Source organism: Arthrobacter sp. 'calajunan' (genome assembly GCF_046940185.1).
Classification (GTDB): Bacteria; Actinomycetota; Actinomycetes; order Actinomycetales; family Micrococcaceae; genus Glutamicibacter; species Glutamicibacter soli.
This window is the reverse complement of sequence record NZ_JBKZDY010000001.1, coordinates 113,885-170,592: the sequence shown is the minus strand read 5'-3', so window position 1 is coordinate 170,592 and position 56,708 is coordinate 113,885. Positions and strand designations below refer to the sequence as shown.

Genomic DNA, 56,708 nt, shown 5'->3' with positions numbered 1-56,708 from the left:
GGGGTGTCCTTTCGTGACAACTTTGTCCAGAGGACCGGATCGACTGCGAGTCACCGCGGTATGGGCCGGTCGGTTCTTTCGAGTGCGAGTGACAACTCGAATGTAAGCGTTTCCAGAGTGGCATAGATCATGCTTTTTGACAAGAAATTCATGTAAATCAGTCATTTTCGCGCCAGATTCCCCAAAACAGGCAACACCTAGCGGCGTCTACTAGGCCAATAATGTAAGCGTTTACATATGCCGAAAATTCGTTTATGGTTACCGTCATGACTGAAATCCGCTCCCTCGCAGAGACCCGAGAGCCCGAGGCGGCTACCGATTGGTGGCGCTCTTCGGTGATCTACCAGATCTATCCGCGCTCCTTCGCTGATGCGAACGGCGACGGCATGGGTGATCTACCAGGAATCACTGCACGGCTGCAATCCTTGGCAGACCTCGGGGTCGATGCCATTTGGCTGTCCCCTTTCTTCAAATCCCCCCAGAAAGACGCCGGCTACGATGTCTCCGACTACTGCGATGTGGATCCCCTATTCGGGACGCTGGAAGACTTCGATGCCATGATTGCCCACGCCCACGAGCTGGGGCTGCGCGTCATCGTGGATCTGGTGCCGAATCACTGTTCGGATCAGCATCCGTGGTTCCAGAAAGCGTTAGCCTCCGCACCGGGGTCCCCGGAGCGTGAACGTTTCATTTTCCACGATGCGCCGGATGCGGGGCTTCCGAACAACTGGGAATCGGTATTTGGCGGTCCCATGTGGACGCAGACAGTCAACCCAGATGGCACCCCGGGACAATATTATCTGCACATCTTTGATTCTTCGCAGCCGGACTTCAACTGGCACAACGATGAGGTCCGGGAGATGTTCCGCGACGTGCTGCGGTTCTGGCTGGACCGCGGAACGGACGGCTTCCGGGTGGATGTAGCCCATGGGCTGATCAAATCCGATGGGCTGCCGGATTACGTGGTAGACCCGGCCGCTGCGTCGATGGGCGGCACCGAGGAGCTGGCCCCGTGGTGGGGCCAAGATGGCGTGCATGAAATCTACCGCGACTGGCGCAAGGTGCTGGATGAATACGAAGGTGATCGCGTGCTCTGCGCGGAAGCCTGGGTCAGCCCGTTATCCCTGATGGCCAAATGGGTTCGTTCCGACGAAATGCACCAGGCCTTCAATTTCCCGTACTTGTCCTGTAGCTTCAACGCCGCTCAAATCCGCGCGACGATCGACGAATCGCTGCAGGAGTTCGCAGCAGTCGGCGCACCGAGCACCTGGGTGCTCTCGAACCACGACGTGGTCCGCCATGCAACTAGGCTCGCGCTAACTGAGGACAATCCCCAAGGCGAGGGCATAGGCCCACTGACACCGAACCTCCCGGATCCCGCCATCGGCCTGCGCCGCGCCCGTTCCGCCAGCACGCTGATGCTCGCGTTGCCCGGCGGAGCCTACTTGTACCAGGGCGAGGAACTCGGGCTCCCGGAAGTCGTCGAGCTGCCCGACGAGGCGCGCCAGGACCCCACGTGGTTCCGCACCAACGGCAAACGCTACGGCAGGGACGGGTGCAGGGTGCCGATTCCGTGGGAAACAGGAGCACCCGCTGCGGGCTTCTCCCCTACTGGAAACAGCTGGCTGCCGCAGCCCGCGGGGTGGGAAGACTACGCCCGGGACGTTCAAAGCGCGACCCCCGACTCCACCCTGAACCTCTACATATCTCTGCTCCGACTGCGCCGCAATCACGATCTGGGGCTGGGGACACTGGAATGGCTGGACACCGGCGACCCCGACGTTCTGGCCTTCAAGAACAATGACGTGGTGGTGGTCTCCAGCTTCGCAGGCTCCGAGCGCGAGCTGCCTGCCTGCACCATAGACTTGACCGTCATCGCCTCCAGCGCACCTCAGCCGTCGGAACGGCAGATCGCAGCGGAATCCACTGTATGGTTACGCGGCTGATCGCCCCAGCAGGTAGTCTGGTGAACAGGGCGCGACTGGCCTTCCCGGTTCCGTCGCGCCCAGTCAAACCTATATTGTATTTTCATCCACCACTGTGTCGGAAGGAATTTCTTGGCCGGCATCAAGGACGTAGCCCGAGCCGCGGGCGTCTCCGTGGCGACCGTTTCGCGCGCGCTTTCCGGACGCGGCAACGTTTCCCCTAGCGCGCTGGCCGCGGTCCAGCAGGCCGCCCACGATCTGGGGTACGTGGTATCTTCCACCGCCTCGGGGTTGGCCTCCGGGCGCACCCGGAACATCGGCGTGCTGGTACCGGTAATCAACCACTGGTTCTACGCCAGCGTGCTGGAGGGCATCTGCACGGCCCTGATGCGCGAGGGCTACGACACCACGCTCTACCAGCTGACCAAGGATCCCGCACAGCGGCACCAGATCTTCTCCGATTTCCTGCAGCGCCAACGGGTCGACGCAGTTATCGCCGTGAACGTCGAACTCAGCGAGACCGAAGTGGTGGCCCTGCACGCACTGGACAAGCCGCTGGTCGGAGTAGGTGGTCCGCTGCCGGGTGTCCCGACGTTGCAGGTGGACGACGAAGCGGTATCCGCGCTGGGCACTGCGCACCTGCTGTCCCTGGGGCACACCCGGGTGGGCTACATCGGTGGTTCATCGGAAACCGATGTGGATTTCCGTGTCCCTTCCCACCGGCGCATCGGCTACGAACGTGCGCTGGCCGAAGCTGGCATCGACCTCGATGAGGCTCTGTGCGTCGGCGCAGACTTCACGATGGCCCAGGGATACACGGTGGCCAAGCAGCTGCTGGGAAACCCGGATGCCCGTCCCACCGCCATCTTCGCAGCCAGCGACGAAATGGCTATCGGCGCCATCCTAGCTGCCAGGGATCTGGGGATGCAGTTGCCCCGCGAGCTTTCGGTGGTCGGCGTGGACGACCACGAACTGGCCGAGTTCTTCGGACTGACCACCATCCGGCAGCTTCCGCACGAGCAGGGTGAACTCGCCGTTGCGATGCTGCTGCGCGCCATCCGCAAGGAGGAACCAGCACGGGCCCACACGCTGGGCCACGAACTGATCGTACGCAACTCCACCAGCCGGCCGCCGGCCGACCATTAGCCACTCCTGGAAGCAGCCCTATCTGCTCCCAGGTTTACGTCCCGAAAAGGGCCAGGCGGCCCGCGTCGAACGCGGGCCGCCTGGGCCTTGGATAGCTGCGCCGGCATCGGCGGCTGAGACTAGTTCGAGTGGTGCTTGCGCTCGACCTCTGCCTCGTGGGCGGCCGCGGCCGCCAGCTCCTCGTCGATGTCCTCCACGTGCAGGTTGCGCCCGCGGGTCTCGCCGACCCACAGCACAGCCGCCACCGAGATGATGGTCAGCACCATGATGTAGATGGCGATGGAGATCGAGTTGCCGGTGGCTTCGAGCAGGATCTGCGCCACGGTGGCAGCGAACGCGCCGCCGAGGATCGCACCCAGCGCGTAGCCAATGGAGATGCCCGAGTAGCGGATGTGCGCCGGGAACATCTCGGCGTACATGGCCGACTGCGGCCCGTAGGACAGGCCCAGACCGATGGTCAATACGAAGACCGCCACGCCGTAGAGCATGATGTTGCCGGTATTCACGAGCAGGAACATCGGGATCATCCAGACGAACACCAGCGCGTAGCCGATCACAAATGTCGCGCGGCGGCCGATGACGTCGGACAGCCAACCGCCAACCAAGGTGAAGATCAGCCAGCCGAACGAGCCGATGGTGGTCGCAAGCAGGACCGGCGCGACCGGCATCTTCAGCACGGACGTGGTGTAGGAGATGAAGAACGCGATCACCAGGTAGCCGGCGGCGTTGTTCGAGATGAAGATCAGTGCGGCCTGGATCACCTGCTTGAAGTTGCTCCGCATGAGCTCTTTCAGCGGGGTGTGCTCCGAAGCCTTGCGCAGTGCCATCTGCTTGAAGATCGGGGATTCCTCCACCGCGCGGCGGATCATGTAGCCGACGATGATCAGCACGACGGACATCAGGAACGGGATGCGCCAGCCCCATGCCTGGAACTGCTCGGGAGTCATCGAAATGCGCAGGACGTACAGCAGACCGGTCGCCAGGATCATGCCCAGGGGCACACCGATCTGCGGGAAGGCACCGAAGTAGCCACGACGGTTATTCGGGGCGTGCTCAACGGCCATCAGGGCCGCGCCGCCCCACTCGCCGCCGGCCGAGAAGCCCTGGATGATGCGCAGCGCCACGAGCATGATCGGTGCCGCGATGCCCACGGCAGCGTAGGTCGGCAGCACACCGATCAACGCGGTGGCTACACCCATCAGGATCAGTGTCAGGACCAGAATGCGCTTGCGTCCGTAGCGGTCACCGAGGTGTCCGGCGACGATGGCGCCCAGCGGGCGGAAGAAGAAGGAAATGCCGATCATGGCGAAGGAGAGAATCTGTGCCAGACCCGGGTTCGATTCGCCCAGCGGGGCGAGGAACAGCGGAGTCAGCAGCGTTGCCGTCAGCTGGGCGAAGATGAAGAAGTCGTACCACTCGATCGTGGTGCCCACCAGGGTGCCGGCAAGGACCCGGCGCTCCTCCTGAGTGCGCGAAACGTTCTGAGACATAGTGAATGATCCCTTGATGCGAATTAAGTTACCGACCGTTCGGACAGTTACGTAGACAACACTATAAACGACAAGTGAATCACCTCACAACATGGAGTGATGCATATTTCATGGCAGCGAGGTCCGGGTCACGATAAATCCCCGGGTTACCCGCGAAATTACCGCACCGTCCGGACAATCTGTTCTAATAGAGAACACGAGGACCAGAATCCCCATTCGCTCGAACCAACGGTGCCCGGCCCTGTCCCTGGTCCGCCCCGCGCCAGAATGACTATCGACATGCCAACTTCACAGACACTTTCCCGAGGCATTCGCGTGCTGGAAATCGTCGCCGCCTCATCGACCTACCTGTCCATCGCCGAGGTCGCCGCCGAGCTCGAAGTGCACCGCTCGATCGCCTACCGCATTATCCGGACGCTGGAAAACCACCGGTTGCTGAGCCGGGACGAGGCCGGGCTTATCCGACCCGCCTCCGGACTTGCCGTGCTGGCTCGTTCGGTGCAGCGCGATCTGCAGGCCGCGGCGACGCCCGAACTGACCACGCTGGCCAACAAGCTCTCCATGACCGCGTTCCTCGCGGTGTGGGAACACGATTTGTGCACCACGCTGCAATCCGTGGAACCGCTGCATTCGCACAGCGCCATCGTGCACCGGCCCGGATCCGTGCACGGCATGGACGTCGGCGCCGCAGGCATCGCCATCCAGTCTATGTACACCAAGGAACAGTGGCAGGCGCTGGATACAGAGATCGAATACCGGGCGCAGGCGCGCGAAGCCCGGATCGACGGATACGCCACGAGCGAGAACGAGGTCATCCAAGGCGTTGCGTCCATCGCCGTGCCGATCCCCAGCCCGCTCACCACCCCGGCGTCGCTCGCAGTGGTATTCGCGGCCAGCACCGTCACCGACCGGAACAGCGTGATCCGCGCACTGAAGGAAGCAGCGCTGAACATCGCCGAGGAGCTGGGCAGCTAAGCGCCAGCCGGCTGGACACGCTGGCTGAAATACGAGCGCGAAAAACAAACCCGCCGATGGAATCCGGAAATTCCATCGGCGGGTTCGTGCGTGAAGCTGCAGGTCCTAGCGGACGCGCTTCAGGGAGGCGGCCCGGGAGGCGAGGACCTTCATGATCACGCCGGCCAGCAGGATCACGAAGGCTCCCCCGGTGGCGACCCAGAATGCTCCGAGGTAGCCCAGCGAGTCGGCCAGCAGGCCTGCCAGTCCGTTGCCGATGGCGGTGCCCACGACGATGCCCGCCGAGAGCATGGTCATCACGGTGGACAGTCGCTGCGGCGGCGCGACCTCGCCGCCAAGGGTCATCACGGTCACGATCACCGGGCCCACCGCGAAGCCTGCCACGAACAACGCGGCCAGCATCCAGGGGGTCGAATCGGCCACGTGCAGCCCGAAGCTGAGCACGCTCAGCGCGGCGCCGCAGGCGATCCAACGGCTGATCTGGCTGAAGCCCTGCGGCCAGGCGGCGACGGAAATCGCGGCGATGGCGCTGGAGACGCCCATGGCGCCGTAGAGCAGGCCGCCCTGGTTCGAGTCGCCCTGCGCCCCGGCGAAGGCCAGGGTGCCGGCGGCGGTTGAACCGAAGACGGTGCCCAGCGCGATCATGCTCAGCACCAGCGAACCGATCGCGGCCACCTGTCCCGCGGTGATCTTCACCTTGGCGGCGGAATGGGCGGCGGCTCCCGGCTGCAGACCCCCGGCGGTGCGGTGCATGGCGAACAGCGGCACGAGCACGATGGTCAGCGCGGCGGCCAGATACAGCGGAAGCACCGGGGAGACCAGCGAGGCCAGCAGGCCGACCGCCACCGGTCCGAACACGAAGCCGAGCTCGTCGAGCATGGATTCCAGGCTCAAGGCGGCGGTCAGCGTCTTGGGTTTCTGGTTCTGCCTGCGGGACATGGCGATCCAGCGGACCCTGGACATCGGGCCGACCTGCGGACCGGTGGCGCCGGCCAGCAGGCTCAGGGCGACCAGTGTTCCGACGGCGAGCTCGGAGCCGGAATTGGCGAACAGCGTGAAGGTGACCAGCAAGATGGTGTGCAGCACCGCGGTGGCCAGCAGCACCGGACGCTGTCCGCGCCGGTCGGCCAGGTAGCCGATGCTCGGCCCGCCCACGGCCGAGCCGAGCCCGACCATCGCAGCGGCCAGGCCGCCGAGGCCGTAGGAACCGGTGTTGGCGGTGACCAAGGTCATCGAACCGATGGTGAGCATGGCCAGCGGAAGGCGGGCCAGGAAGGTCAGCGGAATGTATGGCAGTCCCACCATGGGGACCAGCGCCGAATATCCGGATTTCATCGCGGATTCCTCAGCATTTTCGCGCGACAAGATATGTTGAGACAACACAACTCCATGACGAAGCGTGCGTCGTCCCACACCCCCCGACGCACAATCTGCCCAAATATGCCGATTGGCACTATCCTCAACATAGCCAGCCCCACCGGACATGTCCAGTTCTAGATGGACACCAGCGGCTGCACCTCGCGTTCGATGCGCGAACCATGCTGGGTCTTCACCACCGTCACCCGGTTGGTGATCCGCTGCTTCATCTCCGCCACGTGCGAGACCAGGCCGATGGTCCGCCCGCCGGCGCGCAGGTTCTCCAGCGCGCTCATGACCTGCTCCAGGGTCTCGGCGTCCAGCGAGCCGAAGCCCTCGTCCACGAACAAGGTCTGCATGTCCACCGCGCCGGAGTGGTGCGAGATGACGTCGGCCAGCCCCAGGGCGAGGGCCAGCGAGGCCATGAAGGTCTCGCCGCCCGAGAGCGTCTGGGTTTCGCGGTGCTTGCCGGTCCAGGCATCCAGCACGCGCAGGCCGAGCCCCGACTTGTTGTTGCCCTGCTTGGAGTCGTCGTGGTGCAGCGAGTAGCGCCCGCTGGACATGACATCCAGGCGCTGGGAGGCGGCCACTGCTACCTCCTCCAGGCGCGCGGCGAGCACGTAGGTGCTCAGCGTCATCTTGTAGAGGTTTTCTCCCCCGCCGCGGATGACGTCGGCCAGCCCGCGAAGCCGCCGGTAGGCCTCGATCACCGGCCCTGAATCCGCCCGCAGCGCCTCCAGCGCCGCCACCGACTGCTCGTGCCGGGTGGCGGTGGTCTGCGCCAGCACTTCGCGCTCGCGGGCCTGCTCGAAATCGGCATCCGCCTGGGCCACCGACTCGGCGGCCAGTTCGAGATCCAGTTCGGTGGGAGGCTCGATGCCCTCGGCGGCCAGCTTCGCGGCGCGACGGCAGTCCTCCGAGGCTTCCAGGGTGGTGATGGAGCTGGCCCGGTCGGCATCCGCTGCGGCCAGCGCGCGCAGCTGTGCGCGCTCGGCCTGAGGAAGCAGCGCGGCCTCGTGGGCGGCCGGATCCGGGAAGCCTGCGGCCTTGCGCTCGGTGTGCCAGGTGTTCTCCGCCTTCAGCGCCGCCGCATCGGCCTCGCGATAGTGGTAGACGGCGTTGTGCCCCCGGGTGTAGTCGGCCACGGCCCGCTGCAGCTTGTCGACCAGCTGCTCCAGGCTGCCTTGGCCCTGGCGGACCTTCTCCAGCTTGGCATCCAGGTCCGCAAGCTTCTCGGCCAGCGCCTCGGCGGCCTTCACCGCGGCTGCATGCTCCACCGCTGCCTGCGTGGCGCGCTCCGCTTCCGATTCGATCCGGGTGCGCAGCAGATCGATTTTTTTGATCACCGCGGCGATCCGGGCCTGTTCCTGCTCGGCGGTCTCCAGCTGCTTGGCGCCGGCGGCCAGCTGCTCGCCGAGCACGTCGACGGGCTGCCCGGCGGCCACTTCGCTGGCGGCCTCGAACTTGGTGACGGCGATGTCTCGTTTGCTGGTGGCCGCATCCAGCGTGGCGCGTTCGGCGCGGACTGCGTCGTCGAGCCGCTGGATCTGCTCGTCGTCGACCAGCTCCGCTCCGGCATCGGCCTGGGCGGGGTTCGGGTGCTCGGTGGCGCCGCAGACCAGGCAGGCCTGGCCGTCTTCCAACGCCGCGGCCAAGCGCAGGGCACTCTGTTCCAGCTGCTGGCGCTGCAGCGCAACCAGCGACTTTTCAGCCTCGACAACTTTCAGGCTTTGTGCGGCGAAGTCCGATTCGGCCGTTGCCACGGTCTTTTCCAGCTTGTCGCGGGTCTTCGCATGCTCCAGACGGCTGGCCAGCAGCTGGGTGGATTCGCGCAGCTGCTGCACCAGCGCGGCCGCGGATTCCTGGTCCAAATCCTGTTCTTCCAGAGCTGCGCGTTCGGCGCGCAAGACGGCAAGCTGCTGATCGGCTGCGGTTTTGGCGCTCTGCTGGGCGGCGACCTGGGCGGTGAGCGCGTCGAGCTTGGACACGAGCCCGGCACGGCCGGCCTCCTCAGCGGCCGCGTCCTTAGCCCGGGTCAGCTCCGCTTCGTTGTCCTTGAGCAGCTTGGCCAGCCGCTGCTGGGTGTCGGCGTCGGCCTGGCCGGTGACATCCCATTCCTTGGCAAGCTTGGCCTGGATCTCGCGCCAGGCAGCGGCCGTGGCCCGGTGCTTCTGCGCGGCCTGGTCGGCCTGCTCCTTGTAGGCCTTGACGGCAACGGCCCGGGCATCGCGGTCGAGTTTCTCCCCGGCGGCTTCCGCGGCCGGATGCTGTTCGGCGTAGGCTGCCTTCAGCTGCGCCAGCTCCTGGCGGCGGGCGAACACCCGGACCTGCTCGGCCAGGTTGGCCGAACGCTCCCGCGCGGCGGACAGCTTGGTGCGCAGCTGGCCTGCGGCGTCGGCGAGCCGGTGGTGGGTGCGCACGATCCGCTGCTGGTAGGCCTCGAATTCCTGCTCCACGCCGATTGCCTCGGCGGCCGGGTCGTCCCCGATTTCCTCCGCGATGTCCACGGCGGGCTCGGCGCCGCCACCCGTTTGTGCAACCGGTTCGAGAACCTCATGGACGGCCAGGAAGCCAGTGGCGTCGGCGCGGATCGCATTCTCACTGGCGGCCAGCGTCGATTCCAGCGCCTCGGTCTTCTGGCGCTCGGCGGCCAGGCGTGCGGCGAATTCGACCTCGATGGCGGCATAGTCGCTGGTGTCGAAGAGGTTGGCCAGCAGGTCCTCGCGGTCCTTTGCCTTCGCGCGCAGGAAATCTGCGAAGCCGCCCTGCGGCAGCATCACGACCTTGGTGAACTGGTCGCGGTCAAGCCCCAGCAGCCCGCCGAGCACCTGCCCGACCTCGTCGTTGCGGGTGGAGAGCTGTTCCCAGGCGCCGCCGGTGAATTCGCGCAGCAGGCTCACTGCCTTCTGCTCGGTGACCTTGTTCTTGCCGCGCTTGGCCGGGCGCATCCACGCCGGGGAGCGGGTCACCTCGAAGCGGCGGCTGCCAATGGTCAGTTCGCAGACCACCTGCGGTTCAAGCCCGGCGGCGGCATGGTCCGAGCGGATCTGGCGGCTGCCGGTGCGGTTGCCGGGCAGCGAGCCGTAGAGCGCATAGCAGATGGCATCCAGGATGCTGGACTTGCCGGCGCCGGTGGGTCCGTCGAGCAGGAACAGCCCGCCCTCGGCGAGCTCGTCGAAGTCGACCACCTCGGTTTCGGCGAACGGGCCGAACGCCTGGATCTGCAGCTTGTGGATTCTCATCGGCTGACCTGTGCCTCTCGGGTGCGCTGGATGACTGACTGGAGGATGTCACGTTCGGCTTCATCGGCGGCGCGTTCGCGTACGTGCTCGATGAAGTCCTGGACAACCTCCTCGGTGCTGGCTGCCTTGGCCAGCCGTTCGGCGTAGCTGGTCGGCTTGTCCTTGTCCTCGATTCCCTGCGGGTCGAAGTTCAGCACCACGGTGTCCGGGAAGCGGCCGCGGACCGCCTGCATGGCGTCGGCAGGGCGTTCCGGGTCGGTGAGCGTGACCTGGCACCAGGCGTCCGCCGCGTATTCCAGCTCGGGGTCCGCCAGCAGCTGCTGCAGCTCGCCGCGCAGGATCACCAGCTGCTTCGGGACACCCAGCAGCACCTCCTCGATGCCGGCGATCCCCTGCGGGCCGGTTTCGATAATCCACACGCCCTTCTTGTGGTTCGCCTCGGAAAAGGAATAGGCCAGCGGCGAGCCCGAGTAGCGCACATGCTCGCGCACCTGCTGGCGGCCGTGCAGGTGGCCCAGGGCCGAATAGTCGAAGTGCTCGAACAGCTCCACCTGGACCACGTCCAGGTTGCCGGTGCTCAGTTCGCGTTCCGAATCGCTGCCGACTCCCCCGGCGGCGAACAGGTGGGCCAGCGACACGCAGACCACCGCGGTGCCCTCGGCGCGCAGCTGTTCGAGGTGCTCGTCGATGCGGGTGATGGCAGCGGCCACCACCGCCTGGTGGGTGGCCTTCTGCACGCCCAGCTGGTCCATGACCATCCGCGGCTCCAGGTACGGAATGCCGTAGATCGCCACCCGGTGGTCCGGCGCGTCGAGCACCGCCGGCTGCAGCATGCGCTCGAGATCCGCGATGATGTGCACCCCGGCGGCGTCCAGCAGGTCCGCGCCGAAGTTCAGCCGCGAGGCGGAGTCGTGGTTGCCGCTGGTCATGATGATCCGCGCCCCGGTGCCGGCCAGCTCGCGCAGCGCCCAGTTGCACAGCTTCACCGCATCCACGTGGGGCAGCGCCCGGTCGTAGATGTCCCCGGCAATCAGCACCGCGTCGATGTTCCGCTCGCGGGTGATGTCGATGATCTCCTGGAGGACCGCCCGTTGGGATTCAAGCAGCGAAGCGCCGTGGAAGGTGCGGCCCAAATGCCAGTCTGAGGTGTGAAGCAATCGCATAAAACCCACCTTATGCAAAACCACCGACACAAAGGACATTAGACTGGGAGATGTGAATGAAACCGGTGAAATTGCACTCCTGCCAGAGAACTACTCAGACAAGGTGTTCGCCATCCTGCTCGGCTTGGCCGACGGCGCAACCCACGCCCGCGACGACATCGATCCCGGTGCCACCGAAATCCTCCCGCTCTACCTGGCCGACGGCCTGCTCGAAGCCCTCGAATGGGCCAACGACGGGGTGGCCAGCGACGAAGCCGCCTGCATGTGGCTCGCCGCGCTGCGCGGCTACAACAAGCTGGCCGGGTCCTTCCCGGACAACGCCCCGCAGCCGCTGAACCGCTGGATCGACGAGGAATTCTCCCGCGTGGAGATCTTCGAGACGATCCACCCCGGCGACCCGCTGAACCTTGCCGGCCTGGACTCCAAGGACATGGGCCAGCCCGGGCGCCCGACAGGTCCCGGCGCCGACTCCACCGGCGTGCTGCCGCGCGCCGCGATCGCCGCGCTGCTCGGGCGCGTGCCGGTGAGCACCACCGCGACCCTGGCCCGCGCTGCCGCGTACCTCACCCACGACGCCCAGGCCGCCGAGACCTGCATCGCCGCCGCGAAGATCATCCGCTCCGCCATGGAACGCGGCGAGGACGCCGCCGCCGAGTGGCAGCAGCTGCTGGAGCCGCTTCAAGGCACCGCCGCGCAGGCGCTGCGCGAGATCGTGTCCCGCGTCGGCGAGGGGCTCGGCCAGTCGCCGGTCGACGCCTACAACGCCTACTTCGCCGAGTACGAGCAGGAGCAGGCCGAGGAGGACTCGGACATCGCCGCCATGCCGGCAGCTTCCTCCCAAGCCGAGGTGGTCCGCGATCCGGAGGTCGACGCCTACGCGGTGGCCCTGCTGTCGGCCATCCACGGCTCGGATGCGGTGGGCGAACGCCCAGCCAGCGCGCTGGATGACATCATCTCCGAGCTGCACGACCGCTGGATGGCGCTGCTCGTCTAGCCCGCACCAAGCCCGGATAAAAAACGCCGCGCACCCTTCGGGGTGTGCGGCGTTCTGTTTTAGGTGGCCTGCTATGCGTGCGTGCCGTGCGGGTCGGCGCTTCCCGGCTGCGTGGTGCGCAGTCCCGGGGCGAAGCTGAGGAACGCTGCGGCGGCTCCGGCCAGGCCCAGCCACAGCGCGGTGTCGAACACGGTTTTGGCGACGATCCCGCATTCGCCGGCCGCGGCGCCCAGATCCAGTGCCCCGGCGGGCATGCCGCAGGCGGCTCCCTGGAAGGAGAGCGGACACAGCATGGCCAGCGCTGCAGCGCCGGTCAGCAGGACCGCGGCCCCGGCGATGCAGGCGCCGCAACGGGCCATGCGGGTGCGCCGGGCCAGGAAGATGGCCAGGCAGGCGGCGAAAAGCAGTCCCGCCAGCGACAGGACAAAACCTGCCGGCGGTTCGGAAAGAAAATCGATCATGCACAGTGCTTCGTTCGGCGGCTAGTTCAGTGCAAACCTATCAGCTGCGCGGCGTGCCGGAGGTGAACACCAGCGGTATTCCCAGTGAACTAGCACCTAGGCGGTCAGCCCGAAACCGCCGACCATCTGCAGGAATTCGCCCTCGGAGATGATGGACACGCGCTGGCCCTTTTCGCGCAGGCGCAGCACGTGCTTGGCCTTGTTGGTCAGCCGGCCGGTGGCCAGATCCTGCGGGACGAAGCCGTCGCCGACCACCAGCGCGGTGGTGGCGCGGGTGACGCGGGATGCCGACTGGGCGCCGTGCTCGGCCGCCATTTCCTTGGCCTTGGGCCGCGGCAGGCTCAGGTTGCCGGTGAACACGATGACCTGGCCGTAGAGCGGGTGGCTGGGATCCGAATCCAGGTTCGGCTGCGGGTTGGGGCCTTCCTGCGGCCAGTTGCCGAACTCACCCTGCGGGGGCAGCGGGTTGCCGGAGGCAAGCCAGCCCTGCGCGTCGCGGGTGGCACGGGAAAGCGCGTCGCCCGGGTTCCAGGCCTGGGTCAGGCCAAGCCCCACGCGGTAGTGGTCGGCGGTCTGCAGCACCGAGCTGGTGCCGCTGCGCTCGGCCATGTCGATCATCGCCCAGGCGCAGGCCACGGAGTCGGCGAGCGCCTCGTGGTGGTTCTCGATGGGATGGCCGGCTTCCTCGGCCACGAACGGCAGCGAGTAGCTGGGCAGGTCGTAGGCCTTGCGGGAGAGCTTGACGGTGCACAGGTGCGCGATCTGCGGCACCGGGCGCTCGCTGGCCTCGGAAGCCGCGCGGATCACCCCGGAGTCGAAGGCGGAATTGTGCGCCACGAGCACGTCGGAGCCCGCGAAGTCCAGCAGGTCGGGCAGCTTCGTATCCACGCGCGGAGCGTCGGCGACCATGTCTGCGGTGATGTGGTGGATGGAGACGTTGCGCGGGTCGAAATGGTCGAACCCTGCCGGCGGCTTCATGAGCCATTGCTCGGTTTCAACGATGCGCCCGGAGCGTACCTTGACCAGGCCGACCGAGCAGGCCGAGCCGATAAATCCGTTTGCTGTCTCAAAATCTACTGCAGTGAAGTCCAAAGCCACGCCACACAGTTTACTCTGCTTTGCAGCTCCTGGCTGTGACGCAGGCCCGGTGGGGCGCGCTCCCGGCGGCACCTTCTCGTGGGCGGGCGGGTTGCGGGCCGAGTTGCCAAGGTGCCGCTCCAGATCCCCGCATCTTCGTGGTGACCAGTGTTTTCATCGGTATTCGGACGGCCTGCCGGGCCGCGACTACTTTCTGGTTTTCACATCCACCCCGCAAGGCGTCTCACATGGCCGCACGACGAGCGGGCATGGCAACGGCGGACCGGGATCCTGCCGCATTCCGCGCAGGCTTCCCGGTCCGCCGTATCTCCAGGACTTCGTCTCCCGTGCCCTAGATGGTGGCCTTGCGCAGGGTCAGGTAGGACGATCCCGCCAGCAGGACGGCCAGTCCTGCGCCGAGTGCCGTGACCCCCGCCGCGGTCCAGCCTGCCAGCCAGCGGCCGACCTCGGGCCAGCTTTCGGTCAGCGTGATCAGCGCAACCGTTCCCAGCAGGGCAAGCCCCAGTCCGATGGTGAAGACCAGCACTCCGGTGGTCCGCCAGCGCATGTACAGCGTCGCGGCGTAGAAGCCGACCATGAACAGCAGCACCGTGAGCATGAAGTAGAACAGGATCTGCGTCAGCCAGTTGTTCTCGGCGATCCACTGCAGGGCAAAGAACCGGCCGTCCACTCCCCAGCCACCGGTGGCCTCCTCCAGCAGGCCCATCAGGTAGTAGAAGACTGCCAGCACCATGGCGCAGCCGCCGAACAGCGCGAGAGTTCCCAGGTAGAAGCTGCGCCGCGAGACGCTCATGGCCATCGCGAACGGGAAGGTGAGCGTCAGGGCCTGGATGCCGAGGGCCAGGAAGTACCACATGGGCGCCTGGGCACCTCCGCCGTAGAGGGTTCCTTCGCCTCCGCCGCGGCGTACCAAGTACCAGACGGCCAGGGTGAACAGGAACGATCCGGCCAGCACGATCAGGGGGATGCCGATGAACGTCCACTTGTTGATCAGTTGCATGCGTGCGACTTTCATGATGCGGCTCATTTGATGGCCTGCCTCTCGGTAGTCTGTTCCCGGTCCGATTGGGAGCTCAGCGTGCTGCGGACCACCAGCTGCTGCAGCGATACGGGGCTGAGTTCCAGCCCCAGGATCTGCGCCCGTTCGCGCTGTTCGGCGGTGAGCCGGGCGCGGATGGAAATACTGGCCAGCGAGCCCAGTGCATCGCGGTGGATGACCGGGTAGCCGGCGATGAATTCCTCGACCTTCTGGGCGCTGCCGGTGACGGTGACGGCCGCGCCCTGCAGATCCTCGGCCTCGGAATCGATGATGATCCTGCCCTGGTCGATCACGATCACGTGCTCCAGCAGGTTGGCGACCTCGTCGATCAGGTGGCTGGAGAGCACGATGGTGCGCGGGTGCTGCGCGAAGTCCTCGACCAGGCGGTCGTAGAAGATCTGCCGGGCCACGGCGTCCAGTCCCAGGTAGGGCTCGTCGAAAAAGGTGATCTCGGCACGCGAAGCCATCCCGATGATCACGCCCACCGCGGAAAGCTGGCCGCGCGAGAGTTTCTTGATCCGCCGATTGAGCGGAAGGTTGAAGGCCTTCACCAGGTCCTGGGCGAGCTGCTCGTTCCAGTTCTCGAAGAAGATAGCCGCGGCGCTGAATGCCTGTCGGACCTTGAAATCGTCAGGGTACTTCTGCGATTCGCGGATGAAGCACAGCCGCGCCAAGGTGGGGTCATGCTCAAAGGGCGTGTGCCCGAAAATTTCAGCCGTGCCCCGGTCCGCGAAGTTCTGCCCGGTGAGGATGGACATCAACGTGGTTTTGCCCGCTCCGTTGCGTCCGAGCAGCCCGTAGATCCGGTTCGGCGCGAGATTGAGGCTGACCCCATCCAGCGCCCTGACATCCTTGTAGGTCTTGGCCAGGTCCCGGGTGGTGATGGCTGGTGTTTCACTCATGGCTCATTCCTGCCTGTGCTTCTAAGTCCGGCGGTGTTAACCGGCCGAGGTTGATTTGATCATGGCAATCAGTTCATCCATTTCGATCCCGAGCTTGGCCGCTTCGGCGGTCAAGGGGGTGACGAACTGTTTGGCGAAGTGTTCCCGGCGGCTGCTGCGCAGCTTGGCCGGCGCGCCCTGGGCGACGAACATTCCGATGCCCCTTTTCTTGTACAAAAGCCCCTCTTCCACCAGCCTGTTGATGCCCTTGGCGGCGGTTGCCGGGTTGATCCGGTAGAAGGCGGCGAACTCGTTGGTGGATGGAACCTGCGACTCTTCGGGCAGGGTTCCGGAAATGATGTCGTTTTCGATCAGTTCGGAAATCTGCATGAAGATCGGCTTGGAATCATCGATCATCTTTGCTCCTCTCCACGCCCGATCCCACACCTTACTTAGTGGGTTCATTACTCATGTAACTAACCATAGGACCTTGGCAATGGTGACGCAATACCTCGGGGCGAATAGATTCTAAGAATTCTCAAACTGCTTGCTCAAGCAAAGTCGTCCAACGCCCGGATTCCCGCGGAAATCCAGCGATTCCATTCACAGCAAAAAGCTCCGCCGGAAGCCCGTTGACCCGCATCTGACCTGCGCCTTAGGTGTTTCAGGAGGCAGCCAAAGAAAGCACACAGTCACTGGTACAAAGCTGAAAGCGCCCCTCCCCAACGTCCCCTCCAAGGAAGAAACCCCATGAATATCCTGCTTTTCGCCGCCGTGGACCTGGTAGCCATCGCGGTGCTGGCCATCGGCCTCTACCTGCCCCGGCATCGACGACGCGATCTGGTGGTGTCCTACTTCGGCATCAACATCGGCGTTTTCGCCGTGGCCGCGGCCCTATCCGGCAGTTCCGTCGGCATCGGCATGGGACTCGGCCTGTTCGGCGTTCTGTCGATCATCCGCCTGCGTTCCACCGAGCTTGAGCAGCATGAGATCGCCTACTACTTCTGCGCCCTGGCCATTGGCCTGATTGCGGGCATGGCCCCGGATCCGCTGTGGCTGCCGATCGCGCTGATCACGCTGATCCTGCTGGTCATGTTCGCCGCCGACGGCTCCAAGGTGCTGCCCCGCTACCGACACCAGGAAATCGTCCTGGACCGGGCCGTGGGCGGCGACGAGGAGCTGCACGCCTATCTGTCCTCGGTGCTTCCCGGTGCCCGGATCCACCAGTGCACGGTGCAGCAGGTGGACCTGGTCAATGACAAAACGATCGTCAAGGTCCGCTTCTCCGCCGCCGCGCCGTCCAGCGGGCTTGGCGGCCCTGCTTCGGCCAGACCCGTTCCGCCGCTGCCGCGCACGAAGCCGGCCGGCACCGCACTGACCGCCGAAAACCACGAAGTCATCTCCCAGGAGTCGCGATGAACCGGGAAACCGCCACGGATTGGGTCCATCAGCTTCCCTCCATCACCTTGGAGGAGCTCAACGACAACGCGGCGCTGCAAACCCGTGTCGACCGCAAGTACATCCTCACCGCAGCGCAAGCAGGTCAGCTGCTCCCGGTGCTGGCCGCCGGGGCCCAGGTGCTGCAGATCGACCAGCTGCGCAGTTTCAGGTACTCGTCGGTCTACTTCGACACCCCCGAATTGGCCAGCTTCCACCTCGCGGCCCACCCGCGGCGGCGGCGCTTCAAGGTCCGCACCCGAAGCTACCTGGACACCGGAGCCTGTTTCCTGGAAGTCAAGACCGAAGGCGCACGGGAGCAGACGGTCAAGGAGCGCATCGAACACAACCCGGCTGAACGCAGCAATTTGGACGCCGAAGCCCGCGACTACGTCCGGCAGACGCTGGAGCACGAACTGGGCGACTGCCGAATCGACGTGGAACTGCTCGCACCGGTCATCGAGTCCTCCTACCGGCGCACCACCCTCTACCGGGCCGAATCCGGCAGCCGCGTCACGATCGACGAGCAGCTGCGCTGGGCCGATCCGCTCGGGGGCGGCCTGCTGCGCTGCAACGAGGTGGTGCTGGAGACCAAGTCGGCGCTGAATGCCGGGCAGGTCGACCGGCTGCTGTGGCGCCACGGGGTGCGCCCCTCGCGCATCTCCAAGTTCGCCACCGCAATGGGCCTGCTGCACGCCAGACTCCCGGCGAACCGCTGGCACCAGAGCACCAAATACAAGATCACCACCGAGTTTTCCCTCCAGGACTAGGAGCACGGAACATGTATCCCCGCGACAAATTCACGCATTCCGCCCCCGACGGTCCCCGGCGCGGCGCCCGCAACCTGATGACCATGGCCGCGACACTGTCCATCGCCGCCATGGCGCTGGCCGGCTGCAGCCCGGTCCCCGGCGCCCAGGCCACCGACGGCATCGTCAACACCCAGGTCAGCGCCGAGACCGCGAGCTTCTTCAACAGCGACTCGGTGCACGAGATCAGCGTCGAGGCCGACGAGCAGGACGTGGCCGCAGCGCTGGAGGCCTATGAGTCGGAGCAGTCCAAGGAATGGATCAGCGCAACCGTCACCATCGACGGCACCGTATTCCAGAACGCCGGCCTGCGGCTGAAGGGCAATTCCACGCTGCGCCAGGCGGACACCGGTTCGGACCCGCAGGACCTGCCCTGGCAGATCCGGCTGGACAAATTCGTCGATGGCCAGAGCTACGCGGGCCGCACGCAGTTCGTGGTGCGCACCAACACCTCGCAGACCTCGCTGAACGAGGCAGTGGCGCTGGCGTTGCTCGGCGAGGCGGGGCTGGCCACCGAGCAGGCGGCGGCCACCCGGTTCACGCTGAACGGCTCCGCGGCCCAGCTCCGGCTGGTCATCGACAATCCCTCCGATGAGTTGTACAGCGCGGCGGTGTTCACCGGCGAAGGCATCACCTACAAGGCCGATTCCAGCGGCGACTACTCCTACCGAGGCGCCAGCGGCAGCGACTACGACAGCGCCTTCAGCGTGGAGTCAGGGGCCGAGGACCTGACGCCGATCGCCGACTTCCTGGACTTCGTGAACAACTCCTCCGACGCGGACTTCGCCGCGCAGCTGGCCGAGCACCTGGACGTCGACCAGTTCGCGACCTATCTTGCGATGCAGGACCTGGTCGCGAATTCCGATGACATCGACGGGCCGGGCAACAACTCGTTCCTGCGCTACGACACCTCCAGCGGCACGATGACCGTGGTCGCGTGGGACCAGAACCTGTCCTTCGGCGGCATGGGTGGCATGGGCGGTGCTCGCGGCGACGCCGACGGCCCAGTCGGGAGCGGCCCGGGGACCGACGCGATGCTCGAACGCTTCCTTCCCGCCGGCGCGGATGTGCAGGCGGCGACGGCGCAGATCACGCAGGGAATCTTGCCCGAGGGCGCGGCCCTGCCCGAAGGCATGAAGCTCACCGGGGACACCACCTTGCTGCAGGTGCTGCAGCAGCTGGCCAAGGGCGAGATGCCCGCCGGCCTGTCACCGCAGGACGGGCAGCGCCCCGGGCATCAGGACGCAGGCGGATCTGCCGACCCCGGGGCGCAGGGCGATCTCCAGGCAGGGCGCCCGCGCGCAGCGAACGACAATCCGCTGGTCACCCGGTTCCTGGCCAACACGGACTTCAGTGCCAAGGTCGAACAGGCGAAAACCAAACTGACCGCGAAGCTCTACGATTCGGGGGCGGCGCAGCAGATCCTGGACACCTGGAGCGCGCTGCTCACCAGCCAGGCCGGAGACCTGGTCGACGCGGATACGGTGGCATCGGAGGCGGAAGCGATCAGCGCCTACTTCACCAAGGACACCGGCTCGGGCGCGGGCCAGGCGCCGGGTCTGGTTCCGAGGCAGGCTCCGCAGCGAGGTTCCCGGCAGGACGAGGCGACGCAAAACACGGCGGACCCCGACTCCAGCCAGTCCTGAACCATCCAGGGGCAGGAAAAAATCCGGCATCCCGCCGCTGCGAGGCGGAAGGATGCCGGATTGTGATGTGGCGGCCGGCTGCTAGCGGGCGGCGGCTACGTTGATCGCAGGAGGTTCTTCACTAGCGGGTCCGGTTCGGTCGCCAGCATCGAAGTGGGCTTGAACAACCCACCGACGCAGTTTTTCTGCTCAGATATTCAGCTTGGGTGTTCCACTTGGGCATGCCTCCAATCCTCACGAAAAGGAACGGCATGACACCCAGGACGATTCACAGGTCGGTCTGCAGGCGTAGTGAGCGCGTCACATGAATGAAGCCTCCCAGGGTTCTCAGCCCTACCACCCGTGTTCCAACGTCGCTTTCAGATTTTGGCCGTCGGAGCAATGCTGTATTGCAGGAGGAACAAGTGGACTCTAAAGGGCGGCCCCATGGGCCAGAAAGACTGGCGCTCATAGACGGCCAACGACTTCAAAGTGATGATTGTCTTGCGTAGCCAGGCCAATGCCAGCATCGACCTTGTTCATTCCTTTAATATGGCCTCAAACCGAATCAAGCAGTCCCACCACTAGCGTTCTTTGAATTTTCTAATAAAACACGTTGGGATACAAGGCCTTTCAGTTCAGAACCCTTATAGATTCGATCAGCGGCGAGACCCTTATTAGCAAGCTTCGTAACTTCATCTATTATTATTTGATGTAGTTTTGCAAGGTCTGCTGAGTTCGGCGCAGACTTCAAGGCATTATCCGGAACAGATTCGAAATCAACAATTTTGGTAACTCCCGACGAGTAAAGCGCATAAGCGAATACCAGGTAGTACCGGACATTCGTAATATCGTCAGAAATCTTGGCTGCATCATCCGTTTGAAGATACGCGGCAACTGCTTTGGTCGTTTCGAGGGCCTTTAAATAGATTATTTCTGGTATGGAGTCCGCAAATATTTTGTCCCAGCCAGAAGCTTTGCTCAGGAGAGTATTGGGCCGAGCACGAGCAGTATCCGGTAGGGCAAGACGGTATGCCATCACAGCCTGTGCCAGATCAGTGGGCGTTCGTATTTTTGCCGCAGAGATTGCTCGGCCTCGATACTGATGCCGGCGGCGCTCGTAGTACCAGTCATGCGCTTTGAGGTACTCTTCAATGCGGATCTGTTTCTCATCGTTTGCGTGCAACTGCAAGCCAGCAATTGCCGTCTGATTATTTGTAGCATTGATGACGGATTCGCGAACTTCGGGGTCAGATTCTGAGATCACTCTAACCAGAACTAGCTGATTCAAACGTGAGGAAGTTATATTTCCACTAAGTTCCTGCTCGTGTATGACATGAGATGTTTGCAACCCGTTGACAATGAGCGGGTTCACCAAAAGCCATTCGAACTCGACCGGATCATTCATTTTGTCCGCAATGATGGTGATCCCGTTGTTGAGCCACCAAAAGTTGGAGCTGGAGTTCTGCGACAGCGTTCCCGCGATCGCATTATTTACCCTAATATTTGAACCTGCGTAGTCTCGGACATTGGTCGCGAAGAGCTCGTCACGGATGATTTTGGACTTCGGCTGCCTTAGGAACTTTATGTACTCCTTAATTGAGATAAGACCAACAAGTGATTTGCCATCGCGCATGGGGTGCTTGGCAAGCTTCAGCATTGCCTTGGATTCCACAGTCTTGCGCACCCGTTTGACAATCTCGACGTCTCCAACATGATCAACCGTGACACGGCTTCCAGTGGGAAGTCTACTGCTCAGCCAGTCTTTCAGTTGCTTCGATTTTGTCTTCATGTAATTTTCGACACGCCGTTGCTCACCAAACGAAACATACAAAACATGAAAGTTATACACCGGAGCGAACTCAGCAAGTTTACGCCGAGCAGCTCGCCAAGTCTTTGCCATTTCAACAACATTGTCATTGAGAGGGAATTCTCGGAGGCTCTTTTCAGTCACCTTGTCATCGAATATTGCTTCGAGTGTGCTCCGAATTTTCGTAAAAACATTTGTATCCCACTTGGTTTCATTTTTCGCTTGAATCAAGTAGACGTCTACGGTCAATCCATGCTGAATGCCGTCGAGAGCTTTGGCTTTTCGGGAAATTCGAATCGAATCTGGGGTCAAGAGCTCAGTCTTGTTTAGGAGTATGTAAAAACCATCGATACCTCCATCATTCTTCGTTGCAACAAGTCCTTGTTCTAAGTCGGACCCAGTTACGCCATGATGCCTGAGTTCCAAGTCTGCTGAAAACCTTTCGAAAGCATGTGCTTCAGACAGCGATGGATAATTTTCAGTTCTGAATTTGTTGAAGGCTTCCTTGGCTATGATTTGGTCAGGTGAGAGAGTCATGAGGCGATAATCTCACGAGCACCGACAACTGATCAATCATATGTCGACGTTTTCTAAAATATAGCGCCAAACTGCTCTCTGGTCATCCCGGCTAAGAACCGAGTTTTTGGATTTAGAAACACTGTGCGCGCTTGCAACAACCACCTGCGTTCCTTCTGGGGCATACCGGATCACCTGCACAGTATCCTTCACCCTCGGAACATTGGGCGCCGCACCATAGCGATCAGTTTTATTCTTGGCCGAGACGGCAGAACGTAGGCGACGCTTCGCAATCTAAGGTGCAACAGCCCCATCCAATACCGGACATCAGGTAGCGTGTCACGGCATGGAAAGGCCGAGAGCTTCACGAGAATGAAAGCTCCTACACCAACACCGTCGAAAGCTCTCGGCCATGCTCAATGCTACTTACTGCACCCCGGATTTGACGACCTTCTGCGGCCTGGACGAGCTCGGACTGACCGCCACCGGCCAGCAGATCACCGCGGCCCGCGCGGTCATCGAATGCAAAGTCATCCACGACGACACCTATTGCCACCGGTGCGGTGCCCAAGGCACCCCGCGAGACACCCGAATCCGCCGGCTGTCCCACGCACCGCTCGGGTGGCGTCCCACCATCCTGGCCATCCGGGTCCGCCGCTACCGCTACGCCACCTGCAAGCACGTATGGGTGCAGGACACACGCCTAGTCGCTGAACCGAAAGCGAAGATCTCCCGCGGAGGGCTGCGCTGGGCCTTGAAGGGCATCGTGTGCCAGCACTTGAGCATGGCCCGGGTCGCTGAATCGCTGGCCGTTTCGTGGAACACCGCGAACCACACGGTGCTGGCCGAAGGACAGCGCGTGCTGATCAACAGCCCTGCTCGCTTCGACAAGGTCAGCGTGATCGGGGTGGATGAACACGCGTGGCGGCATACCCGCCACGGAGACAAGTACGTCACCGTGATCATTGATTTGACCCCTGTGCAGGAGCAACGCGGTCCGGCACTCCTATTGGACATGATCCAGGGACGGTCCAAACAGGTCTTCAAGTCCTGGCTGCAAGAGCGGGACCCTGCCTGGCGGGCCGGGGTGCAGATCGTGGCGATGGACGGGTTCACCGGCTTCAAGACCGCCGCGGCCAAAGAACTGCCCCACGCGGTGGAAGTGATGGACTCGTTCCATGTGGTCAAGCTGGCCGGCACCGCGGCGGAGAAGGCCCGGCAGCGGATCCAGCATGAAACGCTGGGCCGGCGAGGCAGGACCAAGGATCCCTTGTATCGGGCACGCAAGACCCTGCTCACCGGTGAGGAACTGCTCAGCGAGCGTGGGAAAGGTCAGCTGCAGACGTTGTTTGCGGCACTTGGCCATCGGGTCGTGGAAGCGACCTGGAAGGTATATCAGCGGATGGTGGCCGCCTATCGGGCCCCTTCACCGGCTGCGGGGAAGATCCTGTTGAGGGAGCTGATTCATGACCTGACCAAGACCTTCCCGGATAGTCTGGTTGAGGTGAAGTCGTTGGCGTCCACGTTGACGAAGCGGGCGAGGGACATCCTGGCGTATTTTGATCATCTGGGATCGTCGAATGGGCAGATCGAGGCGATCAGTGGCCGGTTGGAGCATCTTCGTGGGTCGGCGTTGGGGTTCAGGAACCTCGCGAACTATGTCGCGAGGTCCTTGTTGGAGTCTGATGGGTTCAGACCGGTATACACCCGTAATTGCGAAAAGCCATTTAATCATCCAGAAGCTAGCGGGCGGCGAGCGCCTTGGTCACCTCGTCGATGATCACCGGCAGCAGCGCGGCGAACGCGCGGGCCCGGTGCGAGATCGCGTTCTTCTCCTCGGGGGTGTGCTCGGCCATGGTCTTGCCGGAGCCCTCGGGTTCGAAGATCGGGTCGTAGCCGAAGCCGTGGGATCCGGCGCGCTGGGTGCGCAGCACTCCGGCCGAGGTGCCCAGTTCCACGTGCTCGGCACCGGCCGGGGTGGCCAGCGCGGCGGCGCAGACGAACTGCGCGGCGCGGTGCTCGGCGGCGATGTCCCCCAGCTGCGCCAGCAGCAGGTCGATGTTCGCCTCGTCGTCGCCGTGCACGCCCGACCAGCGGGCGGAGAAGATGCCCGGGGCGCCGCCCAGCACGTCGACGCTCAGCCCGGAGTCGTCGGCCAGCGCGATCAGCCCGCTGGAGGCGGCGACCTCGCGGGCCTTCTTCAGCGCGTTGCCGGCGAAGGTGACCTGGTCCTCGACCGGGTCGCTGGCCCCGGCGGCGGCCGCGTCGATCACCTGGGTGTCGACGTCCAGCCCCGGAACCTTGCCGCGCAGCAGCTCGCGCAGTTCGCGCAGCTTGCCGGCGTTGTGCGAGGCCAGGACCAGCACGGGCGCGCTCACTGGGCGGCCCGCAGGGTCTCCCGCTGGATCTGCGCGAGCTCGTTGGTGCCGCCCAGGGCGAGGTCCAGCAGCGCGTCCAGCTCGGCGCGCTTGAACGGCGCGCCCTCGGCGGTGCCCTGCACCTCGACGAAGTCGCCGGAGCCGGTGACCACGACGTTCATGTCGGTCTCCGCGCGCACGTCTTCCTCGTAGGGCAGGTCAAGCATCGGAGTGCCGTCGATGATGCCCACCGAGATGGCGGCGACCGAGTCGGTCAGCACCTTGGCGTTCTGCTTCAGGATGCCCTGGGAGCGGGCCCACTCGATGGCCTCGGCCAGCGCCACATAGGCGCCGGTGATCGCGGCGGTGCGGGTGCCGCCGTCGGCCTGCAGCACGTCGCAGTCGAGCACGATGGTGTTCTCGCCCAGCTGCTTGGTGTCCACCACGGCGCGCAGCGAGCGGCCGATCAGGCGGGAGATCTCATGGGTGCGTCCGGAGAGCTTGCCCTTAACCGATTCGCGGGAGTTGCGGGTGTTGGTGGCACGCGGGAGCATGGCGTATTCGGCGGTGACCCAGCCGGTGCCCTCGCCCTTCAGCCAGCGCGGCACGCCTTCGGTGAACGACGCGGTGCACAGCACGCGCGTGTTGCCGAATTCGATCAGGGCCGAGCCTTCGGCCTGGGCGGACCAGCCGCGGGTGATGGTAATGTCTCGAAGTTGCGCGGCGCCTCGGCCGTCGGCACGTAAAGTCATGCTTCCATCCTATCCACTGGCCGGGCTCCGCCGCGCACATCGGGCCTACGCTTCGGGGTGGATCACCACACAGCAGCGCCCCTCGGCGGGGCTGAGCTCGGCGCGCCGCCCATCGCAGCGGCATCCGGTGAGCACCCCGGAGACCAGCTCCTGGTTCATCGAGCAGACCATCTGGGTCTGGTGCTGGGCCACCAGGTGGAAGGGGCAGTTGGCCATGGTGATGTCGCCGTTCTCCTCCTGCACCGGCTCGTAGCCCAGCTCGCGCAGCAGCTGCATCAAGTCCTCGCCCGACTCCCCCAGCTCGATCCCCTCGCTGCGCGCGGCGGCCAGCAGCGCACCCATCACGACGCCGCTGCTATCGCTCGCGGCAGCGGTGGCCAGCAGGCTTCCGAGCAGCCGGTAGTTGCGCGGTGGCACGGTCAGTGAAATTTCCTGCTGCGCAGGCTCGTAGAGCTTGGCCGGACGGCCGGCGCCGGGCCCGGTTTTCCCCTGCAGCCGGGCATAGGTGGTCGCGAGCAGCCCTGCCTCGCCCAGGTTGTCCAGGTGGTAGGCGGCCAGCGTGCGGCTGATCCCGGCCGCGGCCGCCGCCTCGTCCCGGCTCACCGGCTCGCTACGGGAAAGGACGTAGTCGAAGAGGCGGTGGCGCACCGGATCCGTCAGCGTTTTGAGCATTTGCTGGGTCATGGGCTTCTGCATCTTCGACATGACCGAATTCTATCAACAATAGATCTTGACAAATAGGGCTAAGCGGATAATTCTAAGATGCACACACATTAGTTTTAGAGGGTGGTGATCATGAATGCTGCCTACAGCGGACGTCTCCCTGCGTCCCTGGCCCCGGCAACTTTTGGTACACGGATCTTCAGTGATCCGTCGTTCGGTGCGTTCTGGATCTCGCGCATCGGTTTTGTCCTCCTGCCGCTGCTGATGGGCGTGGACAAGTTCTTCAACGTCATGACCTACTGGCCGGACTACCTGGCCCCGTGGGTCGTCTCGCTGCTGCCGCTCTCGGCGGCCACGGCGATGTACCTGGTCGGGGCGGTGGAGATCATCGCAGGCATCGCGATCGCGATCAAGCCGCGCTATGCCAACTACATCGTTGCCCTGTGGCTGCTTGGCATCATCGTGAACCTGTTGCTGCTCGGCGGCGTGCTGGATGTCGCCCTGCGCGATGTCGGGCTGCTCGTCGCGGCGCTGGCGCTCTCCCGCCTCGCCGCGGAATTCGATCCGCCCTTCGGTGCGCGCCAGCGGAAGGCGCACGCCTGATGAACTCCGTGGACCAGCTCGGCGAAGCGTTGGCCGATGTGGCGGAACTCGATGGGCAGGCTCCGGGCCTGCCCACCCGGGTGCTGTCTCCTCATCAGGCCGGGGAAATGGACCTCGCGGCCGCCGAACACGCCGCCGGCGAATTCCTGCGTGCACTGGGCATGGACCTGGGCGCGGTGCATCTGCAGCGCACCCCCGCCCGCATGGCGCAGGCCTGGGCGCAGATGCTGACCCCGCGCGACTTCACCTTCACGACATTCCCCAACGAGGAGCACTACGACCAGCTGGTGGTGCTGCGCGATATTCCGGTTCGCCCGGTGTGCTAGCACCACCTGCTCCCCTTCACCGGGCGGGCCGGCGTGGGCTCCCTGCCCGGCGAGCGCATCGTGGGCCTGTCGAAGCTGGCGCGCATCGTCGAGCACTTCGCCTGCCGTCCGCAGACCCAGGAACTGCTGACCCAGCAGATCGCCGATTGGCTGCGCAAGGTGCTGAGCCCGCGGGCGGTCGGAGTGGTGATCTCCGCCGAGCATTCGTGCATGAGCCTGCGCGGGGCCAACACCCCGGGCACCAGCACGGTGACCTCCGCCCTGCTCGGGCACCTGCGGGACAACGCCGGCGCACGGCAGGAATTCCTGTCCTTCTCCGGCCTGATGAACAACTGAGATTCCGGCTCGACAGCGCTTTGCCCGGGCTGCACGCCTAGTGAAAGGAACATCCAATGAGCACCGATGGACATCTGGTGATCGTCGGCGGCGGGTTGGCCGCGGCAAAGAGCGCAGAGCACCTGCGGCTGCAGGGCTACACGGGGCCGGTCACGATCTTCGCCGGCGAGGACCACCTGCCCTACGAGCGCCCGCCGTTTTCCAAGGACTACCTGCAGGGCAAGTCTGAGTTCGACCAGGCGCTGGTGCACCCCAAGCAGTGGTACGCGGTCAACGACGTCAATGTCCGGCAGGCAACCAGCGTCGTGGCGCTCGACCCGGTGGACAAGAAGCTGCGGACCTCGGCCGGGGACACAGTGGACTGGGACACCCTGATCCTCGCCACCGGTTCCGCCCCGCGCCGCCTGCCGCTGCCCGGCACCGACGCTCAGAACGTCTACTACCTGCGCACCGTCGAGGACTCCACCGCGATCCGCGAGCACTTCGGGCCCGGCCGGCGGCTGGTGCTCATCGGCGGCGGCTGGATCGGACTCGAGGTCGCCGCCGCAGCGCAACTGGCGGGAACCGAGGTGACCATCCTGGAGCAAGCCGCGCAGCCGCTGCTGGCGGTGCTCGGCCCGGAGATCTCCCCGCACTTCGCCACGCTGCACACCGACCACGGGGTCAACCTGCGCTGCAGCGTGAAGATCACCAAGGTCGCCACCCAGAACGGCAGGGCCGCCGGGGTCCTGCTGGCGGACGGCGAGCTGGTGCCGGCCGATGCGGTGGTCATCGGCATCGGCGTCGCCCCGCAGATCGAGCTGGCGCAGGCCGCCGGGCTGAAAATCGAGAACGGTGTGCTGGTGGATTCCGCGCTGCAGAGCAGCAATCCGGACATCTACGCGGTGGGCGACATCGCGAACCACAACCATCCGGCCCTCGAACGCCGGGTGCGCGTGGAGCACTGGGCCACGGCGCTGAACCAGCCGGCCGCCGTGGCGGCGAGCATCACCGGCACACGCACCGAATACACGGAGCTGCCCTATTTCTTCAGCGACCAGTACGACTTGGGTATGGAGTACATCGGGCACGCGCCCCACGGATCCTACGACCGCATCATCGTGCGCGGGGATCCATCAGTGCGCGAATTCATGGCGTTCTGGGTCAATGCCCGGAACCAGGTGCTCGCCTGCATGAACGTGAACATCTGGGATGTCATGGACGACTTCAAGGCGCTGATCCTGTCCCGGAAGGGCGTTGATCCGGCCAAGCTCGCCGATCCGTCAGTTCCCTTGGGCGATCTGTTCTAGGAGATCCGGTCAGGCACCATCAGGTTAAAGCAGTCGGTCATCCGGAACCTCCCTTCTGGGAAGTCCCGGATGGCCGATTGCCTTGGCCGGCAGCCAGCGGCTACATGCTCGCGCAGTGCTCCGTGGACGGCGCGGCTGCCTTCTGCTTGGCGCGCGGGACGATCTTGTCGAAGACCCAGGCGAAAACGAAGGTGTAGATCAGGAAGAAGACCAGCAGGCCTGCTTCCAGCATCAGCGCCTCAAGAATCGTGACGCCGAGGATGAGCGCGAGGATGGGGACCAGGATGACCACCAGTCCGCCCTCGAAGCCCAGCGCGTGGGCAATGCGGCGGCGCAGCGTGCGCTGGGTGTTGTCCTGCCGCTGCTCCCACGCGTCGAACATCATGTTGAAGAGGTAGTTCCAGATCAGCGCGACCGCCGAGGAAACGACTGCGACAGTGGATGAATGCGATCCGGAAAACCCGAGAAGCGAAAGGCCGAAGGTGGTCGCGACAATGGCGATGAGCTCATAGCTGACGACGTAAACAACCCGGCGAAGCGTGGCGGACACGAAAATCTCTCCCAATACGTTGATGCCACAGGAAGTCCTCGATGAGGTTTCGCGTCCATGGTCAGTGAATAAACCGGCAAGGCGGCGGTAATCCTGCCTGCCCTGCTGATTTAACGCTAGCACCAAGGAAACACCGGGGCATTAACTGGTAATCAAGCTCACCACCTGCTCATTAACTCATCAGGCCCGAAACCGGTGATACCGGTTCCGGGCCTGATGCGCGTTGCCGCGCTGCTACTTCTTGCGCTTGAGCAGCGGGAACTTGCGGGTCTTCTCGTACTTGACCACCGGCAGCGTACCGGTTTCCGAGACGATGTAGTCGGTGCCGCGGTCGCCCTTGAACAGCTCCGGATCCTTGCCGTCCTTCAGGCTGCCCGAGTACACGCCGTAGGTGACACCGGAAACCGCCACGGCGATGCCGCGGTCGTAGGTTTCCCGAGCCTCTTCGACCACCTTGTTGATGTCGGTCCACACCGGGATGTGGGTCAGCAGCATGCGTTCGGCCTGCGCGGCGGTCGCCATTTCGCCGGCGCGCTTGCCGGTCAGGTGCACGCCGTCGATCGCGTCGTCGCGGCCTTCCTCGAAGGCTGCCTCGCACAGGAACATGTCCGCCTTGTGGGCTGCATCGACCAGGCCCTGGCAGGTGTCGGTGTCGCCCGAGTAGGTAAGCACGCTGGTCATGATCTCGCCCTCGGGGGTCGGTTCGCGGGCCTCCACGCGCAGGGCGTAGGCCTCCTCGATCGGGTGGCGTACCGGGTACGGGGTGATCGTGAACGGTCCAAGGTGCACCGGCGTCAGCGGCTCCCAGACCTGGAAGTTGTAGTCCTGGTGCATGGTGTCGCCCTCGGGCAGCCCGTAGGCGGTCTCGATGCGGTTGGCCGTGTCGGCCGGGCCGTGCACCAGCATCTTCTCGCGGCCCCAGCCGGTGGGATCCCAGCGGATCGCCACGTGCAGGCCGCACAAGTCCATGCAGTGATCCGGATGAAGGTGCGAGATCATGATCCCGTCGATGTCCTTCAGATCGGTGTAGCGCTGCAGGACGCCGAGCGCGCCGGAGCCCAGATCCAGCAGGATCTTCCAGTCGCGCGTGCCATCAAAGGCCGACACCAGGTAGCAGGACGCGGGAGAGCCCGGCCCCGGGAACGACCCGGTGCATCCAATGATGGTCAACTTCATTCGGTTCTCGCTTTCGACGCGGCGATCATCTGCGGGGTAATCCGCGCGATGGCTCCTGTCGGATAGTGGGCGGCCACATGGTCCACATGGCGCACCTGCAATACCTCGGGGCCGAGGAAGCGGCGTGCCAGTATCCCAAAGCTATCAGCGTTGCCCGTCGCAAGGAATTCGTGACGCGCCGTCGCCCCGTCCTCGCGGACCAGGGAATGCTTGGTCAGCGCCCTGAACGCGTCCTTGGCGGTCTCCTCCGCGGAGGACACCAGGGTCACCGAATCCCCCATCACGTAGGAGATCACGCCGGTGAGCAGCGGGTAGTGGGTGCAGCCCAGGATCAGCGTGTCCACGCCCTTGGCCTGCAGCGGGGCCAGGTACTCCTCGGCGATGCCCAGCAGCTCCGGTCCGGCGGTGATGCCGGATTCGACGAACTCCACGAACCGCGGGCACGCCACGGAGGTCACTTCCAGGTTCGGGGCGGCGGCGAAGGCGTCCTCGTAGGCGCGCGAGCCCACGGTGGCCTGGGTGCCGATGATGCCGATCTTGCCGTTCTTGGTGCCTGCCACCGCGCGGCGCACGGCCGGCTGGATAACCTCGACCACGGGGATGCCGTAGCGGGCGGTGTAGCGTTCACGGGCGTCGCGCAGCACCGCGGCGGAAGCCGAGTTGCAGGCGATGACCAGCAGCTTCACCCCGGCGTCCACCAGTTCGTCCATCACGCCCAGCGCGTTCGCGCGCACCTGGGCGATGGGCAGCGGGCCGTAGGGAGAGTTCTTGGTGTCCCCGACGTAGATCAGCGACTCCCCCGGCAGCTGGTCGATGATGGCGCGCGCGACGGTCAGCCCGCCCACGCCAGAGTCGAAGATGCCGATGGGGGTGTCGGCGTCCGGTGCGGAAACCTGTCCGGTGGCGAAAAATGAGTTCACGTGTCCTAGTACTCCGCATTCATCAGCGCGTGCATCAAGGTGTCCTGCACCCAGGAAACCAGGTTGTAGACCAGGCCCAGGTATTCCTCCGGGGTGGTCACGTCCTTGGCGTCGTTGATCTGCGAGATGCGCTCGGAGTCCGCCTCGCTGCGGATTTCCAGCCGCTCGGAGAGCACCAGGCGCACGTCGTTCAGCGCCTGGGCGAAACGCCGGGCCCCGGCCGGGTCGAGCACGATCTTGTCGGTTTCCAGCAGGAATTGCGCCTCGCGCTGCCGGCCGATCTTCTCACCGATCAGATCCGATTCGGTCAGCCGGCGGTGCTCCTCGGCAACCTGCGGGTCATCGCTCGCGTCGGGCAGCAGCCGGGCCAGCGCCGGGTCGCTGATCGGCGGCAGCTTCAAGTCCGCCGGGCGCATGCCGGTCAGCGCGTACAGCGGATCGATGTCCTCGGGCAGGCGGTGCATCTCGGCGCGCTCTTCGAGCATGTGGATGATGTCGGAAAAGAGGTCGCGCAGCAGCTTGCGCTCGGCCGAATGCAGCGAGCCGGTGATGCCCCGCGAGCCGTACTTGAAGGCTTTCGCCACGCCTAGGCCTCCTGGGTCATGGTGGCCTGCAGTCCGAAACCGTGCATGGCGTGCACGTCGGACTCGATCGCCTCGCGCGCGCCGCTGCGCACGGTGCAGAAGCCGTCGTGATGCACCTGGAGCATCAGCTTGTCGGCTTTTTCCGGGCTGAAACCGAAGTACGAGCGGAACACGTAGGACACGTAGCTCATCAGGTTGACGGGGTCGTTCCACACGATCAGGCGCCAGGCCTTCTCGGTGGATTCCCGGATTTCAGGGGAGGAAAGTACATCGGGCATTGCGGTCATGCCAACCATTTTACGCCCGCTTCCTGAGCGCGGCGCCGTCCGCCCCGAATCACGGCAATGCGGTCAGCCGTTATACAGTAAAAGCTGGTTCGCCTCCCAGGAGGCGGCAGAGTCCAGAGCACACACACGATTCAGGAGCGTTCATGCGCACCAGCCTCTTCACCGACCACTACGAGCTGACCATGCTGCAGGCCGCCTTGGCCTCCGGCGCGGCGCACCGCCCGAGCGTGTTTGAAGCCTTCTCCCGCCGGCTGCCCGAGGGACGCCGCTACGGCGTGGTCGGCGGAACCGGCCGCCTGCTCGAAGGACTGGCCGACTTCCACTTCGGCGATGACGAGTTGAAGTTCCTCTCGGACAACAAGGTCGTGAATGCCGAGACCCTGAAGTACCTGGAGAACTTCACCTTCACCGGCACCATCACCGGCTACGCGGAGGGCGAGCTGTACTTCCCGAACTCGCCGCTGCTCATGGTCGAGTCCACCTTCGCCGAGGCCTGCGTGATCGAGACCTACCTGCTCTCGGTGATGAACCACGACTCGGCCATCGCCTCCGCCGCCTCGCGCATGATCGCCTCCGCCGCGAACCGCCCGTGCATCGAGATGGGCTCGCGCCGCACCCACGAGGAATCCGCGGTCGCCGCGGCCCGCGCCGCGATCATCGCCGGCTTCGACTCCACCTCCAATCTGGAGGCCGGGGCCCGCTACGGCTTGAAGACCGTGGGCACCTCCGCGCACTCCTTCACTCTGCTGCACGACACCGAACGCGCGGCCTTCGAGGCGCAGGTCGCCTCGCTGGGCCGCGACACCATCCTGCTGGTGGACACCTACGACGTGGAAACCGGCGTGCGCACCGCGGTGGAGGTGGCCGGCCCCGAGCTGGGCGGCGTGCGCCTGGACTCCGGAGACCTGGTCCAGCAGGCCGGCTGGGTGCGTGCCCTGCTGGACGATCTGGGCAACTGGAACACCAAGATCACCGTCACCTCGGACCTGGACGAATACGCCATCGCCGCGCTGGCCAGCGCCCCGGTGGACTCCTACGGCGTGGGCACCGCCCTGGTCACCGGTTCCGGCCACCCGACCGCCTCCATGGTCTACAAGCTGGTCTCGCGGCAGGACGACGCCGGCGACTGGATCCCGGTGGCCAAGGCCGCCGCGAACAAGGCCAGCGTGGGCGGACGCAAGTACGCGGTGCGCGAGCTGAACGAGCGCGGCCGCGCCGTCGCCGAGGTCGTCTCCACCTCCGAGTACACCACCGGCGGACCCGAGCGCGACCTGATGGTCCCGCTGGTGGTCAACGGCGAGATCGATGCTTCGTTCATCGGCGCGCAGGGCGTGGCCAAGGCCGCCGCGCGGCACCGCGCCTCGATCCAGGAAATGCCCGGCGAGGCCCGCAAGCTGCAGCGCGGCGAACCGGTCATCCCCACCGTCATGGTGCGCAGCTAACCCGCACCCGACGCCCACCACGCGCACAGCGGCGGGCGTTAAGATCCATCCACCCGAGCGTTATACCGCCACGCCCCAAGGAGGCTGCCATGAACCGCGCCCTGCTGATCATCGACGTGCAACCGGACTTCTGCGAAGGAGGTGCGCTGGCCGTGGCCGGGGGCAACCTGGTCGCCGCGGGCATCGCCGGCGACGTGCGCTCGCGCCGCGCAAGCTACGCCGCGATCGCCACCACCCAGGACTGGCACATCGATCCCGGGGCGCACTTCTCGCAGGAGCCGGACTTCATCGACTCCTGGCCGGTGCACTGCGTGGCAGGGAGCGACGGGGCGGCCCTGCACCCGCAGATCGCCGGGCTCCAGGTCGACGCGCATTTCGCCAAGGGCCGCTTCTCCGCCGCCTACTCGGGCTTCGAGGCGCGCCGGCTCGACCCGGCCGCCGACCCCGCCGAGGAGTCCGGTGCGCTGCTGGGCGACTGGCTCACCGAACGCGGCATCACCGCCGTGGACGTGGTGGGCCTGGCCGCCGACCACTGCGTGCGCGCCACCGCCCTGGACGCGGCCGCGGCGGGCTTCGCCACCACCGTGCTCGCCCCGCTGACCGCCGCGGTTTCCCCGGAGAACATGCCGGCGGTGAACGACCAGCTGCGCGCCGCCGGGGTCACGGTGCTGACCCTGGGCTAGCTTTACCCTCCACGCTCCTGCGGCAGTCCGCCGCCGGTTTTCCGGCGGCCTGTTGCGTTGCGCTGACTGGTACCGCCTAGCGCGGTGCGACGGCGTGGGCCGGGCCGCTGCTGGCCGGATTGCTGCGGGCAAGGTCCCGGCGGGCGAAGTCCACGCACAGCGCGCTGAATCCCAGGGTGTAGAGGCGCTGCACGGTGCCCGGGTGCAGCTTCGCGGAAGCCAGGCTCGCCGCGCTGCCCGCCAGCAGGCCCAGCACCGCGGGAGCCGCCAGCCGGCGGCGCGCCGAGGCCCCTGGCTGCCGGCCGAACTCCCGCCAGTAGCTCGCCACCAGCCCCATCGAAGCGGCCGAGGCCAGCGCCGTGGTTACATAGTGGCGCCCGTGGCTGGCGCTGGTTCCGGAGCCTTCCGGGCGCTCGGCGCGCCGCGGGGATCCTGGATCGTCGAAGGACACCGGGTAGTCCAGCGGGCTGAGCGCATCGCCGATGGTCGCGGCCCCGAAGGCGGCCAGCGACGCGCTCAGCAGCCCGCGCGGATCCGAGTCCCCCGGCCGCGAGGCGCAGGCCGCCACCAGGTAGCACCCGGCCGAGGCCATATCTGTCCATTGGAAGAGCCCCCGATGCCAGCGGTCCCGGGCGGCGAGCTCGGAGAGCATGGCGGTGCGCGGATCCAGCGGCCAGCCAAGCACCGCCTCCCCCAGGATGCCCAGCGAGTAGGCCGCGGCGCCCGCGCCCAGCGCCACCGCCCGGATCCTCGCACGCCGCAGTTCCGCGCCCCCGCCAGGGTCTTGGATTTCGTTCATTCTCCTGCGCTCCCTTCGCCGTGCTCCGCTGCGTCGTGCTCCCTCTCGGAGCCGCCCGCCTTCAGCGCCGGCTCGGCCGGCAGTCCTGCGCCCGGGCTGCCCAGGGTCAGCCACAGGCAGGATCCAAGGCTCAACGCGATGGCGCCGTACTTGGCCAGCTCCCAGCCCTCGCGGGCCGCATCGCCCAGCAGCAGCATGCCTGCAATGCCAGGCACCACCACCTCGACCACGGTGAACACCGCGCTCGCCGGTCCCACGTGGCCGAATTCCAGCGCCCGGGTGTAGCCGGCCATCGCCACCACCCCGAAGCCGAGCACCAGCCAGAGCATCGGCTCGCGCAGCAGCTGGATCACCCCGCCGTCCAGCACCAGCCCGCGGGCGCCCAGCGCAGCGCCGGAGGCGGTCAGCCCGGCGAGCACCGCGGTCGGCATCGGCGCCCGCTTCCGGTAGAGCACTGCCAGAGCCGCAGCGAGCACCGGCAGCGCTCCGGCCAGCGTCCAGACCAGCGGCTGGGCGGCGGGCTGCGCTGGCTGGGTTCCGGTGGACAGGGCGAGCACCGCCAGCCCTGCGATCAGCAGGCCCATGGCGAGAAGCTGCGCGCGGCTCAGCTCACTGGCGAACACCCAGCGCGCCAGCAGCATGGTGACCACCAGCGATCCAGCCAGCAACGCCTGCACCGTGAACAGGGTCAGGTGCTGCAGGGCCAGCAGCGAGCACAGCCAGGCCAACAGGTCCAGGCCGATCCCGGCGAGGTAGAGCGGGTGGGCGTAGACTTTCGCCCCGCCGACCCGGCGCGCCGCCACGGCTTCCAGCACCGAGGCGGTGCCGTAGCCGATGCTGGCGGCCAGCGCCGCGGTGAGCCCCGGCAGCATCAGGCACGCTCCGGACGCAGCCTGGGCAGCGCCGGCAGCTCGGCCAGCCCCTCGGCCTGGGCCATGCGCAGGCCCTGGGAGAGCCACAAATCCACGGTGCCCACCGCGGCGTAGCGTGGCTGCCAGCGCGGATCGTACTTCGTATTGAAGCGGTACAGCGACTCCACCTGGGCGTGCTTGGAAGCCTGCTTGGCGACCAGGCGTTCGAACCAGCCGCCGGCTGCCTGTTGCCCGCCGGCCACCGCCTCGCGCAGCACCGCGAAGTTCAGCCCCAGCTCGCCGCCACCCTCGCCCGCCAGCTTGCCGAGCATCTCGATGATCAACAAGTCCATCAGGCCGCCGGGCAGCTGCCCGGAGGTGCTGCGCCGCATCACATCCAGCGACCAGCCGCGCAGCGCGGGGGCCGGCACCCACTGGATGAACGCCTGCGGGGTGCCGGCCCCGTCGTAGGCGATGGACAGCAGCAGGCCGGTGTCCGCCGGGTCGAACAGGCGCGAGAGCGTCATGGAGAAGCCGCGCTCAGCCTCCCCGCGCCGGCTCTCGCCGGCCAGGTCGGCCAGCCGGGCGCGCACCGCCGGATCCAGCCGCAGCGGGTCCACGTGCTCGACGCGGTAGCCCGCGCGCAGCAGCCGGGCGTGGGATTGGCGCAGCGACTTGGATTTCTTGCCCGCCAAGCTGAAGCTTGCGCTGTCCACGATCGCCTCGTCGCCCAGGTACACCGTGCGCAGGCCCGAGCGCTCGTAGGTCTCCAGCCAGTTTTCCGCGGCTCCCAGCACGCTGACCGACCAGCCGCGCTGCTCGGCGAACACCATGAATTCGGCCCAGGTTTCCCCGCGCTCGGCGGCCGGCCCGATGGGATCCGGGGAGACCAGGCAGACCGAGCCGCGCACCGCGTAGGCGATCACGCTCTGCCCCAGGAAGAACCAGCGCTTGTCGTCGCGCAGCGCGAAATAGTCAAGGGTGCCGCCGCCGTGGCGGGCGACGATCTCCCGTGCCCGTTCGCGGTCGGCCAGGTGCGCGGCGGCATCGGCGGGGGCGGTGTGCGAGCCGGTGTACTGGTACCAGCACAGCAGCCCGGCCAGGCCCAGCAGCACCGCGGCGACCAGCGCGAAGCTCAGCGCCAGGTGGTGTTCATGCAGTTCGGCGTCCAGCACCGCGGCGAACTGCCGGGCGCCGGAGCCCAGGTCCTGGTCGGTGGCCAGGGCCAGGCGCAGCACCAGCGCGCCGACCAGCAGGCTCGCCAGCGCCAGCGCCGCCCCGGCCACCAGCAGCGCGCGCTTCAAGGCCAGCCGCCCGGGCCAGACCGGGAAGGCGCGGTATTGCAGCCCCAGCCAGAGCGCGGCCGCCGCGCAGAGCGCCGCCAGCGGCCAGTCAGCGCGCTTGCCCGCGTGCAGCACCGCGATCAGCGCCAGCAGCAGCACCGATCCGGCCCAGGCCACCCGGTTGCCCGAGCGCAGGTAGCGCGCGAGGACGAACAGGCCGAAGGAGCCGAACACCACGTAGATCGCGGAGACCTGGATGAGGAATTCGGGCAGCACCGCCAGCGGCCCGTGCAGCCACGAGTGCAGCGGGCGCAGCAGCGCGGAGAGCAGGCTGAGCAGCCCGAGTCCGATGCCCAGGTACGCGGACGCCGCCCGGGAGCGGTCGCGCCGCTGCACCCGGAGAGCGATGGAGGGATTCCTGCTGGTCATAGCAGGAAGTATGCCACTTAAGCCGGGCGGCGTGCGCCCGGTTCCGGCGGCTTATTTGCGGCCGACGAACCAGTCGGAGAGCTTGTCCAGCCGGGCCTGCAGCTGCTCGGCCGTGGCCTGCGGCACGGCCGGTCCGCCGCACACGCTGCGCAGCTTGGTGTGGATCTGCGCGTGCGGGGTTCCGGTGCGCGCGGACCAGGCCGACACGTTCTTGGACAGCTTGGTGCGCAGGTCCATCATCCGGCGGTGGTCGGAGACCGGGGCGGGCTTGGAGGCGCCGCGGCTGATCTGCTTGTTCTGCTGCGCGCGCAACAGCTCGGAGACCTGCTCGGTGTCCAGCAGCCCGGGGATGCCCAAGAAGCCCAGCTCCTCGTCGCTGCCGATGTCGGCGCCGGTGCCGAACTCGCCGCCGTCGAACAAGACGCGGTCGAAGGAGGCTTGCGAGTTCAGCGCCTCGAACTTGTTGCGCGTCAGCTCGTCACTGGCCTTGTCCTCCTTGTTGGCTTCTTCCAGCAGCGCATCGTCCAGGCCGTCCTCGACCTTGTCGCCCTCGCGGTCCAGCGCGTGGTCGCGCTCGACCTCCATCTCGTTGGCCAGCGCCATGAGCACCGGCACGGAGGGCAGGAACACGCTGGCGACCTCGCCGCGCTTGCGGCTTCGCACGAAGCGGCCCACGGCCTGCGCGAAGAACAGCGGGGTGGAGGTGGAGGTGGCGTACACGCCCACGCACAGCCGGGGCACGTCGACGCCTTCGGACACCATGCGCACAGCGACCATCCAGCGCGAATCGGACGCGGAGAATTCGTCGATCTTTTCCGAGGCCTTCGGGTCGTCGGAGAGGATCGTGGTGACCTTCTCCCCGCAGATCGCCTCCAGCTGGGCCGCGTAGCCACGCGCATCCTCGTGGTCGGTGGCGATCACCAGGCCGCCGGCGTCCTTCACGGTGCGGCGCACCTCGGACAGGCGGCGGTCGGCCGCCTGCAGCACCGAGGGGATCCAGTCGCCGTGCGGGTCAAGCGCGGTGCGCCAGGCGTGCGCGGTGACGTCCTTGGTGAAGCCCTCGCCGAGGTTAGCCTCCATCTCCTCCCCGCCGGCGGTGCGCCAGCGCATGTTGCCCGAATAGGCCATGAACAGCACCGGGCGCACGACGTGGTCCGCCAGCGCGCTGCCGTAGCCGTAGGTGTAGTCGGCCTTGGAGCGGCGGATGCCGTCGCCCTCGTCGACGTACTGCACAAAGGGAATCGGGGCCGCGTCGGAACGGAACGGGGTGCCGGTCAGCGCCAGGCGCCGGGCGGCGGGCTCGAAGGCCTCGCGGATGCCATCGCCCCAGCTGAGTGCGTCGCCTGCGTGGTGGACCTCGTCCATGATCACCAGGGTGCGCGCGTTCTCGGTTTTCGCGCGGTGCACCGCGGGCTTGAGCGCCACCTGGGCGTAGGTCACGACGACGCCCATGTAGTGCGAGCCGTGGCGCCCGTCGGAATTCTTGTAGTTCGGATCCAGCGCGATGCCCACGCGCGCCGCCGCGTCCGCCCACTGCTTCTTCAGGTGGTCGGTAGGCGCGACGACGATCATTCGGTTGATCTTGCCGGAGTCGATCAGCACCTTGGCCAAGCGCAGCGCGAACGTGGTTTTGCCCGCTCCGGGGGTCGCCACGGCCATGTAGTCCTTGGGCTCCGCCTCGAAGTACTTGGCCAGCGCCTCGGCCTGCCAGGCGCGGAGCTTCGGCCCGGTGCCCCAGGCCGCTCGCTCCGGATACGCTACCGGTAGCTTGTCTTCCAGAGGAAGCTTGTCACCAAAGTCAAAAAGTGCCTGCGTCATTTACCCTTTTCCCGGCCGCGTGCAGAAGTTGTAGGAAGTGCGTGCTTGAAACGCCGCACTACCCCATCAAGGATTCGTAGATTTCCTTGCACTCCGGGCATACCGGGAACTTCTTCGGGTCGCGGCCAGGGGTCCAGACCTTGCCGCACAGGGCGATCACCGGCTCGCCGGACAGCGCCGACTCCATGATCTTGTCCTTCTGCACATAGTGCGCAAAACGCTCGTGATCGCCGGCCTCGACGCTCTGGGTCGTCTCGGTGCGTTCGATCGTGGCCGTGCCACCGCGGGTTTCTTCAGACTGTTCCACCATGCCATCCAGTCTAGTACGTACGACGCTTTCATGGGGCGCACAGGCATGGGAGCTTGTCCACATCGCCCGCTCCTCCCCCGCCTCCCGGCGCTTCCGCCGCGCACGGTATCTACAGGTCACAGAGTGTTCTATCGATGTTCGACCGCTCCGTCGGCCCGCCGCATCCGCGCCGGACAGCGTCCAGTGCCGTGTCCCACACGCCATGGTGCCGCGTGGCATGTCCGGAACCCGCAAAAAAATTTTCCGGCACTTCTCCACAATCCGCACCCCACCCCCAACCCCCGCACGATCAGTCGGCGTTCACTGGAGCCATGAACACCACCGCACTGGCCCAAGGCCTCACCAGCCTGCACCACGTACTGGCCCAGGTACGTCCCGCGCCCGGTGCCGCCCTGCCCGAACTATCGGTAACCCAGCTGCGGGACCTGGCCACCAGCCTGCTGGACACCTTCGCCGCCCTGCGCGAAACCCTCTCCGATACCACCGATCCCCGCCTGGCCCTGGAACTAACGACCACCGCCCAGCAGCTCGGCTTCGAAGCGACCCGCATGGATTTGGTCGCCGCCGAACGCACTGCCGCCACCGCCGCCCACACCCTGGCCCACACCGAACTGGAGCACTTGCGCGAGCACCCCGCCGATACCGCCAGCACCCCGGTGCGCGCCTCCGGACGCGCCTGCTACCGCAACCCCGAAGAACTGCTGGCCTCCTGGACCCGCACCCCCTACTGGCACACCCACCGCCTCATCCTGGATTCCATGGACTTGGTGGGGCGCAAGGACTTCACCGGGGCCCGGGTTGCCCCGCGGTTCGAGCACCTGGCCGCCCTGCTCTTCGAGTCCGGGGTGGATCCGACGGTGGTGCGGCAGGCCAGCCGGAAACTGGCCAAGGTCGAACCCGAAGACCGCACCTTCGAAGGCACCGCCACCAGCCCGACCCTGTTGCATGCCGATGGGCGCACCGTGGAGGAACACGCCGCCCAAGTCCTGGCCGAGGAGTTCATCCCGTTCGCGGCGGTGAAGAAGATCGCCTGCCTGATCCTGGAGGCCATCAACCGGTCCGGGCCAATCCCGCCGGCCTCGCTGCGCCGTGGCGTGTTCCCGTTGCCGATCCGCAGCCTGCACTTCCGCGAGTTTTTGGTGCGGACTTCCACGGCGGAGGGGGCGTGGGTGGATGCGTTGATCGCGGCGGCGAACAAGGCCAGCACGCAGGCCGGGCAGGCCGCGCGGAGGAACCCTGCCTCGGCGAACCCGAACCGGGGGCCGGGCTCAGGCGGGCCGGTGGCGGGGGCGTCGTTTTTCAAGGACCCTGCCGATTATCCGAACCAACCCAGTGGGCAGGTGCCGGAGCCGCAGGCGGATGCCGCCACCGAGAGCGAAACCACCGGGGCCGGAGCTACCGGGGCCGGTCCCGAGGGGGAAGGCGGCTGGTCCATCCAGGACCTGCTGCCCGAAGGATCCGAGCAGCTGCGCTGGGACGATGACGAGTTGTTCATCCCCGAAGCGACCCCGCCCGAACGCGCGTTGAACGCGCTGCTGGAGATCCTGCTGGACGCCACCGGCGAGGACCCGCCCGGGGCCGCCTTCGGGGACGGCGGCCCGGGCCAGGGATCCCTCTTCGATTCCGACCCCGCGAACGCCGACGACGGCAGCGCCGGCAAGGCCGGCTGGGCCGAGGACGGGGAGGAGTGCTCCGCCGGGGACCCCGACAGATCCCCGCCACAGCGCAAGCGCAAGCGGTTGCGGCCGGTGGTCATCGCCCACCTGCAGCTGAACGACCTGAAGGATCTGGCGTCCTCGACGGCGCAGACCGCGCACGGGGTGGACCTGCCGCCGGCCGCGTTGCGGCAGCTGCTGTGCCAGGCGGATCTGATCCCGGCGGTGTTCAACACGGACGGGGTGCTGCTGGACTTCGGACGGACCAAACGCTTCGTGCCCGAGGTGCTGCAGCGTGCGGTGCTGGCCAGGGACCGGTACTGCCTGGTGCCCGGGTGCACCGCGACGGTGGAGCAGCTGGAGTTCCACCACACCGACCCGTACGCCTTGGGCGGGGAAACGAACTTGGACAAGATCGCTCCGGGGTGCAAGAACCACCACATCGAGTTCGACCATGAGGTGATCAAGATCGTGTGGGTGAAGGGCCTGCCGTGGGTGCTGCTGCCCAAGGACAGGGATCCGGCGCAGCGGTTGCGCAGGAATTACAGTCCACCGGGCGTCCCGACCAGCATCCCGCTACCGGACTCCGGCTGATTCCTCTCCCAGCGGTACCCACGAAAAAGTGGGGTTGCCATTCGACTATTCGAATGGCAGCCCCACCATGTGCACCAGCTATCGGTTGATCATGACCGCTTGCATGAGTTCAGGCTGGCGGCGGTCGAACCACTTGCCACCCAAATGCACGCCACCGATCAGCATCCCGACACCGAGCAGGAGTCCAATACCCAGCGCGATGAACCCTGCAACCTGCGACTGCGTCGTCCAGGAAATCACAGCCGGGATGACCACTGGAATCAGCAGCACTGCCATGAAACCCATGGTGCCCATCTGGGTCAGCGCTACACGCAGGCCGTTGCCCGGAGGTGTCTTCATCGGGTTCTCGCCCGGCAGCGGCACGGCGTAGGTGTAGCGTGCCGAGACAACGGATGAGACGCCCAGCGATACCAGGAACGCGGCCAGCGACAAGCCCAGATCACTTGGCAGACGCCACAGCTGGTCGGACAGGATGGCAGGAAGCGTTGCCGCCAGCAGCAGCGGGATGATGCCGATGGCGAAGCAGGCCATGACGCGTCCAGCCCGGTCGGCCTTGCCCGATACCCCCGTCAGCACATGCAGGGCGAAAGCGGTGTTGTCATAGGAGACATCTGCGGAGATCGCGAAACCCATCAGGATGCCGATCAGCGGGCCGAGCGCGAACATCATCGTGTACTCCCCCGACTGGCGTCCGGCGAACCAGAAGATCAGCGGCAGCATCGGCACCATCAGGATGCTCAGCGCGTACCGCGGATCCTTGAACCAGTAGGTCAGCGAGCGTGCCGCCACGGCTCCGGTGGGAGTTGCCGGCAGCAGCTTGAAGAATCCCAGCCCGCGGGCAGTGGCCGCACGCTGTTGCGCAGGGGGCGCGACGGTCGCGGCCCCGGTAGCCCGGACCAGCAGCAGGTACAGGCCCACCAGGTAGACGACTCCCAGCACGGCGCACAGCGCCAGCTGCGCCATGTTCCCGGCGGCCAGTGCCCCAGGCAGGGCGGCGAAGGCGCCGAGCGGCGTGTAGGCGAGCACCGCGGAGATCGGGTTGATCCAGTCGGCGATGCTCTCCGCCGCGGCGAACACCGACGACAGCAACGGCCCGAGGGAGACCAGCAGCAGGAAGAGCAGGGCGAAGGTCAACTCGCGGAAACGCCGCTTGGAGCGCAGCGCAGTGGCCATGATGGTCAGGTACTGGCAGACCAGCACCGCCATGATCGCGGTGGCAACCGTGCTGACCATGGCCAGGGCGAGCACCGCCGGATCCAGCCGCCACATCATGGAGGCGCCCAGCAGGCCCAGGAAGGTCAGCACGGCGGGCACCGAGATGAACCCGGCGAGCACCAGCGCGGGGGCCAGCACCTTGGTATCGATGCCGAAATGCACAAAGCGGGCCGGCTCCAGCGTCAGGTCGACACCGGTGAGCAGCGGAGGAATGACCGCCCAGCCCAGCACCACGGCCGAGCCGATGATGATGGTCAGCTGGCCCGGGAACGGGTTCTGCTCCGCGGTAGCCCAGCTCGCCCCGGAGAGCAGCACGACCATGCCCAATGCATAAAGGCCGCCGATGATCACCGCGACCAGCTGGCCGGTGGACCGCTTGAAGCCGTTGCCCAGCAGACGGAGTTTCAGTTGGAGGATGTGCGCAACCATGACAGCCCCTCGTTCGTAGCTCGTCCGCCGACCAGGTCGACGAAGCGTTCTTCCAGGGACTTGCCGGCGCGGACGTCGTCGACGGTTCCCTGGGCCTTGAGCACGCCGTCGGCGATCACCGCGACGTGCGTGCACATGCGCTGGACCAGGTCCATCACGTGCGAGGAGACGATGACGGTGCCGCCCAGCTGGACGTAGCCGTTCAGGATGTCGCGGATGTTCGCCGCGGAGACCGGGTCGACCGCTTCGAAGGGCTCGTCGAGCACCAGCAGGTTCGGCGAGTGGATCATCGCGGTGGCCAGCGAGATCTTCTTGGTCATGCCCGCGGAATAGTCGACGACGAGCTTGTCGCCGTCCTGCGTCAGGTCCATGACGCGCAGCAGGTCTTCGGTGCGGACCGCGACTTCCTCGCGGTCCATGCCACGCAGCAGGCCCGAATAGGTCACCAGCTGGCGGCCGGTCAGCCGGTCGAACTGGCGCACCCCGTCGGCCAGCACCCCGAGGGTGGCCTTGGCCGCGTGCGGGTCCGCCCAGATGTCGATCCCGTTGACCAGCGCGGAGCCCGCATCCGGGCGCAGCAGCCCGGTGGCCATGGAAAGCATCGTGGTCTTGCCGGCGCCGTTGGGCCCGACCAACCCATAGAAGGAGCCGGCGGGAACCTGCAGGCTGACGTTGTTCACTGCGACCTTGGCCCCGAATTGCTTGGCCAGGGAGCGAATATCTAGTGCGATCGGATTCATGCCTCGAGCCTAGCAACGGCCCAAGTCATCCATCATCATCCTTTTGAATTAATCCGCGATCGACAAAGGGCGCCGATGCCTCACGAGAATACTTCTCGAGGTGCACCGGCGCCCTGGGCGTTGGCGTGGAACCGCGTTGCTAGAAGAGCACGCGGGCCAGCTTCTGGCGCGAGGCGGCGACCCGCGGATCGTTCGTGCCGATCACCGCGTAGAGCTCGACCAGGCGGCGGCGGACGCGTTCGCGGTCCTCGTCGGCCAGTCGGGCCACCAGCGACACCAGGCGGGAGAAGGCATCCTCCACATGGCCGCCGACGATGTCCAGGTCAGCCACGTTCAGCTGGGCGTTCAGGTCGTCGGGGTTCGAGGCCGCTTCGGCGCGGGCCTGGTTCAAATCAAGGTTCTGCGTGCGCGAAAGCAGGCGCACCTGATAGAGGCCCACCTGGGCTTCGTGGTCGTTCGGCTTCTCGTTCAGGGCCTGCATGTAGGCGGCCTCGGCGGCGGCGTAGTCGCCCTCCTCGATGGCGTCCACCGCCTTCTGGTGCAGCGGCGGCAGCGCAGGCTCCGCAGGGGCTCCGGCGAACGGAGGCACGGTGCCGCCCAGCCCCTGCTGCGCGGCCAGCTGCTCCAGCTGCCCGAAGACCTGCTCGATCTGCTCCTCGCCGGCCGGGCCCTGGAACAGCGGCACCGGCTGGCCGTTGACCAGCGCGACCACCAGCGGGATCTGCTGGGCCTGGAAGGCCTGGGCGATCTGCGGGCGCGCCTCGGCGTCGACCAGGCCGAGCACGAACTTGCCGCCGCGGGCGTCGACGAGCTTGCGCAGCGAGGCGTCCAGCTCGGTCGAGGCAGGCACGCGCGGGGAACCGAGCGACACGATGGCCGGAACCCGCTGGGACAGGCCCACGAACTGCTGGAATGCCGCTTCGTCCAGCTCCATGGTCCAGGTCGCGCCGGCTTCCGGCGCAGTCGCGTCGGTGGCCTGCAGGCGGTGCGAGGACAGCGCGCTGAGGTCCACGGCGCCGCGGGACGATGGGATCGTTGGCTCTTCGCTCACGGTTACTTCACTTCCTTCACGTTCAGCAGCACTACCTCGGCCGCAATCAGCTGAATCTTATCCTCCGAGCCCTCGGCCGGCAGGTAGAACATGACCGGTTCGGCGTAGTTGATTTCCACGTCGCCGGTGGAGCTGGCCTTGCCCAGCAGCTTCTTGGTCAGCTCGTCGGTGCCCTCCAGCGGATCGGAGTCCTCGGTGCGCTCGAACACCGCGCGCTGGTTCAGCTTACCGGTCACGATCGCGCCGCCGTCGGAGGTGGAGACTACGCGGGTGTCGCCCTCGGTCACGGTGCGCGCGTACTTGACCTTCGCTTCGTTCGCATTCTGCGACTCGGTCTTCTGGCCCGCGTGGATGGCCTTGATGAACTCGGACTCGGCGAACTTGTCCTTGTTCTTCGACTTCTCGTTGGTCAGCACGTCGGCCAGCGACTTCAGCGCGTCCTTCGGGGTCTGCTGCAGGCCCTTGGCGTTCGCGTCCAGCTGCTTGATCGACGGGTCGCCGACGGCGATGCCCGGGAAGCTGGCGCCGGGCAGCATCTGCTCGGCGAAGATCACCTGGTAGTTGTCGCGGGCGGTGGCCTGCACCAGGGTCAGCGCCTGCGGCAGGGTCTCGGCGTCCGAATCCTTGGCGGTCACCACGGTGATCACGCGCGGGAAGCTGGCGTCCGAGGTGTTGGGCACGGCGGCCGAGCGGATCACCGAGGTATTCAGGGTCAGCGGCTTGGCGACCTTGATGTCGTCGTTCAGGATGTCGTAGCGGCTGGAGCGGATGTACTTGAACGCGCCCGCTGCACGGGATTCGAGCAGCTTCTTATCGCGCTTCTCATCGGCGTTGCCGATCTGTTTCTGCACATCGCCCAGGATGCGGGTCAGCTGCTCCTCGGTGACCACCGGGAAGGCGGTCGGCTCTGCCTCGGCCGGGGCGGATGCCTCGGCGGACTCGCTGGCCTGCTCGGTGGCGCTCGGCGAAGCGCTTTCGGTGGCGTTCTGGGCCGGCGACTGCGAGGCGTCCTCGGACGGGGCCATCGGCAGGGCCACGCCGGAGACGGCCAGCGCGACGACGGCCGCGGCGGCCACGGAGTTCTGGGTGGTGCTCTTGGCCTTGGCCGGTGCGGCGGGGCCTTGCTTTGCGGTGCGCATCACCAGCAGCGCCAGCCCGAAGACCAGCAGCAGCGCGCCGGCGATGATCAGCGGCAGCGCGAACGGCATGGCTTCGTCGTTGGCGTAGGTGACGGAGATGTCCACCGGGGCGGCGTCCTTGCCGCCGGCGGCCAGCAGCAGCGACCAGTCGCCGGTGTCCGGGGCGGTCCAGCGGTAGGTCATGGTGCCCTGCGCGGTCTGCGAGTCGAAGAAGATGTCGGCGTTCTTCGGATCCGGCGCGGTGGCGTCGCCCTCGACGAAGTTGGCCTGCATCTGGTGGTTTTCGGTGTCGATGCCGGTGACGGCTGCGTGGGCGGTCTTGCCTACCCAGGCCTCGACGTCGTAGCTGCGTCCCAGCGAGGCGGTGAATTCGCCCTCGCCGCTGATGACCAGTTCGACCGGGGCGAGCTTTTCGGAGTTCACGCTGGATTCAATCAGCGTCAGCGGGGCCTTGCCGTCGAACTGCGGCATGGTAGCGGTCACCGTTTCGGGCGGAGCCCAAAAGGTCTTCTGCCCGATGCCGACAATCAGGGCCGCGGCCCCGAGCAGCATCGCGATCACGGAGATTACTTTTCGCACGATTTCACCTATTCACCTACGTCTCACAGCTGTACTATCCCCAGTCTAACGAGTCCGGTGCCCGCATGGTTCCTGCCACTGCCTGTGAACTGCCTCAATCGCCCAAGTCCGCGGTGTCTTTGGGCACACCGAAAAGCCGTTTGCGCGGTATGCTCGGTGCCATGCAGTCAGATCAGCCGCACGAGCCACACGAGCCAGCTCCGCACACCGGCCAGATCCCCTCCGCCGCGGGGGAATCGGACGGCCGGCAGAACCCGTCGCCGGCCGATCCGCTGCACCAGCTTCCCCGTCGCCAGCACCGCGACCCTGACGCTGAATCCGCCGCTGAGCATCCGGCGCCTGATACCGCATCAACTCCGCGGGTTCCCGGGACGCAGCCTGCGGCCCCGCGCGGCGAGTCCCCCGCCCCAGCCGAGAAGGCTTCGCTGCGCCGCCGGCTCGCCCGGCGTCTGACGGCCATGCTGAACACCCCGCGCCACGATGCGCTGGGCGAGGTGCCTTATGACGACCAGGGCGCACCGGATCCGATCCCGGCGCTGCACCCGATCGCCATGGGCTTCCTGGGCACCACCGGCGTGGGCCTGGCCCTGGGCGGATACTACGTGCTGACCAATGTCGGATCGCTGCTTACCTGGATCGCGATCGCGTTGTTCATCGCGCTGGGACTGGACCCGGTGGTGCGCTGGATGGTCTCGAAGGGGCTCAGCCGTCCGCTGGCGGTGACCGCCACGATGTTCGGCATCCTGGCGCTCTTCGGCGGATTCATGGCGCTCATCATCCCGACGCTGGTCACGCAGATCACCTCGTTCATCACCGATGCGCCGACCATCATCAACAACTTCCTGAGCAGCGACTGGCTGGTGCAGATCGACCGCCAGTACGCGTTGACGCAGCGGCTAGACGACGAGGTCAACCGATTCTTCGGCGACTCCGGCGCGATCACCAACGTCTTCGGCGGCGTGCTGGGCGTCTCGCAGACCGTGGCGCAGTCGATGTTCGGCATCCTGATCGTGCTGGTGCTGGCGATCTACTTCCTCGCCTCGCTGCCCGCCATCATGGCCTTCGGGCTGCGCCTGGCCCCGCGTTCCAAGCGCGAACGCGCCGGCGAGCTGGCGGTGCGCATCACCAGTTCGGTCGGCAACTACGTGATGGGGCAGGCCACCGTCGCGTTCCTCAATTCGCTGGTGGCGCTGCTGCTGATGACGATCCTGGGCGTGCCGTTCGCGGCGCTGCTCACCTTGCTGGTCGCGGTGCTGGCGTTCATCCCGCTGGTCGGCGGGGTCATCGCCGGCATCCTGGTCACGCTGGTGACGCTCTCGCTGGGCTGGCAGACGGCGCTGATCTACGCGCTGTGCTATTTCGGCTACCTGCAGCTCGAAGCGTACTTCGTCTCGCCGCGCATCATGCGCCGCGCGGTGGCGGTGCCCGGCGCCGTCGCGGTGATCTCCGTGATCGCCGGCGGCACCTTGGCCGGGGTGACCGGAGCCCTGATGGCCATCCCGGTCGCCGCCAGCGCGATGATCCTGCTGCGCGAGGTGTTCATCGCCCGGCAGGACCGACTCTAGGAATTCCCTGCGGCTGTCCTGCGGCAGCTAGTACTTGTAGGAGCGGGTTTCCCAGCAGCGCGGATGCCAGTGGCGCCGGGCGGTGGCCGCTGCGTCGTCCCCCGACCAGTGATCCGCGCGCCAGGCTACCAGGTGCGCCACTCCCACGGTGATCTGCCGGTGGCAGCCCGGGCAGGTGTAGGTCTTCTGGGCGTTCAGCGGGGAAATCTTGCGCACATGCCACTGGCCGTCGGGCGCGTCCTGCAGCATGACCACCCCGTAGCGGGCCCGTTGCATCCAGTCGTCCTCGCGGCGCGCCGACCCGAAATCCGCCTCGGAGTCGGCCTCGTAGCGCGATCCTCCGCCGGAGGCACCCCGGGAATTGCCTCGGGGTTTGGACTGGCGGCGGGGGCGGTTCGAACGTGGCATGTCATTAATCATGCCGTATCCCGGGCGCGTGCACCGCACGCACCTAGTAGAGTGTGTCAGGTGCGTTTAGTGGTTGCGAAGTGTTCAGTAGATTACGAAGGCCGCCTGCGGGCCCACCTCCCATTGGCTACCCGCCTGATCATGGTGAAGGCCGACGGCTCGGTGCTCATCCACTCCGACGGGGGCAGCTACAAGCCCCTGAACTGGATGAACCCGCCGCTGACCCTGCGGGAAGGCTCGCCCGACGAGGAGGCCGCCGCACTGGGCTCGGTGACCACCTGGACCGTGGCCAGCGCGAAGACCGACGACCGGCTGACCATCCAGTTCCACTCGATCGAGCACGACTCGGCCCACGAGCTGGGCAACGACCCGGGCCTGATCAAGGACGGCGTGGAGGCCGACCTGCAGCGCCTGCTGGCCGAGCAGATCGAGCTGCTGGGCGCCGGGCACAAGCTCATCCGCCGCGAATACATGACCGCGATCGGCCCGGTGGACATCCTGGCCCGCGACGGCGAAGGCGCCACCGTAGCCGTGGAGCTCAAGCGCCGCGGCGACATCGACGGCGTGGAGCAGCTGACCCGCTACCTGGAGCTGCTCAACCGCGATCCCCTGCTCAAGCCGGTCTCCGGGGTGTTCGCCGCCCAGCAGATCAAGCCGCAGGCCCGCACCCTGGCCGAGGACCGCGGCATCCGCTGCCTCACCCTCGATTACGATGCAATGCGCGGCGTCGATGACTCGGAGGGCCGTCTCTTCTAAGCTAGGAGCATGACTGCTTCGCGCTTAGTACTGTTCGCCACCCTGGTCTCCGACGGAATGAAGGTCACCGATGGCGCACTGGCCATCGAAGATGACCGCATCGCCTTCGCCGGCAACCGCGACGACTTCCTCGCCAAGGAGGACGCCGGCCAATTCGCCGTGCATCCGGTGCCCGAGGGCGCCGTCCTGATCCCCGGACTGATCGACTTGCACTGCCACGGCGCGGTGGGCGCCGATTTCGCGGCCCCGGAGCACCAGGCGGTCACCGAGGCCCTGGGCTACCTGCACAAGGCCGGCACCACCACCTTGCTGGCTTCCCTGGTCACCGCCGATCGCGGCGCCATGGTGGAGGCGGCGGAAATCCTCGCCGAATTCGCCGAAGAAGGGCTGATCGCCGGCATCCACGCCGAAGGGCCGTTCCTCTCCGAGGCGCGCTGCGGCGCCCAGGACCCGCGCTTCCTGTCCAATCCGCAGCCCGAGTTCGTCGACGAGCTGTTCGCCGCTTCACGCGGCCAGCTGCGCACCATGACCTACGCCCCGGAGCTGGAGGGCAGCGAGGAGCTGATCAGCCAGCTGGTTTCCTACGGCGTGGTCCCGTCGCTGGGCCACACCAACGCCACCGCCACGCAGACCTCCGATTCGCTGCTGTTCGCCCGCGAGCAGCTGCGCAGCGCCGGCGTGGACGGCTTCACCGAGAAACCGACGGTGACCCACCTGTTCAACGGCATGCCGCCGCTGCACCACCGCGAGCCCGGTCCGGTGGCCGCCTGTCTGGAGACCGCCCAGCGCGGGGACGCCTACGTGGAGCTGATCGGCGACGGGGTGCACCTGTCCCCCGATACCGTGCGCCTGATGTTCAACCTCGTGCGCGCCCGCAGCATCCTGCTGGTCAGCGACTCCATGGCCGCCACCGGGCTGGCCGACGGCAGCTACTCGCTGGGCCCGCAGGAGGTCAACGTCGCCGACGGGCAGGCGCGCTTGGCCACCGACGGCTCGCTGGCGGGCGGCACCGCCACGCTGCTGCAGATCGTGCGCGAGACAGTGGCCGCCGGCATCCCGCTGGTGCAGGCCGTCTACGCGGCCACCGTGAACCCCGCCTCGCTGATCGGGCTGGCCGACGAAGTCGGCTCCCTGCATTACGGCTTCGCCGCCGACGTGCTGGTGCTCGATGCCGAGCTGCAGCTGGTGGAAACCTTCCGCAAGGGCCAGCTGCTCTAGCCGCAGCGCCGTCCGCATGATGCATCGGGCCCGCCGCCTCGGAACCAGCTTCCGAAGCGGCGGGCCTTGGCATAGGCTCCCCCGTTGCCCCGACTCTGCGCACCCGGCGCATCCGGTGCGAGGTCGCAAAAAATCCCGCCTCCGGGCGGCCGTTCCACGAATGGATCGGCCGCCCGGAGGCGGGATCAGAAGTTTTTGTCTAGATCTGCCAGGAGCCGGCAATCGGCCCTGCTTCGAGCCAGGACGAGAACCCGGTATAGTCCCGGTAGTCCATCGCCAGCAGCAGGGGTTCGCCGTTGCGGGTCAGCTCAACGATCACGAAGCCCGGCGGAATCCGCAAGGCCTCCTGCTCGTCGGCGCGACGCCACCCCGTGACATCCAGCCCGCGGCGCTCGACCACGAAGCTGGGGATCGGCGAGACAGAGAAAAACCGCAACAGATCCACATGTCCGCCGCCGTAGCGGCCGATCACCATCATCCACTTGCCCTTGGGCGTGAGGATGGAGGCGTCGAAGGTGCCCAGCGTGCGCCGCAACTGAATGCGGCGCACGGCCATGGCGCCAAAAAACATGACGATGCCGGCTAGAACCAGCAGCGCTATGAGAACTGGTGCGGTAATCTCAATCAATTCATCGCCTACGCTGCGTTTTCCAGAACAGCGTTGTCAGCAACGATCACGACGCGATCCGAGTCGACCGAGAAGAACCCTCCATCGATCTGGACCGTGAAGCGGGATGCGGAAACCGGATCGATTTCCAGATCCCCAGCGGCAAGCACCGACAGCATCGGGACGTGACCGGGCAGAACTCCGATCTCGCCGTCTACCGAACGAGCCTTGACCAGCTTCGCCGGGCCGGACCACACGAAGTGGTCGGCCGCAACGATTTCGACCTGAAGTTCGGCCATCGTTACTTGCTGGCCTTCTGGATCTCAGCCCACTGGCGCTCGACGTCGTCCAAACCACCGACGTTGAAGAACGCCTGCTCTGCGATGTGGTCCAGGTCGCCATCGCAGATGGCGGTGAAGCCCTCGATGGTGTCCTTGATGGAAACGGTCGAACCCTCCACACCGGTGAACTGCTTCGCGGTGTAGGTGTTCTGCGACAGGAACTGCTGGATACGACGTGCACGGGCCACGACGACCTTGTCCTCTTCGCCCAGTTCGTCGATGCCGAGGATCGCGATGATGTCCTGCAGTTCCTTGTTCTTCTGCAGGATGGCCTTCACGCGGATGGCCGTATCATAGTGAGCCTGACCGATGTACTGCGGATCCAGGATTCGCGAGGTCGAGGTCAGCGGATCGATTGCCGGGTACAGACCGCGCGACGCGATTTCACGCGACAGCTCGGTGGTTGCATCCAGGTGGGCGAAGGTTGCCGCCGGAGCCGGGTCGGTGTAGTCATCAGCCGGGACGTAGACTGCCTGCATCGAGGTGATCGAGCGGCCCTTCGTCGAGGTGATGCGTTCCTGCAGCAGGCCCATTTCATCGGCAAGGTTCGGCTGGTAACCCACGGCGGAAGGCATGCGGCCCAGCAGGGTCGACACCTCGGAACCGGCCTGGGTGAAGCGGAAGATGTTGTCGATGAACAGCAGCACGTCCTGGTTCTGCACATCGCGGAAGTACTCCGCCATGGTCAGAGCGGACAGTGCCACGCGCAGGCGGGTTCCTGGTGGCTCATCCATCTGGCCGAACACCAAGGCGGTGTCCTTCAGAACGTTGGCCTCGTCCATTTCGACCCAGAGGTCGTTGCCTTCACGGGTGCGCTCGCCCACGCCGGCGAATACCGAAGTACCACCGAAGTTACGTGCAACACGGGTGATCATTTCCTGGATCAGCACGGTCTTACCCACGCCTGCGCCACCGAACAGACCGATCTTGCCACCCTTGATGTAGGGGGTCAGAAGGTCGATCGACTTGATGCCGGTTTCCAGCATCTCGGTCGAGCCCTCAAGATCGGAGAACTTCGGTGCCTGGCGGTGGATTGGCCAGCGCTCGGTGACCTGGATCTCCGAGTTGTCAACGTCCAGGGCGTCGCCCAGCACGTTGAAGATGTGGCCCTTGACGCCGTCGCCAACCGGGACGGAGATCGAAGCGCCGGTGTCCTTCACGGCTGCACCGCGGACCAAGCCGTCGGTGGCCTGCAGCGATACTGCTCGAACCAGACCGTCACCGAGGTGCTGGCTGGTTTCGAAGGTGATGGTCTTGGTTACACCGTTGAGGGTCAGCTCAGCGGTGAGTGCGTTGTAGATTGCAGGCAGTGCATCGGCAGGGAACTCGACGTCCACGACCGGGCCAATCACGCGGGCAATACGACCGGTGGCCCCTGCGGTAACCTGCTCGTTGAGTTGGGCAGTCATCTTTCTCACTTCTTGTCTGGTAGGAGGTTTCGGCTAGTCGTTCAGCGCGTCTGCGCCGGCGACGATTTCCGAAAGCTCCTGGGTGATTTCAGCCTGACGGGCGTTGTTACGCAGTCGCGTGTACTTCTTGATCAACTCGCCGGCGTTGTCGCCTGCGGCCTTCATCGCGCGCTGACGTGCAGCGAGCTCGGAGGCTGCGGCCTGCAGCTGGGCGTTGAACAGACGCGAATCGATGTAACGCGGCAGCAGTGCGTCCAGCACTTCCTCCGGCGACGGCTCGAATTCGTACAGTGGCAACAGCTCGTCGGTAGGAGTCTCGGTTTCACCCTCGACAACCTCCAACGGCAACAGACGGATAACCGTCGGTTCCTGCGTGACCATCGACTTGAACTGGGTGTAAACAACGTGGATCTCGTCCACGCCACCCTGCTCGTAATCGTTAGCGAAGTCCTCAAGGAGGATTTCGCGCAGCTCGCGTGCGGTTTCAAATTGCGGGGAATCGGTGTTCCCGGTCCACACTCGGGCGTACTCGCGCGAACGGAAATCGAAGTAAGCCTGGGCCTTGCGGCCGACCAAGTAGGTCTTGACTTCCTTGCCATCTCCACGCAGGAGTTCCACGAGGTGCTCTGCCTGCTTCAGAACGCTGGCGGAGTAGGACCCGGCGAGTCCGCGGTCCGAAGTCATCACCAGCACCGCGGCACGGCGAACATTCGCCGGTTCCGTGGTCAGCGGGTGTTCAACATCGGCCTGGGACGCGACGGCGGTAACTGCACGGGTGATCGCATTGGCGTACGGCAGCGAAGCCGAAACACGGCTACGTGCCTTGCCGATGCGGGATGCAGCGATCAGTTCCATCGCCTTGAAGATCTTGCGCATCGACGAGGTCGAGGCAATCTTCTGGCGGTAGACCCGAATCTGGGCTCCCATGTGTGTCCTTTCCTTATTCCCAACGTTTGGGGTGCGGCGCCGTCGCCGACGCCGTACCCCTAAACGTCAAGGAAATTGTCAGCGCTTCTGCTTGACGATCTGTTCCTGGTCGACGGACTCGGCATCCAGAGCGTCGTGCTCTTCGTGACCTGCGGCGACCAGCTGGTCGTCGCCCTGGCCGAAGAAGCCGGCCTTGAAGTCAGCAATGGCCGCCTTCATGGCGTCGACGGTCTCGTCTTCCAGCTTGCCGGTCTGGGCCAGAACGGTCAGAACCTCGGTGCGGTGACGCAGGTAGTCGATGAACTCCCGTTCGAAGCGCAGCACGTCTTCCACCGGAACATCGTCCAGGTAGCCGTTGGTGCCGGCCCACACGGAGACAACCTGATCCTCGACGGCGTACGGCTGGTACTGGCCCTGCTTCAGCAGTTCCATCAGACGTGCACCACGGGTCAGCTGCTGCTTGGATGCGGCATCCAGGTCCGAAGCGAACATGGCGAAAGCCTGCATGTCGCGGTACTGAGCCAGTTCAAGCTTCAGGGTACCGGAGACCTTCTTCATGGCCTTGACCTGTGCGGCGCCACCCACGCGGGAAACCGAAACACCCACGTCGACAGCTGGGCGCTGGTTGGCGTTGAACAGGTCCGACTGCAGGAAGATCTGGCCGTCGGTGATCGAGATGACGTTGGTCGGGATGAAGGCCGAGACGTCGTTCGCCTTGGTTTCGATGATCGGCAGACCGGTCATCGAACCTGCGCCCAGCTCGTCCGAAACCTTGGCGCAACGCTCAAGCAGACGGGAGTGCAGGTAGAAGACGTCGCCCGGGTAAGCTTCGCGTCCTGGCGGACGGCGCAGCAGCAGCGACACGGCGCGGTAGGCTTCAGCCTGCTTCGACAGGTCATCGAACACGATCAGAACGTGCTTGCCACCGTACATCCAGTGCTGGCCGATGGCCGAGCCTGCGTATGGTGCCAGGTACTTGAAGCCGGCAGGGTCGGATGCCGGGGAGGCCACGATCGTGGTGTACTCCAGGGCGCCCTGCTCTTCGAGGGTCTGGCGCACGGCTGCGATGGTCGAAGCCTTCTGGCCCACTGCAACGTAGATGCAGCGAACCTGCTTGGTCTGGTCGCCGGTGGCCCAGTTGGCGCGCTGGTTCAGAATGGCGTCGACGGCGATAGCGGTCTTGCCGGTCTGGCGGTCGCCAATGATCAGCTGACGCTGGCCACGGCCGATCGGGATCATGGCGTCGATGGCCTTGATGCCGGTCTGCAGCGGTTCGTGAACCGACTTACGCTCGGTCACGCCTGGTGCCTGGAGTTCCAGTGCACGGCGGCCCTCGGACTCGATCGGGCCCAGGTTGTCCAGTGGCTCACCCAGCGGGTCAACCACGCGGCCCATGAAGCCGTCGCCTACTGGAACCGAGAGAATCTCGCCAGTGCGCTCGACCTTCTGGCCCTCTTCGATGCCGGTGAAGTCACCGAGCACCACGACGCCGATTTCACGGGTGTCGAGGTTCTGGGCCAGGCCCAGGGTGCCGTCTTCGAACTTCAGCAGCTCGTTGGCCATGACGGAAGGAAGACCTTCCACCTTGGCGATGCCGTCGCTTGCTGCGACAACGCGTCCCACCTCGGTGCGCTCTGCCTTACCCGGTTCGTAGGAAGATGCGAACTCGTTTAGGGCATTACGGACGTCGTCGGCATTGATGGTCAAATCGGCCATCTGCAGTCCCTGCTCTCCTAAATTGTGATCCACCCAAAATCATTGGTGGATCGATGTGAATGAAGTCTGTGTTGGTCCCGGCGAGCCGGAACTTTTGCCAGGGGCACAGCCCCTGGCAAAAGTTCTAGCCGGCCAGGGCGCGGCGCAACTCGGCCACACGAGATGCCACGGAAGCGTCGACAACTTCGTCGCCCACCTTGACTACCAGGCCGCCGATCAGCGACGGATCGGTAGTGACGTTGAGCTTCAGCTGGCGACCATAAACCTTGTTCAAGCTGGTCTCCAGGCGCTCAAGCTGAGCCTCGGAAAGCTTCACAGTGCTGGTCACCGAGGCGATCCAACGCTGCTGGCGCTTGGCCACAAGCTCAACGAAACGCTCAATCAGAGCAATGGGCTTCAGCCCGCGAGGGGCCGAAATTGCCTGGGAGATCAACACCTGCGCGGTCCGCGACGCGTTGGGCACGAGTTTGAGCGCCAGAGCGCTCTTTGCCTCGGCTGGGGCCTGCGCATCATCCAACGCACGCTGCAGTTCGTGGTTAGAACGAACCACCTCGATGAAGGAGAACAGATCCTGCTCCAGCTTGGCCAGCCCCGAAGCGCCGTCCTGCTGCTCGGCCACTGCGGTCACCGCAGTGACAGCCAGCGTTTCGAGCGCATCGCTAATGTCGCGTTCCGAGCTCCAGCGAGTGGAAGCCAGCTGGGCGACGGTGGACTCGGCGTCAGCCGAAACCTTTCCGCGCAGCAGCTGTGCCAACAGGCTTGCCTTCTCGGCAGCTTCACGGGCCGGATCAGTCAATGCTCGGCGAAGACCGGCATTTGCATCCAGTACTTCCAGGACCGCGAACAGTTCCTTCGGCAGCTCCAAAGATGCCAGTGCCAACTTGGGTTCCAGGAACTCCAAAGCCTTTGCCAATGACTCGCTCGATACACTTGC

General features: G+C 65.8%; 51 protein-coding genes and 1 pseudogene (1 of these 52 cut by a window edge). 18 read left to right on the top strand and 34 right to left on the bottom strand.

What is annotated here, in order from left to right; all coding sequences use genetic code 11:
* Positions 1-266: 266 nt before the first annotated feature.
* Together RF641_RS00800 and RF641_RS00795 are read left to right on the top strand one after the other, a co-directional pair.
* Positions 267-1,946: a glycoside hydrolase family 13 protein gene (locus tag RF641_RS00800; RefSeq protein ID WP_113608151.1), complete on the top strand. Its 1,680-nt coding sequence runs from the start codon at positions 267-269 to the stop codon at positions 1,944-1,946.
* Positions 1,947-2,057: 111 nt separating this feature from the next.
* Complete coding sequence (locus RF641_RS00795) at positions 2,058-3,071, top strand: LacI family DNA-binding transcriptional regulator (RefSeq protein ID WP_113608144.1); 1,014 nt, start codon at positions 2,058-2,060, stop codon at positions 3,069-3,071.
* Between the two features lie 119 nt (positions 3,072-3,190).
* Here RF641_RS00795 and RF641_RS00790 read toward each other — a convergent pair whose 3' ends face one another.
* Complete coding sequence (locus RF641_RS00790) at positions 3,191-4,561, bottom strand: MFS transporter (protein WP_053797810.1); 1,371 nt, start codon at positions 4,559-4,561, stop codon at positions 3,191-3,193.
* A gap of 279 nt (positions 4,562-4,840) precedes the next feature.
* On the opposite strand from RF641_RS00790, the gene RF641_RS00785 reads away from it, so the two are divergent.
* A complete protein-coding gene (locus tag RF641_RS00785; RefSeq protein WP_424572180.1) occupies positions 4,841-5,536 on the top strand; it encodes an IclR family transcriptional regulator in 696 nt (231 codons plus the stop codon).
* A gap of 105 nt (positions 5,537-5,641) precedes the next feature.
* On the opposite strand, the gene RF641_RS00780 is transcribed toward RF641_RS00785, so the two are convergent.
* The 3 genes from RF641_RS00780 to RF641_RS00770 form a co-directional block, all read right to left on the bottom strand.
* Positions 5,642-6,871: an MFS transporter gene (locus tag RF641_RS00780; protein WP_424572179.1), complete on the bottom strand. Its 1,230-nt coding sequence runs from the start codon at positions 6,869-6,871 to the stop codon at positions 5,642-5,644.
* Positions 6,872-7,029: 158 nt separating this feature from the next.
* Entirely contained in the window at positions 7,030-10,134 is a 3,105-nt protein-coding gene (locus tag RF641_RS00775) for an AAA family ATPase (RefSeq protein WP_424572178.1), read from the bottom strand.
* Positions 10,131-11,297 (bottom strand): exonuclease SbcCD subunit D, encoded by a 1,167-nt coding sequence (locus RF641_RS00770; RefSeq protein ID WP_424572177.1) that lies wholly within the window; start codon positions 11,295-11,297, stop codon positions 10,131-10,133. The genes RF641_RS00775 and RF641_RS00770 overlap by 4 nt, the downstream gene beginning before the upstream one ends.
* Before the next feature lie 52 nt (positions 11,298-11,349).
* Here RF641_RS00770 and RF641_RS00765 point away from each other — a divergent pair, with 52 nt between their 5' ends.
* A complete protein-coding gene (locus RF641_RS00765; RefSeq protein ID WP_424572176.1) occupies positions 11,350-12,291 on the top strand; it encodes an ADP-ribosylglycohydrolase family protein in 942 nt (313 codons plus the stop codon).
* A 71-nt stretch (positions 12,292-12,362) separates the two neighbouring features.
* Here RF641_RS00765 and RF641_RS00760 read toward each other — a convergent pair whose 3' ends face one another.
* From RF641_RS00760 to RF641_RS00740, 5 genes are all read right to left on the bottom strand, one after another.
* Entirely contained in the window at positions 12,363-12,752 is a 390-nt protein-coding gene (locus RF641_RS00760; RefSeq protein ID WP_053797806.1) for a hypothetical protein, read from the bottom strand.
* 96 nt (positions 12,753-12,848) lie between these two features.
* A complete protein-coding gene (locus RF641_RS00755) occupies positions 12,849-13,850 on the bottom strand; it encodes an exonuclease domain-containing protein (RefSeq protein ID WP_424572175.1) in 1,002 nt (333 codons plus the stop codon).
* A 331-nt stretch (positions 13,851-14,181) separates the two neighbouring features.
* Positions 14,182-14,865 (bottom strand): hypothetical protein, encoded by a 684-nt coding sequence (locus RF641_RS00750; RefSeq protein ID WP_231735970.1) that lies wholly within the window; start codon positions 14,863-14,865, stop codon positions 14,182-14,184.
* 8 nt (positions 14,866-14,873) lie between these two features.
* The gene (locus tag RF641_RS00745; RefSeq protein ID WP_047118774.1) at positions 14,874-15,791 is read right to left on the bottom strand and encodes an ABC transporter ATP-binding protein; all 918 of its coding nucleotides are present in this window, start codon (positions 15,789-15,791) and stop codon (positions 14,874-14,876) included.
* Positions 15,792-15,827: 36 nt separating this feature from the next.
* A complete protein-coding gene (locus RF641_RS00740) occupies positions 15,828-16,187 on the bottom strand; it encodes a GntR family transcriptional regulator (RefSeq protein ID WP_047118773.1) in 360 nt (119 codons plus the stop codon).
* A gap of 333 nt (positions 16,188-16,520) precedes the next feature.
* Here RF641_RS00740 and RF641_RS00735 point away from each other — a divergent pair, with 333 nt between their 5' ends.
* The 3 genes from RF641_RS00735 to RF641_RS00725 are packed head-to-tail and all read left to right on the top strand — an operon-like array spanning position 16,521 to position 19,662.
* Positions 16,521-17,189 (top strand): DUF4956 domain-containing protein, encoded by a 669-nt coding sequence (locus RF641_RS00735; RefSeq protein WP_113608139.1) that lies wholly within the window; start codon positions 16,521-16,523, stop codon positions 17,187-17,189.
* Positions 17,186-17,977, top strand: coding sequence for a polyphosphate polymerase domain-containing protein (locus RF641_RS00730; RefSeq protein ID WP_424572174.1), 792 nt, complete (start codon positions 17,186-17,188; stop codon positions 17,975-17,977). The genes RF641_RS00735 and RF641_RS00730 overlap by 4 nt, the downstream gene beginning before the upstream one ends.
* 11 nt (positions 17,978-17,988) lie before the next feature.
* The gene (locus RF641_RS00725; RefSeq protein WP_424572173.1) at positions 17,989-19,662 is read left to right on the top strand and encodes a CotH kinase family protein; all 1,674 of its coding nucleotides are present in this window, start codon (positions 17,989-17,991) and stop codon (positions 19,660-19,662) included.
* A gap of 547 nt (positions 19,663-20,209) precedes the next feature.
* On the opposite strand, the gene RF641_RS00720 is transcribed toward RF641_RS00725, so the two are convergent.
* Positions 20,210-21,988: an AIPR family protein gene (locus RF641_RS00720; RefSeq protein WP_424572172.1), complete on the bottom strand. Its 1,779-nt coding sequence runs from the start codon at positions 21,986-21,988 to the stop codon at positions 20,210-20,212.
* Between the two features lie 391 nt (positions 21,989-22,379).
* Here RF641_RS00720 and RF641_RS00715 point away from each other — a divergent pair, with 391 nt between their 5' ends.
* Positions 22,380-23,747: an ISL3 family transposase gene (locus RF641_RS00715; RefSeq protein ID WP_424572171.1), complete on the top strand. Its 1,368-nt coding sequence runs from the start codon at positions 22,380-22,382 to the stop codon at positions 23,745-23,747.
* Here the strand turns inward: RF641_RS00715 and rdgB are convergent.
* From rdgB to RF641_RS00700, 3 genes are read right to left on the bottom strand one after another with little or no spacing between them, the layout of a single operon-like run.
* Positions 23,710-24,345 (bottom strand): RdgB/HAM1 family non-canonical purine NTP pyrophosphatase, encoded by a 636-nt coding sequence (gene rdgB, locus RF641_RS00710; protein ID WP_424572170.1) that lies wholly within the window; start codon positions 24,343-24,345, stop codon positions 23,710-23,712. The two genes, RF641_RS00715 and rdgB, sit on opposite strands and share 38 nt — an antisense overlap.
* The gene (gene rph / locus RF641_RS00705; protein ID WP_047118770.1) at positions 24,342-25,076 is read right to left on the bottom strand and encodes a ribonuclease PH; all 735 of its coding nucleotides are present in this window, start codon (positions 25,074-25,076) and stop codon (positions 24,342-24,344) included. The genes rdgB and rph overlap by 4 nt, the downstream gene beginning before the upstream one ends.
* A gap of 45 nt (positions 25,077-25,121) precedes the next feature.
* Positions 25,122-25,781 (bottom strand): helix-turn-helix transcriptional regulator, encoded by a 660-nt coding sequence (locus RF641_RS00700; protein WP_424572169.1) that lies wholly within the window; start codon positions 25,779-25,781, stop codon positions 25,122-25,124.
* Between the two features lie 90 nt (positions 25,782-25,871).
* Here RF641_RS00700 and RF641_RS00695 point away from each other — a divergent pair, with 90 nt between their 5' ends.
* The 4 genes from RF641_RS00695 to RF641_RS00680 are packed head-to-tail and all read left to right on the top strand — an operon-like array spanning position 25,872 to position 28,293.
* Positions 25,872-26,342 carry a hypothetical protein gene (locus tag RF641_RS00695; RefSeq protein ID WP_424572168.1) on the top strand — a complete coding sequence of 157 codons (471 nt, stop codon included), beginning with the start codon at positions 25,872-25,874 and terminating at the stop codon, positions 26,340-26,342.
* Positions 26,342-26,668 carry a GTP cyclohydrolase I gene (locus RF641_RS00690; protein ID WP_424572167.1) on the top strand — a complete coding sequence of 109 codons (327 nt, stop codon included), beginning with the start codon at positions 26,342-26,344 and terminating at the stop codon, positions 26,666-26,668. The genes RF641_RS00695 and RF641_RS00690 overlap by 1 nt, the downstream gene beginning before the upstream one ends.
* Before the next feature lie 6 nt (positions 26,669-26,674).
* Entirely contained in the window at positions 26,675-27,004 is a 330-nt protein-coding gene (folE, locus tag RF641_RS00685; RefSeq protein ID WP_424572418.1) for a GTP cyclohydrolase I, read from the top strand.
* A gap of 56 nt (positions 27,005-27,060) precedes the next feature.
* The gene (locus tag RF641_RS00680; protein WP_424572166.1) at positions 27,061-28,293 is read left to right on the top strand and encodes an NAD(P)/FAD-dependent oxidoreductase; all 1,233 of its coding nucleotides are present in this window, start codon (positions 27,061-27,063) and stop codon (positions 28,291-28,293) included.
* A 100-nt stretch (positions 28,294-28,393) separates the two neighbouring features.
* On the opposite strand, the gene RF641_RS00675 is transcribed toward RF641_RS00680, so the two are convergent.
* The 5 genes and pseudogenes from RF641_RS00675 to clpS all read right to left on the bottom strand — a co-directional run bounded on the left by RF641_RS00675 (position 28,394) and on the right by clpS (position 31,810).
* Positions 28,394-28,843, bottom strand: a complete 450-nt coding sequence (locus RF641_RS00675) for a PACE efflux transporter (protein ID WP_113608149.1) — start codon at positions 28,841-28,843, stop codon at positions 28,394-28,396.
* 381 nt (positions 28,844-29,224) lie between these two features.
* Positions 29,225-30,019: pseudogene (locus tag RF641_RS00670) on the bottom strand (MBL fold metallo-hydrolase); the annotation flags it as partial.
* Entirely contained in the window at positions 30,016-30,939 is a 924-nt protein-coding gene (gene murI, locus RF641_RS00665; RefSeq protein ID WP_053797803.1) for a glutamate racemase, read from the bottom strand. The gene murI and the pseudogene RF641_RS00670, both read right to left, overlap by 4 nt.
* Before the next feature lie 5 nt (positions 30,940-30,944).
* On the bottom strand, positions 30,945-31,523 hold the full coding sequence (locus tag RF641_RS00660; RefSeq protein WP_424572165.1) for a DUF2017 domain-containing protein: 579 nt from the start codon (positions 31,521-31,523) through the stop codon (positions 30,945-30,947).
* A gap of 2 nt (positions 31,524-31,525) precedes the next feature.
* Positions 31,526-31,810, bottom strand: a complete 285-nt coding sequence (gene clpS, locus RF641_RS00655; RefSeq protein WP_047120652.1) for an ATP-dependent Clp protease adapter ClpS — start codon at positions 31,808-31,810, stop codon at positions 31,526-31,528.
* Between the two features lie 143 nt (positions 31,811-31,953).
* On the opposite strand from clpS, the gene RF641_RS00650 reads away from it, so the two are divergent.
* Together RF641_RS00650 and RF641_RS00645 are read left to right on the top strand one after the other, a co-directional pair.
* A complete protein-coding gene (locus tag RF641_RS00650; protein ID WP_424572164.1) occupies positions 31,954-33,252 on the top strand; it encodes a nicotinate phosphoribosyltransferase in 1,299 nt (432 codons plus the stop codon).
* Positions 33,253-33,341: 89 nt separating this feature from the next.
* Positions 33,342-33,935, top strand: coding sequence for an isochorismatase family protein (locus RF641_RS00645; RefSeq protein ID WP_424572163.1), 594 nt, complete (start codon positions 33,342-33,344; stop codon positions 33,933-33,935).
* A gap of 76 nt (positions 33,936-34,011) precedes the next feature.
* Here the strand turns inward: RF641_RS00645 and RF641_RS00640 are convergent, their stop codons facing one another.
* From RF641_RS00640 to RF641_RS00620, 5 genes are read right to left on the bottom strand one after another with little or no spacing between them, the layout of a single operon-like run.
* Positions 34,012-34,734, bottom strand: a complete 723-nt coding sequence (locus RF641_RS00640) for a DUF998 domain-containing protein (RefSeq protein ID WP_424572162.1) — start codon at positions 34,732-34,734, stop codon at positions 34,012-34,014.
* On the bottom strand, positions 34,731-35,606 hold the full coding sequence (locus RF641_RS00635; protein WP_424572161.1) for a hypothetical protein: 876 nt from the start codon (positions 35,604-35,606) through the stop codon (positions 34,731-34,733). The genes RF641_RS00640 and RF641_RS00635 overlap by 4 nt, the downstream gene beginning before the upstream one ends.
* Positions 35,606-37,297, bottom strand: coding sequence for a bifunctional lysylphosphatidylglycerol flippase/synthetase MprF (locus RF641_RS00630; protein ID WP_424572160.1), 1,692 nt, complete (start codon positions 37,295-37,297; stop codon positions 35,606-35,608). The genes RF641_RS00635 and RF641_RS00630 overlap by 1 nt, the downstream gene beginning before the upstream one ends.
* 51 nt (positions 37,298-37,348) lie before the next feature.
* Positions 37,349-39,115 carry a DEAD/DEAH box helicase gene (locus RF641_RS00625; RefSeq protein WP_424572159.1) on the bottom strand — a complete coding sequence of 589 codons (1,767 nt, stop codon included), beginning with the start codon at positions 39,113-39,115 and terminating at the stop codon, positions 37,349-37,351.
* Positions 39,116-39,173: 58 nt separating this feature from the next.
* Positions 39,174-39,425: a DUF3039 domain-containing protein gene (locus RF641_RS00620; protein ID WP_047118761.1), complete on the bottom strand. Its 252-nt coding sequence runs from the start codon at positions 39,423-39,425 to the stop codon at positions 39,174-39,176.
* Positions 39,426-39,736: 311 nt separating this feature from the next.
* Here RF641_RS00620 and RF641_RS00615 point away from each other — a divergent pair, with 311 nt between their 5' ends.
* On the top strand, positions 39,737-41,674 hold the full coding sequence (locus tag RF641_RS00615) for an HNH endonuclease signature motif containing protein (RefSeq protein WP_424572158.1): 1,938 nt from the start codon (positions 39,737-39,739) through the stop codon (positions 41,672-41,674).
* Positions 41,675-41,752: 78 nt separating this feature from the next.
* Here the strand turns inward: RF641_RS00615 and RF641_RS00610 are convergent, their stop codons facing one another.
* The 4 genes from RF641_RS00610 to RF641_RS00595 all read right to left on the bottom strand — a co-directional run bounded on the left by RF641_RS00610 (position 41,753) and on the right by RF641_RS00595 (position 46,827).
* Positions 41,753-43,318 carry a transporter gene (locus tag RF641_RS00610; protein ID WP_424572157.1) on the bottom strand — a complete coding sequence of 522 codons (1,566 nt, stop codon included), beginning with the start codon at positions 43,316-43,318 and terminating at the stop codon, positions 41,753-41,755.
* Positions 43,294-44,058, bottom strand: coding sequence for an ABC transporter ATP-binding protein (locus RF641_RS00605; RefSeq protein WP_047118758.1), 765 nt, complete (start codon positions 44,056-44,058; stop codon positions 43,294-43,296). The genes RF641_RS00610 and RF641_RS00605 overlap by 25 nt, the downstream gene beginning before the upstream one ends.
* Before the next feature lie 139 nt (positions 44,059-44,197).
* Positions 44,198-45,109 carry a co-chaperone YbbN gene (locus RF641_RS00600; protein WP_047118757.1) on the bottom strand — a complete coding sequence of 304 codons (912 nt, stop codon included), beginning with the start codon at positions 45,107-45,109 and terminating at the stop codon, positions 44,198-44,200.
* 2 nt (positions 45,110-45,111) lie between these two features.
* A complete protein-coding gene (locus tag RF641_RS00595; protein ID WP_424572156.1) occupies positions 45,112-46,827 on the bottom strand; it encodes a hypothetical protein in 1,716 nt (571 codons plus the stop codon).
* 161 nt (positions 46,828-46,988) lie between these two features.
* Here RF641_RS00595 and RF641_RS00590 point away from each other — a divergent pair, with 161 nt between their 5' ends.
* Positions 46,989-48,392, top strand: a complete 1,404-nt coding sequence (locus RF641_RS00590; RefSeq protein WP_082124043.1) for an AI-2E family transporter — start codon at positions 46,989-46,991, stop codon at positions 48,390-48,392.
* 27 nt (positions 48,393-48,419) lie between these two features.
* On the opposite strand, the gene RF641_RS00585 is transcribed toward RF641_RS00590, so the two are convergent.
* On the bottom strand, positions 48,420-48,800 hold the full coding sequence (locus tag RF641_RS00585) for a hypothetical protein (protein WP_047118755.1): 381 nt from the start codon (positions 48,798-48,800) through the stop codon (positions 48,420-48,422).
* Between the two features lie 60 nt (positions 48,801-48,860).
* Between RF641_RS00585 and nucS the strand changes: the two genes are divergently transcribed.
* Positions 48,861-49,556 carry an endonuclease NucS gene (gene nucS, locus RF641_RS00580; protein WP_053797791.1) on the top strand — a complete coding sequence of 232 codons (696 nt, stop codon included), beginning with the start codon at positions 48,861-48,863 and terminating at the stop codon, positions 49,554-49,556.
* Between the two features lie 9 nt (positions 49,557-49,565).
* Complete coding sequence (locus tag RF641_RS00575) at positions 49,566-50,774, top strand: N-acetylglucosamine-6-phosphate deacetylase (protein WP_424572155.1); 1,209 nt, start codon at positions 49,566-49,568, stop codon at positions 50,772-50,774.
* A gap of 199 nt (positions 50,775-50,973) precedes the next feature.
* Here the strand turns inward: RF641_RS00575 and RF641_RS00570 are convergent, their stop codons facing one another.
* The 6 genes from RF641_RS00570 to RF641_RS00545 form a co-directional block, all read right to left on the bottom strand.
* Positions 50,974-51,402: a DUF2550 domain-containing protein gene (locus RF641_RS00570; RefSeq protein ID WP_052772306.1), complete on the bottom strand. Its 429-nt coding sequence runs from the start codon at positions 51,400-51,402 to the stop codon at positions 50,974-50,976.
* Positions 51,403-51,410: 8 nt separating this feature from the next.
* Positions 51,411-51,680, bottom strand: coding sequence for a F0F1 ATP synthase subunit epsilon (locus tag RF641_RS00565; RefSeq protein WP_047118752.1), 270 nt, complete (start codon positions 51,678-51,680; stop codon positions 51,411-51,413).
* A 2-nt stretch (positions 51,681-51,682) separates the two neighbouring features.
* Positions 51,683-53,131: a F0F1 ATP synthase subunit beta gene (gene atpD, locus RF641_RS00560; protein WP_047118751.1), complete on the bottom strand. Its 1,449-nt coding sequence runs from the start codon at positions 53,129-53,131 to the stop codon at positions 51,683-51,685.
* A 33-nt stretch (positions 53,132-53,164) separates the two neighbouring features.
* Positions 53,165-54,058: a F0F1 ATP synthase subunit gamma gene (locus RF641_RS00555; RefSeq protein WP_047118750.1), complete on the bottom strand. Its 894-nt coding sequence runs from the start codon at positions 54,056-54,058 to the stop codon at positions 53,165-53,167.
* Positions 54,059-54,136: 78 nt separating this feature from the next.
* Positions 54,137-55,774 (bottom strand): F0F1 ATP synthase subunit alpha, encoded by a 1,638-nt coding sequence (atpA, locus tag RF641_RS00550; RefSeq protein ID WP_047118749.1) that lies wholly within the window; start codon positions 55,772-55,774, stop codon positions 54,137-54,139.
* Positions 55,775-55,898: 124 nt separating this feature from the next.
* On the bottom strand, positions 55,899-56,708 hold the 3' portion of the coding sequence (locus RF641_RS00545; RefSeq protein ID WP_047118748.1) for a F0F1 ATP synthase subunit delta. Its footprint extends 3 nt past the window's final position; only the last 810 of its 813 coding nucleotides appear in the window; the start codon falls outside the window, past its right edge — the gene reads right to left on this strand; it ends in the stop codon at positions 55,899-55,901.

What these genes read in the sequence shown, in the direction of transcription:
- RF641_RS00635 (WP_424572161.1), bottom strand. Translation starts at nt 35,606, where the DNA reads ATGCTGCCGGGGCTCACCGCGGCGCTGGCCGCCAGCATCGGCTACGGC.
- RF641_RS00640 (WP_424572162.1), bottom strand. Translation starts at nt 34,734, where the DNA reads ATGAACGAAATCCAAGACCCTGGCGGGGGCGCGGAACTGCGGCGTGCG.
- RF641_RS00605 (WP_047118758.1), bottom strand. Translation starts at nt 44,058, where the DNA reads ATGAATCCGATCGCACTAGATATTCGCTCCCTGGCCAAGCAATTCGGG.
- RF641_RS00780 (WP_424572179.1), bottom strand. Translation starts at nt 6,871, where the DNA reads ATGAAATCCGGATATTCGGCGCTGGTCCCCATGGTGGGACTGCCATAC.
- RF641_RS00760 (WP_053797806.1), bottom strand. Translation starts at nt 12,752, where the DNA reads ATGATCGATTTTCTTTCCGAACCGCCGGCAGGTTTTGTCCTGTCGCTG.
- RF641_RS00620 (WP_047118761.1), bottom strand. Translation starts at nt 39,425, where the DNA reads ATGGTGGAACAGTCTGAAGAAACCCGCGGTGGCACGGCCACGATCGAA.
- atpA (WP_047118749.1), bottom strand. Translation starts at nt 55,774, where the DNA reads ATGGCCGATTTGACCATCAATGCCGACGACGTCCGTAATGCCCTAAAC.
- RF641_RS00690 (WP_424572167.1), top strand. Translation starts at nt 26,342, where the DNA reads ATGAACTCCGTGGACCAGCTCGGCGAAGCGTTGGCCGATGTGGCGGAA.
- RF641_RS00590 (WP_082124043.1), top strand. Translation starts at nt 46,989, where the DNA reads ATGCAGTCAGATCAGCCGCACGAGCCACACGAGCCAGCTCCGCACACC.
- RF641_RS00770 (WP_424572177.1), bottom strand. Translation starts at nt 11,297, where the DNA reads ATGCGATTGCTTCACACCTCAGACTGGCATTTGGGCCGCACCTTCCAC.
- RF641_RS00630 (WP_424572160.1), bottom strand. Translation starts at nt 37,297, where the DNA reads ATGACCAGCAGGAATCCCTCCATCGCTCTCCGGGTGCAGCGGCGCGAC.
- RF641_RS00720 (WP_424572172.1), bottom strand. Translation starts at nt 21,988, where the DNA reads ATGACTCTCTCACCTGACCAAATCATAGCCAAGGAAGCCTTCAACAAA.
- RF641_RS00785 (WP_424572180.1), top strand. Translation starts at nt 4,841, where the DNA reads ATGCCAACTTCACAGACACTTTCCCGAGGCATTCGCGTGCTGGAAATC.
- RF641_RS00750 (WP_231735970.1), bottom strand. Translation starts at nt 14,865, where the DNA reads ATGAAAGTCGCACGCATGCAACTGATCAACAAGTGGACGTTCATCGGC.
- RF641_RS00775 (WP_424572178.1), bottom strand. Translation starts at nt 10,134, where the DNA reads ATGAGAATCCACAAGCTGCAGATCCAGGCGTTCGGCCCGTTCGCCGAA.
- RF641_RS00610 (WP_424572157.1), bottom strand. Translation starts at nt 43,318, where the DNA reads ATGGTTGCGCACATCCTCCAACTGAAACTCCGTCTGCTGGGCAACGGC.
- RF641_RS00695 (WP_424572168.1), top strand. Translation starts at nt 25,872, where the DNA reads ATGAATGCTGCCTACAGCGGACGTCTCCCTGCGTCCCTGGCCCCGGCA.
- RF641_RS00680 (WP_424572166.1), top strand. Translation starts at nt 27,061, where the DNA reads ATGAGCACCGATGGACATCTGGTGATCGTCGGCGGCGGGTTGGCCGCG.
- RF641_RS00650 (WP_424572164.1), top strand. Translation starts at nt 31,954, where the DNA reads ATGCGCACCAGCCTCTTCACCGACCACTACGAGCTGACCATGCTGCAG.
- clpS (WP_047120652.1), bottom strand. Translation starts at nt 31,810, where the DNA reads ATGACCGCAATGCCCGATGTACTTTCCTCCCCTGAAATCCGGGAATCC.
- RF641_RS00585 (WP_047118755.1), bottom strand. Translation starts at nt 48,800, where the DNA reads ATGCCACGTTCGAACCGCCCCCGCCGCCAGTCCAAACCCCGAGGCAAT.
- RF641_RS00615 (WP_424572158.1), top strand. Translation starts at nt 39,737, where the DNA reads ATGAACACCACCGCACTGGCCCAAGGCCTCACCAGCCTGCACCACGTA.
- atpD (WP_047118751.1), bottom strand. Translation starts at nt 53,131, where the DNA reads ATGACTGCCCAACTCAACGAGCAGGTTACCGCAGGGGCCACCGGTCGT.
- RF641_RS00790 (WP_053797810.1), bottom strand. Translation starts at nt 4,561, where the DNA reads ATGTCTCAGAACGTTTCGCGCACTCAGGAGGAGCGCCGGGTCCTTGCC.
- RF641_RS00625 (WP_424572159.1), bottom strand. Translation starts at nt 39,115, where the DNA reads ATGACGCAGGCACTTTTTGACTTTGGTGACAAGCTTCCTCTGGAAGAC.
- RF641_RS00735 (WP_113608139.1), top strand. Translation starts at nt 16,521, where the DNA reads ATGAATATCCTGCTTTTCGCCGCCGTGGACCTGGTAGCCATCGCGGTG.
- RF641_RS00575 (WP_424572155.1), top strand. Translation starts at nt 49,566, where the DNA reads ATGACTGCTTCGCGCTTAGTACTGTTCGCCACCCTGGTCTCCGACGGA.
- RF641_RS00645 (WP_424572163.1), top strand. Translation starts at nt 33,342, where the DNA reads ATGAACCGCGCCCTGCTGATCATCGACGTGCAACCGGACTTCTGCGAA.
- RF641_RS00555 (WP_047118750.1), bottom strand. Translation starts at nt 54,058, where the DNA reads ATGGGAGCCCAGATTCGGGTCTACCGCCAGAAGATTGCCTCGACCTCG.
- RF641_RS00745 (WP_047118774.1), bottom strand. Translation starts at nt 15,791, where the DNA reads ATGAGTGAAACACCAGCCATCACCACCCGGGACCTGGCCAAGACCTAC.
- RF641_RS00800 (WP_113608151.1), top strand. Translation starts at nt 267, where the DNA reads ATGACTGAAATCCGCTCCCTCGCAGAGACCCGAGAGCCCGAGGCGGCT.
- RF641_RS00715 (WP_424572171.1), top strand. Translation starts at nt 22,380, where the DNA reads ATGCTCAATGCTACTTACTGCACCCCGGATTTGACGACCTTCTGCGGC.
- RF641_RS00700 (WP_424572169.1), bottom strand. Translation starts at nt 25,781, where the DNA reads ATGTCGAAGATGCAGAAGCCCATGACCCAGCAAATGCTCAAAACGCTG.
- RF641_RS00565 (WP_047118752.1), bottom strand. Translation starts at nt 51,680, where the DNA reads ATGGCCGAACTTCAGGTCGAAATCGTTGCGGCCGACCACTTCGTGTGG.
- RF641_RS00730 (WP_424572174.1), top strand. Translation starts at nt 17,186, where the DNA reads ATGAACCGGGAAACCGCCACGGATTGGGTCCATCAGCTTCCCTCCATC.
- RF641_RS00740 (WP_047118773.1), bottom strand. Translation starts at nt 16,187, where the DNA reads ATGATCGATGATTCCAAGCCGATCTTCATGCAGATTTCCGAACTGATC.
- RF641_RS00725 (WP_424572173.1), top strand. Translation starts at nt 17,989, where the DNA reads ATGTATCCCCGCGACAAATTCACGCATTCCGCCCCCGACGGTCCCCGG.
- rph (WP_047118770.1), bottom strand. Translation starts at nt 25,076, where the DNA reads ATGACTTTACGTGCCGACGGCCGAGGCGCCGCGCAACTTCGAGACATT.